40 protein-coding genes are annotated in these 43,803 nt (G+C 65.3%); 25 read left to right on the top strand and 15 right to left on the bottom strand.

Features of this window, described 5'->3' with window-relative positions; translation table 11 throughout:
• The 4 genes from AQZ50_RS19190 to recR all read right to left on the bottom strand — a co-directional run.
• On the bottom strand, positions 1 to 718 hold a 718-nt coding region (locus AQZ50_RS19190), incomplete at its 3' end, for a GGDEF domain-containing protein (RefSeq protein WP_156427446.1).
• Between the two features lie 65 nt (positions 719 to 783).
• The gene (rmuC, locus tag AQZ50_RS19185; protein ID WP_067749077.1) at positions 784 to 2,265 is read right to left on the bottom strand and encodes a DNA recombination protein RmuC; all 1,482 of its coding nucleotides are present in this window, start codon (positions 2,263 to 2,265) and stop codon (positions 784 to 786) included.
• A 73-nt stretch (positions 2,266 to 2,338) separates the two neighbouring features.
• Positions 2,339 to 2,908 (bottom strand): peptide deformylase, encoded by a 570-nt coding sequence (def, locus tag AQZ50_RS19180; protein ID WP_067749075.1) that lies wholly within the window; start codon positions 2,906 to 2,908, stop codon positions 2,339 to 2,341.
• Positions 2,909 to 2,954: 46 nt separating this feature from the next.
• The gene (gene recR / locus AQZ50_RS19175; protein WP_067749073.1) at positions 2,955 to 3,551 is read right to left on the bottom strand and encodes a recombination mediator RecR; all 597 of its coding nucleotides are present in this window, start codon (positions 3,549 to 3,551) and stop codon (positions 2,955 to 2,957) included.
• A 123-nt stretch (positions 3,552 to 3,674) separates the two neighbouring features.
• Between recR and fmt the strand changes: the two genes are divergently transcribed.
• The 4 genes from fmt to AQZ50_RS19155 all read left to right on the top strand — a co-directional run bounded on the left by fmt (position 3,675) and on the right by AQZ50_RS19155 (position 9,051).
• Complete coding sequence (gene fmt, locus AQZ50_RS19170) at positions 3,675 to 4,595, top strand: methionyl-tRNA formyltransferase (protein WP_067749067.1); 921 nt, start codon at positions 3,675 to 3,677, stop codon at positions 4,593 to 4,595.
• 5 nt (positions 4,596 to 4,600) lie between these two features.
• Positions 4,601 to 5,392: a tRNA pseudouridine(38-40) synthase TruA gene (gene truA, locus AQZ50_RS19165; RefSeq protein WP_067749065.1), complete on the top strand. Its 792-nt coding sequence runs from the start codon at positions 4,601 to 4,603 to the stop codon at positions 5,390 to 5,392.
• On the top strand, positions 5,352 to 6,461 hold the full coding sequence (locus tag AQZ50_RS19160; protein ID WP_067749063.1) for a zinc-binding dehydrogenase: 1,110 nt from the start codon (positions 5,352 to 5,354) through the stop codon (positions 6,459 to 6,461). Before truA ends, AQZ50_RS19160 begins: the two co-directional genes overlap by 41 nt.
• A gap of 151 nt (positions 6,462 to 6,612) precedes the next feature.
• A complete protein-coding gene (locus AQZ50_RS19155) occupies positions 6,613 to 9,051 on the top strand; it encodes a putative bifunctional diguanylate cyclase/phosphodiesterase (RefSeq protein WP_197412564.1) in 2,439 nt (812 codons plus the stop codon).
• 15 nt (positions 9,052 to 9,066) lie between these two features.
• Here the strand turns inward: AQZ50_RS19155 and AQZ50_RS19150 are convergent, their stop codons facing one another.
• Both AQZ50_RS19150 and cobS read right to left on the bottom strand, forming a co-directional pair.
• Positions 9,067 to 10,071: an MBL fold metallo-hydrolase gene (locus AQZ50_RS19150; protein ID WP_067749057.1), complete on the bottom strand. Its 1,005-nt coding sequence runs from the start codon at positions 10,069 to 10,071 to the stop codon at positions 9,067 to 9,069.
• 103 nt (positions 10,072 to 10,174) lie between these two features.
• Positions 10,175 to 11,152 (bottom strand): cobaltochelatase subunit CobS, encoded by a 978-nt coding sequence (gene cobS / locus AQZ50_RS19145; RefSeq protein WP_067749055.1) that lies wholly within the window; start codon positions 11,150 to 11,152, stop codon positions 10,175 to 10,177.
• A 375-nt stretch (positions 11,153 to 11,527) separates the two neighbouring features.
• Here cobS and AQZ50_RS19140 point away from each other — a divergent pair, with 375 nt between their 5' ends.
• Together AQZ50_RS19140 and AQZ50_RS19135 are read left to right on the top strand one after the other, a co-directional pair.
• Complete coding sequence (locus AQZ50_RS19140; RefSeq protein ID WP_067749052.1) at positions 11,528 to 12,019, top strand: GFA family protein; 492 nt, start codon at positions 11,528 to 11,530, stop codon at positions 12,017 to 12,019.
• A 3-nt stretch (positions 12,020 to 12,022) separates the two neighbouring features.
• Positions 12,023 to 12,208, top strand: coding sequence for a hypothetical protein (locus AQZ50_RS19135; RefSeq protein WP_067749049.1), 186 nt, complete (start codon positions 12,023 to 12,025; stop codon positions 12,206 to 12,208).
• A gap of 26 nt (positions 12,209 to 12,234) precedes the next feature.
• On the opposite strand, the gene AQZ50_RS19130 is transcribed toward AQZ50_RS19135, so the two are convergent.
• The gene (locus AQZ50_RS19130; protein WP_067749046.1) at positions 12,235 to 12,891 is read right to left on the bottom strand and encodes an alpha/beta hydrolase; all 657 of its coding nucleotides are present in this window, start codon (positions 12,889 to 12,891) and stop codon (positions 12,235 to 12,237) included.
• 177 nt (positions 12,892 to 13,068) lie between these two features.
• Between AQZ50_RS19130 and AQZ50_RS19125 the strand changes: the two genes are divergently transcribed.
• From AQZ50_RS19125 to AQZ50_RS19105, 6 genes are all read left to right on the top strand, one after another.
• Positions 13,069 to 14,100: a cysteine desulfurase family protein gene (locus tag AQZ50_RS19125; protein WP_082703815.1), complete on the top strand. Its 1,032-nt coding sequence runs from the start codon at positions 13,069 to 13,071 to the stop codon at positions 14,098 to 14,100.
• Positions 14,097 to 15,176, top strand: a complete 1,080-nt coding sequence (locus AQZ50_RS19120) for a cysteine desulfurase family protein (protein WP_067749043.1) — start codon at positions 14,097 to 14,099, stop codon at positions 15,174 to 15,176. The genes AQZ50_RS19125 and AQZ50_RS19120 overlap by 4 nt, the downstream gene beginning before the upstream one ends.
• 37 nt (positions 15,177 to 15,213) lie before the next feature.
• Entirely contained in the window at positions 15,214 to 15,546 is a 333-nt protein-coding gene (locus AQZ50_RS19115; protein WP_067749040.1) for a 2Fe-2S iron-sulfur cluster-binding protein, read from the top strand.
• Between the two features lie 136 nt (positions 15,547 to 15,682).
• Entirely contained in the window at positions 15,683 to 17,983 is a 2,301-nt protein-coding gene (gene parC / locus AQZ50_RS19110; RefSeq protein ID WP_067749037.1) for a DNA topoisomerase IV subunit A, read from the top strand.
• Between the two features lie 62 nt (positions 17,984 to 18,045).
• The gene (locus AQZ50_RS21305; protein WP_082703814.1) at positions 18,046 to 18,384 is read left to right on the top strand and encodes an energy transducer TonB; all 339 of its coding nucleotides are present in this window, start codon (positions 18,046 to 18,048) and stop codon (positions 18,382 to 18,384) included.
• A 263-nt stretch (positions 18,385 to 18,647) separates the two neighbouring features.
• Positions 18,648 to 19,418, top strand: a complete 771-nt coding sequence (locus tag AQZ50_RS19105) for an SDR family NAD(P)-dependent oxidoreductase (RefSeq protein WP_369801444.1) — start codon at positions 18,648 to 18,650, stop codon at positions 19,416 to 19,418.
• Here the strand turns inward: AQZ50_RS19105 and AQZ50_RS19100 are convergent.
• Positions 19,390 to 21,492 carry a protein-disulfide reductase DsbD family protein gene (locus AQZ50_RS19100; RefSeq protein WP_067749034.1) on the bottom strand — a complete coding sequence of 701 codons (2,103 nt, stop codon included), beginning with the start codon at positions 21,490 to 21,492 and terminating at the stop codon, positions 19,390 to 19,392. The two genes, AQZ50_RS19105 and AQZ50_RS19100, sit on opposite strands and share 29 nt — an antisense overlap.
• A 167-nt stretch (positions 21,493 to 21,659) precedes the next feature.
• On the opposite strand from AQZ50_RS19100, the gene AQZ50_RS19095 reads away from it, so the two are divergent.
• The gene (locus AQZ50_RS19095; RefSeq protein WP_067749031.1) at positions 21,660 to 23,336 is read left to right on the top strand and encodes an alkaline phosphatase family protein; all 1,677 of its coding nucleotides are present in this window, start codon (positions 21,660 to 21,662) and stop codon (positions 23,334 to 23,336) included.
• 50 nt (positions 23,337 to 23,386) lie between these two features.
• Complete coding sequence (locus AQZ50_RS19090; RefSeq protein ID WP_231730421.1) at positions 23,387 to 24,553, top strand: FAD-dependent monooxygenase; 1,167 nt, start codon at positions 23,387 to 23,389, stop codon at positions 24,551 to 24,553.
• On the opposite strand, the gene AQZ50_RS19085 is transcribed toward AQZ50_RS19090, so the two are convergent.
• From AQZ50_RS19085 to hemC, 3 genes are read right to left on the bottom strand one after another with little or no spacing between them, the layout of a single operon-like run.
• Positions 24,550 to 25,500, bottom strand: coding sequence for a hypothetical protein (locus AQZ50_RS19085; RefSeq protein WP_067749025.1), 951 nt, complete (start codon positions 25,498 to 25,500; stop codon positions 24,550 to 24,552). The two genes, AQZ50_RS19090 and AQZ50_RS19085, sit on opposite strands and share 4 nt — an antisense overlap.
• A 32-nt stretch (positions 25,501 to 25,532) precedes the next feature.
• On the bottom strand, positions 25,533 to 26,228 hold the full coding sequence (locus AQZ50_RS19080) for a uroporphyrinogen-III synthase (RefSeq protein WP_067749022.1): 696 nt from the start codon (positions 26,226 to 26,228) through the stop codon (positions 25,533 to 25,535).
• A gap of 5 nt (positions 26,229 to 26,233) precedes the next feature.
• Complete coding sequence (gene hemC, locus AQZ50_RS19075) at positions 26,234 to 27,211, bottom strand: hydroxymethylbilane synthase (protein WP_082703812.1); 978 nt, start codon at positions 27,209 to 27,211, stop codon at positions 26,234 to 26,236.
• A gap of 45 nt (positions 27,212 to 27,256) precedes the next feature.
• On the opposite strand from hemC, the gene tsaD reads away from it, so the two are divergent.
• The 4 genes from tsaD (at position 27,257) to AQZ50_RS19055 (ending at position 31,472) form a co-directional block, all read left to right on the top strand.
• Positions 27,257 to 28,306: a tRNA (adenosine(37)-N6)-threonylcarbamoyltransferase complex transferase subunit TsaD gene (gene tsaD / locus AQZ50_RS19070; protein WP_067749017.1), complete on the top strand. Its 1,050-nt coding sequence runs from the start codon at positions 27,257 to 27,259 to the stop codon at positions 28,304 to 28,306.
• Positions 28,303 to 29,325: an NAD(P)H-dependent glycerol-3-phosphate dehydrogenase gene (locus AQZ50_RS19065; protein ID WP_067749014.1), complete on the top strand. Its 1,023-nt coding sequence runs from the start codon at positions 28,303 to 28,305 to the stop codon at positions 29,323 to 29,325. The genes tsaD and AQZ50_RS19065 overlap by 4 nt, the downstream gene beginning before the upstream one ends.
• Before the next feature lie 121 nt (positions 29,326 to 29,446).
• Positions 29,447 to 30,934 carry a lipopolysaccharide biosynthesis protein gene (locus AQZ50_RS19060; protein WP_197412565.1) on the top strand — a complete coding sequence of 496 codons (1,488 nt, stop codon included), beginning with the start codon at positions 29,447 to 29,449 and terminating at the stop codon, positions 30,932 to 30,934.
• Positions 30,935 to 31,001: 67 nt separating this feature from the next.
• On the top strand, positions 31,002 to 31,472 hold the full coding sequence (locus AQZ50_RS19055) for a hypothetical protein (RefSeq protein WP_067749009.1): 471 nt from the start codon (positions 31,002 to 31,004) through the stop codon (positions 31,470 to 31,472).
• Here the strand turns inward: AQZ50_RS19055 and AQZ50_RS19050 are convergent.
• Positions 31,469 to 32,017, bottom strand: coding sequence for a hypothetical protein (locus AQZ50_RS19050; protein ID WP_231730420.1), 549 nt, complete (start codon positions 32,015 to 32,017; stop codon positions 31,469 to 31,471). The two genes, AQZ50_RS19055 and AQZ50_RS19050, sit on opposite strands and share 4 nt — an antisense overlap.
• Positions 32,018 to 32,061: 44 nt before the next feature.
• Positions 32,062 to 34,248, bottom strand: coding sequence for an excinuclease ABC subunit UvrB (gene uvrB, locus AQZ50_RS19045; protein ID WP_067749006.1), 2,187 nt, complete (start codon positions 34,246 to 34,248; stop codon positions 32,062 to 32,064).
• 249 nt (positions 34,249 to 34,497) lie between these two features.
• Between uvrB and AQZ50_RS19040 the strand changes: the two genes are divergently transcribed.
• The 7 genes from AQZ50_RS19040 (at position 34,498) to AQZ50_RS19010 (ending at position 42,184) form a co-directional block, all read left to right on the top strand.
• Positions 34,498 to 35,343, top strand: a complete 846-nt coding sequence (locus AQZ50_RS19040) for an esterase/lipase family protein (RefSeq protein ID WP_369801443.1) — start codon at positions 34,498 to 34,500, stop codon at positions 35,341 to 35,343.
• Between the two features lie 296 nt (positions 35,344 to 35,639).
• Entirely contained in the window at positions 35,640 to 36,929 is a 1,290-nt protein-coding gene (locus tag AQZ50_RS19035; RefSeq protein ID WP_067749000.1) for an MFS transporter, read from the top strand.
• 200 nt (positions 36,930 to 37,129) lie between these two features.
• Complete coding sequence (locus AQZ50_RS19030) at positions 37,130 to 38,563, top strand: circularly permuted type 2 ATP-grasp protein (RefSeq protein WP_067748997.1); 1,434 nt, start codon at positions 37,130 to 37,132, stop codon at positions 38,561 to 38,563.
• A gap of 30 nt (positions 38,564 to 38,593) precedes the next feature.
• The gene (locus tag AQZ50_RS19025) at positions 38,594 to 39,541 is read left to right on the top strand and encodes an alpha-E domain-containing protein (RefSeq protein WP_067748994.1); all 948 of its coding nucleotides are present in this window, start codon (positions 38,594 to 38,596) and stop codon (positions 39,539 to 39,541) included.
• A 5-nt stretch (positions 39,542 to 39,546) separates the two neighbouring features.
• On the top strand, positions 39,547 to 40,392 hold the full coding sequence (locus AQZ50_RS19020) for a transglutaminase family protein (RefSeq protein ID WP_231730419.1): 846 nt from the start codon (positions 39,547 to 39,549) through the stop codon (positions 40,390 to 40,392).
• A gap of 94 nt (positions 40,393 to 40,486) precedes the next feature.
• Positions 40,487 to 41,278 (top strand): proteasome-type protease, encoded by a 792-nt coding sequence (locus tag AQZ50_RS19015; protein ID WP_067748988.1) that lies wholly within the window; start codon positions 40,487 to 40,489, stop codon positions 41,276 to 41,278.
• Positions 41,279 to 41,569: 291 nt separating this feature from the next.
• Positions 41,570 to 42,184, top strand: a complete 615-nt coding sequence (locus AQZ50_RS19010) for a response regulator transcription factor (RefSeq protein WP_067748985.1) — start codon at positions 41,570 to 41,572, stop codon at positions 42,182 to 42,184.
• Positions 42,185 to 42,249: 65 nt separating this feature from the next.
• Here the strand turns inward: AQZ50_RS19010 and AQZ50_RS19005 are convergent, their stop codons facing one another.
• Together AQZ50_RS19005 and AQZ50_RS19000 are read right to left on the bottom strand one after the other, a co-directional pair.
• Positions 42,250 to 42,954, bottom strand: coding sequence for an extensin family protein (locus tag AQZ50_RS19005; protein WP_067748982.1), 705 nt, complete (start codon positions 42,952 to 42,954; stop codon positions 42,250 to 42,252).
• Positions 42,955 to 43,080: 126 nt separating this feature from the next.
• A complete protein-coding gene (locus tag AQZ50_RS19000) occupies positions 43,081 to 43,752 on the bottom strand; it encodes a transposase (protein WP_067748979.1) in 672 nt (223 codons plus the stop codon).
• Positions 43,753 to 43,803: the final 51 nt, after the last annotated feature.

Raw genomic sequence — 43,803 nt, 5'->3', positions numbered from 1 at the left:
AGGCGGCCGCGATGCGATTGCGGCCTTCGTCCTTGGCGCGGTACATGGCCATGTCGGCGCGGCGGAGAATGTCTTTCAGGGTTTCGCCGGGGGATTGTTCGATCGCCATGCCAAGGCTGGCCGTCACGCAATAGGCTTCGCCATTGACGGCATAGGCGGGGGACTGCGCGAGATGCGATCGGACGCGCTCGGTCAGGGCGAGCGCGTCGTCGGCGCTGATTTGCGGCAGGTAGATGCCGAATTCCTCGCCGCCCAACCGTCCGATCAGATCATCGGCGCGCACCGCTTCGCGGATCAGGCCCGCGATCCCGAGCAGCGCATCATCGCCGGCTTCATGGCCATGGCGATCGTTGATATGCTTGAAATGATCGACGTCGAGCAGGACCAGCCAGCCGACCTGACCCGCCGCGCGAAGCTCGGCAATGCGCGCCAGAAACGCCCCCCGGTTGAGCACACCGGTCAAGGGGTCGGTCTGCGCCGCGACTTTCATCATCGCATGGCTGTGCTGCAATTCGGCATAGAGCCGGCGGATCTGTTCCGACTGATGAATCAGGCGGGCCGAGGTCATTGTGCCCAGAACGGCGGGGCACAGGAATCCGACCGCCCAGAAGACCGGCGGAATATCGATGCCGGACACCAGCGACACGAGCTTCATTGAGACAAGTGTGGAGCCGATGGCAAAAGCGGCGGAACGGGCGATGCGGCGACGCGGGGTCATGGCGCCTCTATGCGCCTCATAGTCTTATCGTCGGGTGAATGGGCGCAGCGCCGATTTCCCTGCGATCAATCCTGAACGGCCGAATCGATCGGCTCGGCATCGGCAGCGCCATAGCGCGGTGCGCTTTCGATCAGCGCGAGATCCTCGATTTCGCGCTTGCCGATTTCGATATGCTTTTCGCGCAGGCGGCGCCCGGCGGACAGCACATTGCGTTCAAAGCTGCCGACGAACTTGTTGTAATTGCTGACCGCGCTTTCCAGCCCGCTGCCCACGCGCTTGAGATGGTCGGCGGCGACCGCGAGCCGGTCGTAAAGCTCGCCGCCCATGCGGCCGATTTCGCGGGCTTCGCGCGCCAGACCATCCTGGCGCCAGACTTGCGCGACCGTGCGGGCGATGGCGACGAGATTGGTGGGGCTGGCCAGCAGGACGCGGCGTTCAAAGGCGTAATCCCACAAGTTGGGATCGTTTTCGAGCGCGGCGGCGATGAAATGTTCGCCGGGGACAAACATCAGCACATAGTCGGGCGCGTCTTCGAACTGGCTTTGGTAGGCCTTGCTGCCCAGCGTCTGGATATGGTTGCGCATCGACTGGACGTGCAGTTTCAGGGCGGCGGCGCGGGCGTCGTCATTGTCGGCCTCGAACGCATCCTGATAGGCGTTGAGCGAGACTTTGGCGTCGATCACCAGCAGCTTGTTGCCCGGAATGCGCACGATTGCGTCGGGGCGCAGGCGGCCTTCGTCGGTGTCGATCGACTGCTCGGTGACGAAGTCGGTATGTTCGGCGAGCCCGCATTGTTCGAGCACATTGCGCAATTGCAATTCGCCCCAGCGACCGCGCGTCTTGGGTCCGTTGCGCAGCGAATTGCCCAGTTGCGCGGCGGCGGCGCGCACCGCTTCCTGCCCGTCGCGCATCGACTGGATCAGCCCGGTAAGATTGCCGAAAGCATCGACGCGGTCCTTTTCGAGCTTGCCGACTTGTTCTTCATAGGCCTTGAGCCGCTGATCGACCGGGGCGAGCAGGGTTTTCAGCCGCTCGCCTTGCGCCTTTTCGCTTTCCTCGAACCGCGCCTGCGCACGGGTGAGGAAGGTTTCCTGCGCCTTTTCGAGCACTTTGCTGCCGGCGTTTTCGAATTCCTTGCGCAATTCGCCTTGCGCGGCGAGCAGCAGACGCTTTTGCTCGTCGAAATGGACCGCATCGGCCTTCATCCGCGCCAGATCGGTGGCGAGCGCTTCGCGCGCCGTGCGGGTTTCGGCGAGGTCCGCGCGCAGGCGGTCAGCTTCGGCGGCGCGGGCTTCGGCAGTGGCGACACGCGGGGCCAGCGTATCGCGCTCGCGGCGCAGCGCGGCCAGCTCGGCGCCCAGACTGTCGATCTGCCGGACGCGTTCGGACAGCCCCGCCAGATCCACCGTCATCGCCTTGACCGTCGCCTCATGCGCATCGGCGCGCGCGCGCCATTCGGCGACGGGACGCGCGCCGAGAAACCAGCCGAGCGCCAGCCCCGCGATCAGGGCCACCACGGCAATCCCGGCGATAATCAGCGAATCCAAGGCGGCACCCCTTCGGTAACGGAACGAACCGTGAACCTAAAGGGCGTCGCGCCGTATGGCAACCCTGCGTCGATCAGGCGGCGCGGCGAAGTTTTTCCAGTTTCTTGAGCGCCATGCCGCGCTTGAGCCGCGAAAGATGATCGATGAACAGGATGCCTTCGAGGTGATCCATCTCGTGCTGCAGGCAGGTCGCGAGCAGGCCTTCGATCTCTTCTTCGTGGATCGTGCCGTCCAGATCGTGCCAGCGGGCGCGGATGCGCGAGGGGCGAGTGACGTCGGCATAGATTTCGGGGACCGAAAGACAGCCTTCGCTATAGACCGTCTGTTCCTCGGTCAGCGGCACGATTTCCGGGTTGATGAATACCAGCGGCTCGCGCTTCGTCGGCTGATGCGTGTGGCTGTGGCCGCCGTGTGAGGTGCACACTTCGGGCTCGGCATCGGGATCGTCGGGCTGCAGGTCGATCACCAGCACGCGCTGCGGCACGCCGATCTGAATCGCGGCGAGGCCGATGCCGGGGGCATCGTACATCGTCTCGAACATGTCGGCGACAAGCGTACGCAGAGCATCGTCGAATGTTTCGACAGGGGTCGACACCTGCTTGAGGCGGGGATCGGGGACTTCAAGGATTTCGCGAATGGCCATCACCGTCAGATAATCAGCCGCCGTCCGACTCGCAAGTACCCGAATCCTACCCCACCGGGCGGCGCGCGCGCAGCGCCTGGGCGAGCGTGCCTTCGTCGAGATAGTCGAGTTCGCCGCCGACCGGCAGGCCGTGGGCAAGCTGGGTCAGGCGGATTGGCCAGGCTTCGAGCCGTTCGGCGAGGTAATGCGCCGTGGTCTGGCCTTCGAGCGTGGCGTTCATCGCCAGTACCACTTCGTCGATCCCGCCCGCAGACACGCGGTCGATCAGCCGCGCGATGTTGAGATCTTCGGGGCGGACCCCGTCGAGCGCCGAAAGTCTGCCGCCAAGGACATGATAACGCCCGGTAAACAGCCGAGCACGGTCGAGCGCCCAGAGATCGGCGACATCTTCGACCACGCACAACGCACGCGCGTCGCGGCGCGGATCGGCGCAGATGCCGCAGGGGCTGGTGGTATCGACATTGCCGCAGACGGGGCATTCGATCAGCCGGTCGCGCACGGTGCCCAGCGCTTCGACCAGCCCGGTCAGCGCGGTTTCTCGGCGCTTGATCAGCCACAGCACCGCCCGCCGCGCCGAACGCGGCCCCAGCCCCGGCAGCCGCGCCAGCGCATTGGCCAATGCCTCGATCTCTTGCGATGCCATCGGCGCACCGATAGAGCATCGCGCAAAAAAGTGGGAACCGGTTTTTTGCTTTTCGCGATGCGACCGCAAAGAGCTAGGGCCGATCGATCAAAACGAAAGTCAAAAAAGGGATTACCCGAGCCCGTGCGTATCGTCTTTATGGGAACCCCCGATTTCGCGGTGCCGACGCTGGCCGCGCTGATCGGTGCCGGGCATCAGGTTGTCGCGGTCTATAGCCAGCCGCCGCGACCGGCAGGGCGGGGCAAGAAGCTGCAGCCGTCGCCGGTGCACCGTGCCGCCGAAGAGGCGGGGATTCCCGTGATGACCCCGACCAGTCTCAAGGGCGCCGACGAGCAGGCGGCGTTTGCCGCGCTTGGCGCCGATGCCGCGGTGGTCGCTGCCTATGGCCTGATCCTGCCGCCCGCCGTGCTGGCCGCGCCGCGTCATGGCTGTCTCAATGTCCATGGCTCGATCCTGCCGCGCTGGCGCGGGGCGGCGCCGGTGCAGCGCGCGATTCTGGCGGGCGACGTCGAGACCGGCGTGACGATCATGCAGATGGAGCGCGGGCTCGATACCGGGCCGATGCTGGCCGTGGTGCGCACGTCGATCGATGCCAAAACCGCAGGGGATCTGACTGCCGAGCTCGCCGAAATCGGTGCGCGGGCGATGGTTGTGGTGCTTGGCGACTTGCCCGCGCATCCGCCGGTGGTGCAGCCTGCCGAAGGCGTTACGTATGCGGCCAAGATCGACAAGGCGGAAAGCCGGCTCGACTTTGCCATGCCCGCGCCGGACCTTGAGCGTCGCGTGCGCGCCTTTGCGCCGGCGCCGGGGGCATTCTTTGAGCTGGAGGGGGAGCGCTATCGCGTGCTCGGCGCGGACGTGGTCGATGGCGATGGAGAGCCGGGCGTGGTGCTGGATGACATGTTGACGATCGCCTGTGGCGCGGGCGCCTTGCGGCCGACGCTGGTGCAGCGCGCCGGGCGCCCGGCGATGGACACGGCGGCCTTGCTGCGCGGGCGGGCGATTCCTGCCGGTACGTGCCTTGCAGTCGCGGAATTGGGCTGAGCGCGATGCCCCGCTTTGCCTTGACGCTCGAATGGGATGGCGCGCCGTTCATGGGCTATCAGCGCCAGCCGCATGGTCCTACGGTGCAGCAGGCGGTCGAGGAGGCCGTGGAAGCGGTGACCGGCGAGCGTGTCGTGGTCCATGCCGCCGGGCGCACCGACACCGGGGTTCATGCGCGGGCGATGCGCGCGCATTTCGACTTGTCGCGCGGGTTCGATCCGTTTCGTCTGGGCGAGGCGATCAATGCCCTGTTGAAGCCGAAGCCGATTGCGGTGCTTGGCTGTGTGGGCGTGCCTGACGATTGGCATGCGCGCTTTTCCTGCGTGGGCCGCGCCTATGAATACCGTATCATCAACCGCCGCGCGCCTTTGACGCTCGAGCTCGGAAAGGCCTGGCGGATCACGCGTCCGCTCGATGCCGATGTCATGCACCAGACTGCCCAGGCGCTTGTCGGTCTGCATGATTTCACCACGTTTCGTTCGGTGCATTGTCAGTCGGCGAGCCCGGTCAAGACGCTCGACCGGCTCGATGTCCGGCGCGAGGGCAACGCGGTGTTGATCGCTGCGGCCGCGCGCAGTTTCCTGCATCATCAGGTGCGCTCGATGGTCGGGTGCCTGGCGCTCGTCGGGCAGGGGCAATGGAGCCACGACGATCTGGTTGCCGCGCTGGAAGCCAAAAACCGTTGCAAATTGGGACTTAATGCACCACCAGACGGGCTCTATTTCATAAACGCAATTTATCCGGGAGAGAACGAACATGGTTGCGAACAGGCAGATCGTATCGACCCTCGAAGCTGATGGCCGTCTGATCGTCGAATTGCGGGATGCCGATTTGTCCGATCCCACCGGGCATGAGGTGCTGATCCGCGTCGAGGCGGCGCCGATCAACCCTTCGGATCTGGGGCTGCTGTTCGGGCCGGCCGATCTCGAAAATGCCGACTATACGCCCGGGCGGATCGTGGCGCGGATGCCCGATGCGGCGGTGCGCGCGATGCAGGGCCGCATCGGCGAGCCGCAGCCGGTCGGCAACGAAGGCGCAGGGACCGTCATTGCCGCAGGCGAGGCGCCCGAGGCGCAAGCCCTGCTGGGCAAGATCGTCGCGGCGATCCCGCGCACGATGTATGCGCGCTATGTCAAAGTCGATGCGCGTTCGTGTCTGGTGCTGCCCGATGGGGCCACGGCGGAACAGGGCGCGACGGCATTCGTCAATCCCCTGACCGCGCTGTCGTTTGTCGAGGCGATGCGCCGCGAAGGGCACAAGGCGCTGGTCCACACGGCCGCCGCGTCGAATCTGGGGCAGATGCTGGTGCGGATTTGTGCCGCAGACGGGGTGCCGCTGGTCAACATCGTGCGTTCGCCCGCGCAAGTCGCGCTGCTCAAGGGGATCGGCGCGGAGCATGTCGTGGATTCTTCGTCCGCAACGTTTCTGCCCGATCTCGTGGCGGCGATCGAGGCGACCGGCGCGACGATCGGCTTCGATGCGATCGGCGGGGGCAAGCTCGCAGGGCAGATCCTGTCCGCGATGGAGCAAGTGGCCAACAGGGGCGCCAGCTACAGCCGCTATGGATCGGACATTTTCAAAAAGGTCTATATCTATGGCGGGCTCGACATGGGTCCGACCGTGCTCAATCGTTCGTTCGGATTTGGCTGGGCGGTCGGCGGTTTCCTGTTGTTCCCGTTTCTGGGTACGCTCGAGCCCGAAGCGGTCGAGCAGATGCGTCAGCGCGTGCGCGATGAATTGACCACGACTTTTGCGAGCCATTTCAAGGCACGCGTCACGCTCGAACAAGCGCTCACGCGCGAAGCCGCGCTGACCTACAACGCACGCGCGACGGGCGAGAAGTATTTGATCGTGCCGCAGGGCTGATCGACGGCGGCCCTTGAAACGGCAGCCTCGCAATGTCACCTAGATGCAAAGGAACCGCGCATTAGGCGCACGCGGAATACCCTTGCGCCTGCCCGGTGGGCGGACGGATCAATGCCGTCCGGCCTGCACGGGCGAGGAGGGATACGGCCTGGTGCGCAGCCTGCGCGAGATCTTGTTGAAGCAACCGCTGATCATGGGGCACCTGATTACCCATGATGTGGATAAGCATGACCGCGAATGGTTTGCCGCGTGCAAGCTCAACCAGATTCACAGTTTTGCGGGGCTGATTTACGAGATTTTGCGGGCGTTCCTTCTGGTCTGGGCGAGCGGGATTGCCGCCGCCTGGTTCGTGGGGGCGCAGGCGGCAGCGACCGGCGCGCTGCTGGGGGCGCAGTGGGTGTTCTTTCGCGCGCGCCGCGATGGTGTGGCGGCGCAGCGATTGGTGCGTTGGTGGCGCTGGTACATGCTGGCGCGCGGACTGGTGCTGGCCGGGCTGAGCGGGATCGCGGTCTTCATCGTGCCCGAACCGCGCGTCGTGCCGACACTGATCGCGATCCTGCTCCTGCTTGGTGCAGAGGCCTTTGCCCAGTTCACTTTGCCTGTTGCCGCTTTGGCTTCGCAGGCCATGGGGATCGCAGCGGTCGCCGCCGCGCTGCTGATGCGGTCGGGCGGCTATGCCGGCACGTTGATCGGGCTGGCGGTGCTGTATATCTACAGCGCGCATCTGCGTATTTTCAATTTGTACTACATGTTTGCCACGCGGCGGCTGCGCACGCGCAAGCTCAAGAGCGCGAACGAAACCATCCAGCTCTTGCTCAACCAGTACGACGAACACGGTAGCGATTGCCTGGTCGAAACCGATGTCCAGGGGCGCATCCGCAATGCCTCGGAACGGCTGTGCCGCATGGCCGGGCGCCCGGCAGACGCGATCAACGGGCTGAAACTGACCGCGCTTTACGAGCGTGGGCCGGCGCGCGAAGAAATCCGTCGCATTGCCTATCGGTTAAAGCCGTTTCGCGATCTGATCGCGCCGGTCTCGACGCCCGAGGGACAGCGTTGGTGGCTGCAGTCGGGTTGTCCGGTGGTTGATTCCAGCGGGCGGCTGACGGGGTTTCGCGGTTTCATCCGCGATGTTACCGATCGGCATCAGGCCGAAAGCAGAATTCGCTTCCTTGCCAATCACGACCCGCTGACCCGGATCGCCAATCGCGCCGAATTTCAGGCGCGGCTCGATGCGGCGCTGGAACAGGCTCCCAACGGTCAGGCTGGCGCCGCCGCGATTGCCTTTGCGGTGATGTTCATCGATCTCGACCGGTTCAAGGTGATCAACGACACCTTTGGCCATGCCGCCGGGGATCAGGTCTTGATCGAGACGGCGTTGCGGCTGACCGAAGGGGCCCGGGCCGGTGATCTGGTTGCGCGGTTGGGGGGTGATGAATTTGCCGTTCTGGTCATTGCGCCCGCTTCGCTTGACGCTGTCGTCGCGCTCGGCGAACGCCTTATCGCGGCGCTGTCCGCCCCGATCCGGCTGGAGATGCGCTCGGTCGAAGTCGGCGCCAGCGTCGGCATCGCGCTGGCCGGGCAGCACGGCGCGACCGGCGATGAACTGCTGCGCGCGGCGGACCTTGCGCTCTATGATGCGAAATCGAACGGGCGCGGGCGGGCCGCGGTCTATAGCCCCGCTTTGCTGCGCGGGCTGGCCGATCGTCAGGCGATGGAAGTGGAGCTGCGGCTGGCGCTGGCGCGGGGCGAATTTGTACTTTATTATCAGCCCTTGCGCGAACTGGCTTCGGGGCGGATCGTGGGGTTCGAGGCGCTGCTGCGGTGGAACCATCCGCAGCGCGGCCTGATCGATCCCGGCAAATTCATTCCCTTGGCCGAAGAAAGCGGGCTGATCGTGCCGATCGGCGAATGGGTGCTGCGCGAGGCTCTGGCCGAAGCGGCGACCTGGCCTGCGGACCTGACCGTTGCGGTCAATGTCTCGGCAATCCAGCTGCGCAGGGGTGAAATCCTGCGTCAGGTTGTCGCGGCGCTGTCTTTCAGCGGGTTTGACCCGGCGCGGCTGGAGCTGGAAATCACCGAGACGATGCTGATCGAGAATGAAGCGCAATGCCTGCGCGTGCTGCATCGGCTGCGCAGCCTGGGCGTGCGCATCGCGCTCGACGATTTCGGCACCGGCTATTCCTCGCTCAACTATTTGCGCAGCTTTCCTTTCGACAAGATCAAGATCGACCGCTGCTTTGTCGCCGATTTGTCCGACAGGGCGGCCGATCCGGGCGATAGCGCGGCGATTGTCGAGGCGGTGCTCGATCTTGCGGGCAAGCTCAACATGCAGACGATTGCCGAAGGGGTGGAGGACGAAAGCCAGCTTGAATGCTTGCGTGAGCACGGCTGTGACCAGGTGCAGGGGTATCTCACCGGGCGGGCGATGCCTGCGGCGGATTTGCCGATCACGCGGATTGCCCGAAAACATGCCGGCAACCCGACCGGTATGAGCCCGTGCGGCCAGTCGTCGCAGGCCTGTACCGGGCGATTGGTGGTAGGCGGGGCCAGTGTAGTAGATTGTGAAAAGTGCGGTGACGCTGAATAGCTGCGCGAGCGCGCTTTACGGCTGGGGGCCAAAATCCGGGAGCGGTCGATTCTGATAGGCTTTGGCCACTTTGGCGAGATTGCTGCGGTGCGCGTCGTGATAGGCCCACCATAGGCTGACGTACCCTTTTTGCACCGCATCGCTGATATAACTGTCCAGCGATTGATCGAGAAAATCGCGATCGTGGGCATGTTCGACCATGCGGCGCAAGTAAGCGCGCGTTACGTCGATCAGCGTGGTCTCGTATCCGCCGCGCGCAATGACATCGGGGTTGCCATGGTTGGGCAGAATTCGATCGAAACCCCATTGCTTCATGGCCAGCAGATTTCTGTATTGATCGGGAATGTGCTCCGGTTCCGAAATGAACGTCACGGTATCTTCGAGAGTATCGCCTGCCAGAAGGATGCGGTCGCCGGGCAAATAGATCACCAGACCGTCTTCGGAGTGAATGTCGACTGGCCGCAATTCGACCTTTATGGTGCCGACAAAGATGGATGTGTCGGCGGTAAGGACGATATTGGGGAGCAACAGCGGTGCGATTGCCGGCGGGCCCCATTCGGTGCCCGCTTCGATGGCGCTTTTCCTTGCCGCCAAAGTCTGCCGCGTCTTTGCGGTGGCGATGAGATCGCTGTCGGCATAGACCGCGTTGCCGCCGACATGGTCGAGATGCCAATGGCTGATCGCGACCACGAAGTGCCGAATGCCTGCTTTGGCGAGATAGTCCCGCACCCATTGCGCCTGTCGCGTGCCGGGGAACGTGTCGTAGACCAGTGCGCGGTCGCCGCTGTAAATGACATACGTGGCCACGCCGACGTTGTTGGCGCCGAAATCGGCCCAATTGGCGCCGCCCGGTTTGACGTCCGCCTCGGCCGGTCGTCCATCGTAAAAGCACAGCAGATGATCATTTATGCGAAATACGCGCATGTTCATTTCGGCGGCGCTGGCCATCCCGCCCGAAAACAGCCCCGAAAACAGCAGCGCGACGAGGACGATTGCCCTGAGTGCAGGCCAAATCTTCATGAATATCCCCACTGCCCGATGCCGCATCATCAGAATTGATGCGGTCAGGCTAGTGGGAGCAGGTGCGCTGTCAATAAGTCAAAAGCAGCAGGGCGCGCGCCGCCTAGGCTTTATGCGCGATGCTTTCGGGCAAATCCTTGCCAAACACGCGCTGGTAATATTCGGCCACCAGAACGCGCTCGGTTTCGTCGCACTTGTTGAGGAACGACAGGCGGAAGGCAAAGCCGACGTCTTTGAAGATCGCCGCGTTCTGCGCCCAGCTGATCACGGTGCGCGGGCTCATCACGGTCGAAATGTCGCCGCCGATGAAGCCTTTGCGCGTGAGGTCTGCGACGCGGACCATGTCGCCGGCGGTCTTGGGATCGAGGCCGGGGACTTTTTTGGTCACGACTTCGATCTCGGTCGCGGCGGGCAGGTAATTGAGCGCGACGACAAGGTTCCAGCGGTCCATCTGGCCCTGGTTGATCGCCTGCGTACCGTGATAAAGCCCCGAGGTATCGCCAAGCCCGACCGTATTGGCGGTGGCAAACAGGCGGAACCACGGATTGGGGCGGATCACCCGGTTCTGGTCGAGCAGCGTGAGCTTGCCCTCGGTTTCCAGCACGCGCTGGATCACGAACATCACGTCGGGGCGGCCCGCATCATATTCGTCGAAGACCAGCGCGGTCGGCGTCTGCAGCGCCCAGGGCAGCAGACCTTCGCGGAATTCGGTCACTTGCAAGCCGTCGCGCAGCACGATTGCATCGCGCCCGATCAGGTCGATACGGCTGATATGCGCGTCGAGGTTGATGCGCACGCAAGGCCATTTCAGCCGCGCGGCAACTTGTTCGATATGAGTCGATTTGCCCGTGCCGTGATAGCCCTGAACCATCACGCGCCGATTGAAGGCAAAGCCGGCGAGGATGGCGAGCGTGGTGTCCGGGTCGAACACGTAATTCGGATCGAGATCGGGCACGCGCTCGTCGGCCACGCTGAAGGCGGGCACGGACATGTCGATGTCGATCCCGAACGTCGCGCGAACGTCGAGCGTGGTATCCGGGGCGGCAAGCACGGTGTCGGCAGAGGGCGTCGTGTCAGTCATCACCGCTTCGCCTATACGCGCGCGCGCCGCGCTGCAATGCTCTTGATGATCAAAATGCTGCCCTTTCGGTCGCCCATGCGCGGCTGAAGCGCAGGATTGCGGGATTTTAAGCGATTGCTTGAAAAAGCGTCGGGCGGCACGCTGCGCCGAGCGGGCGGCGGATATGCGGCCACGTGATTCGGGCGCAGGAGGCTGTGCGGCAATGGACGACAAGGCGGACGCGAACAGGCCCCCTCCCGACCTGCCCCCGCGCGAGGAAATGCCCGCGCGTCCGGCGCCGTCGCGGGAGCAGCAGGAGCAACAGGAGCAACAGCAGCAATAGTTGACGCTGTCCCGCTTCGCGCGCATCGTGACGGACACGGGAGAGTGACGGACATGGGAGACGAAACCGGCTTTGCCACGGGTGGCTGCGCGTGCGGCGCAATCCGTTATTGCCTGCATGATGCGCCTTATGTGGTGCATTGCTGTCATTGCACCGATTGCCAGCGCGAAGGTGGCAGCGCCTTTGCCGTCAACGCGGTGATCGAAAGCGCGCGCTTTTCCGCCCAAGGGCCCGCGCCGCTCGCCGACCGGCTTGAATCGGCAAGCGGGGCAGGGCAGCAGGTCATGCGTTGCCCGCAATGCCACACCGCATTGTGGAGCCATTACGGCGGGTTGGGCAACAAGGCGACGTTCGTCCGCGCGGGCACGCTCGATGATCCCGCGCTTTGCCCGCCCACGGTGCATTTGTTTACCCGCAGCAAACAGGCCTGGGTTGGGCTCGATCCGGCAACCCCTGCGTTCGCCGCGTTTTATACGGGGCGCGATGTGCCGCAGGTGTTGGGCGAAAATGGCGCGGCGCGGTTGCGCGCCTTGCGGGCGAGCTGAGCCATGGCTGATACCGTGATGTCGCTCGTCGTGCTGGCGATTGCCGCGCTTTTGCTCGGCGCGACTGCGCTGTGGCGGCGGGGTGATCGGCGCAAGGCCTTGTTGATGGCGCTCGCTGCACTGGTCATGGCCGGCAATGTCGCGATCTGGAGCCTTCCCGCCGGGCCGGTGGCGCCGGCGGGAAAGTGATCGTGGTTCTCTTGCTTGCCCGTGTCTTACTTGATCGGGCAATCGGGCGAGAGGCGCATGTCGAGATAGGTGTCGACCGCGCGCATCATGTCGTCCAGTTCGTTTTCATAGAAATGGTTGGCGCGCGGGATCTCGTCGTGATGGATCGTGATGTGCTTTTGCGTGCGCAGCTTGTCGACCAGCTTTTGCACCGCGCTTGGCGTGACGACGGTATCCGCCGCGCCCTGCACGATGATCCCCGACGACGGGCACGGGGCGAGAAAGCTGAAATCGTACATGTTGGCGGGCGGCGAGACCGAGATGAAGCCGCGCACTTCGGGGCGGCGCATCAGGAGCTGCATGCCGATCAGCGCGCCGAACGAATAGCCCGCGATCCATGTGCTCGACGCTTCGGGGTGAATCTGCTGCACCCAGTCGAGCGCGGCGGCGGCGTCGGACAATTCGCCGATGCCGTTGTCAAAGCTGCCCTGGCTGCGACCGACGCCGCGGAAATTGAAGCGCAAGGTGGCAAAGCCGCGCGCGACGAATGTGCGATAGAGCGCCTGGGTAATGCGGTCGTTCATGGTTCCGCCCGCTTGCGGGTGCGGGTGGAGAATCATGGCGATCGGCGCGCGGGGCCGGGCGGACGGCTGAAACCGGCCTTCGAGGCGACCTTCGGGACCGGGAAAGATGACTGCGGGCATCGGTGATCCTGACGAAACGGTGGATGGCGCCACACCGGCGCAAACCGGGGATGCCGTTTTTGAACCAGGGCTTTGGCGGCCCCGGAATGCACAAGCTGGAAATACACAAGGTGGATTTTAAACACCGGCTATATAGAAACCGCGCGCGCGAAAGCAATCTTTCAAGCAGGAACCGTTTTGACCGAACCGATCACCTATCTCGACCACGCTGCCACCACGCCGCTTTTGCCCGAGGCGCGCGCGGCGCTCGAACACGGTTTTGCGATCTGGGCCAATCCGTCGAGCCCGCATCGCGCGGGGCGCGCCGCGCGCGCGGCATTGGAAGATGCGCGCGCGCGGATTAGCGCCGCGCTCGGCTGGCGGGGCGAAGTGATCCTGACGAGCGGGGCGAGCGAAGCGCTGGCGCTGGCCATGGCGCGCGGCCATGCGCCGCTGGTTGCGGTTTCGGCGGTGGAGCACGAGGCGGTGTTGCGCCATGCCGGGGGCGCGGCGCGGCTGGGCGTCGATGGGGCGGGGCAGGTCGTTTTGGCCGATGCCGCGCTGGGCGGGCTCGTCGCGGTGCAGCAGGTCAATAACGAAACCGGGGTGATCCAGCCGATCGATGCGATTGCCGCGTGCGTGCGCGCGGCGGGCGGTGTCCTCCTTGCCGATTGCGCGCAAAGCGCGGGCAAACTGGCCTTGCCCGATGCCGATCTGATCGCGGTATCGGCGCATAAGTTTGGCGGGCCGGTCGGTATCGGCGCCTTGCTGGTGCGCGATTGGGCGCTGTTGCGGCCAACCGGCGGGCAAGAGCGCGGCTATCGCGGCGGGACGGAGAACATGCCCGGTGCGCTGGCCATGGCGGCGGCGCTGGAGGCCGGGGACGACTGGATGGCGCGCGCGGCGGTCCTGCGCACGCGGCTTGAGCGGGCGATTGGCGAGGCCGGGGGCGAAGTGATTGCCGAGGCTGCGCCGCGGATTGCCACGATCGGCGCGTGTCGCATGCCCGGGCTGTCGGCCAATGCCCTGCTGATCCGGCTCGATGCCATGGGCATTGCCGTTTCGGCGGGCAGCGCCTGTTCTTCGGGGTCGCTGCGGACCAGTCATGTCCTGACCGCGATGGGGGTAGCCGGTGCCGGGGAAGTGATCCGCGTATCGATCGGGCGCGAGACCGACGAGGCCGCCATCGATCGCTTTGTCGCGGCTTTTCAGGGGATCGCCGGGCGATGATCTATCTCGATTATCAGGCGACCACGCCGCTCGCGCCCGAAGCGCGCGAAGCGATGCTGCCCTGGCTGGGCGGGCCGGGCAGCGAGGGATTTGCCAATCCGCACAGCCCGCATCGCGCCGGGCGCGCAGCGGCGGCGGCGATCGAAGTGGCGCGCGATGCCGTTGCCGCGTTGCTGCCGCCCGGCGGGCAGGTGATCTTTACCTCGGGCGCGACCGAGGCGCTCAATATGGCATTGCGCGGTATCGGGGCGCGCAAACTTGCGGTTTCGGCGATCGAACATGCCGCCGTGCTCGATACGGCGCGCGCGATCGATCCTCAGGTGGCCCTGTTGGCGGTCGATGGCGAAGGGGTGGTCGATCCCGAGGCGGCGATTCCCGATGGCACCGGGCTGGTCGCGGTCATGCAGGTCAACAACGAGATCGGCACGGTGCAGCCGGTCGCGGCGATCGCGGCGCGCGCGCGGGCGATGGGCGCGCTGTTCCTGTGCGACGCGGTGCAAGGCGCGGGCAAGCTGGCCGCGCCTGTGGGCGCGGACCTTATCGCGATCTCGGCGCACAAGCTCTATGGGCCCAAAGGCATCGGCGCGCTGTGGATACGCGACGGGGTGCGGGTCGATCCGCTGATCACCGGCGGCGGGCAGGAGCGCGGGCTGCGCTCGGGTACGCTCAGCCCAGCGCTGGCCGCAGGTTTCGGCGCGGCGGCGAAGCTGTGCACAAGCTTGCGGGAAAGCGATGCGGCACATGTGGACAAGCTGTGGACAAGGGCGCAGGCTGCGTTTGCCGGATGGATGCTCAACGGCAGCGCCGTCGCGCGCTGGCATGGCAATCTGAACGTTCGGCTTGATGGGCTCGATGCCGCGCGACTGTTGTCGGAATGTCGCACTGTGGCCATTTCTGCAGGGTCCGCTTGTGCCAGTGGTTCGGGGCGGCCCAGCCATGTCTTGCGTGCGCTGGGACTTTCGGACAGGGAAGCAAAAACGGCGCTCCGCATCGGATTTGGGCGCTATACCGGGGAAGAGGAGCTTGACGAGGCGGTTGCGGCAATCCTTGCCGCAGCGGGGGCGCAGGGGCTGTAGAGATCGCAGCCCGGCGAAGAGGGGAGATTTTCGACAGATGGTCAAGGTCTGCTTTGTCACCACCGAGGGCCGCAAGGTCGAGGCCGAAGGAGAGCCGGGCCAGAGCCTGCTTGCGCTGGGCCAGGGAATCGGCATGCCGCTCGAAGGCACTTGCGAAGGGCAGATGGCCTGTTCGACGTGCCATGTGATCATTGCGCAGGAATGGTTCGACCGTTTGACCGACGCGACCGAAGATGAAGAGGACATGCTCGACCTTGCCGCCGGGGTCACGCGTACCAGCCGCCTTGCCTGCCAGATCGTGCTGAGCGATGAACTCGAGGGGCTCGAAGTGCGCATTCCCGATGAAGCACGCGACATGCAGGGGCGTTGATCGGCGCGGGCAAAGGCAACAAGCAGGCAAGGACAACAAGCGGGCAAGGACAACAAGCGGGCAAGGACAACAAGAAAGGGGATTACGCGTTCCCGGCGGTTGTCATCGCGGGGGCGGGTGGTAGGTAACAGCCATCATGGCCAAAGATACCCCGACCCGGGATGAGCCCGATCCTTTCGACGCAATCGTCGATGCGCCGTTCGATGCGGCGCTTTCGGAACGCTATCTCGTCTATGCGCTTTCGACGATTACCGCGCGTTCGTTGCCCGATCTTCGCGACGGGCTGAAGCCGGTGCATCGCCGCCTGCTCTGGGCGATGCGGCAATTGAAGCTCAATCCCACCGATGCGTTCAAGAAATCGGCGCGCGTGGTCGGCGATGTGATCGGCAAGTATCACCCGCATGGCGATGCTTCGGTCTATGACGCGATGGTCCGCCTCGCGCAGGATTTCGCGCTGCGCTATCCGCTGGTCGAGGGGCAGGGCAATTTCGGCAATATCGACGGTGATAACGCCGCCGCCTATCGCTATACCGAGGCGCGGCTGACCGCGACGGCGGTGCGCCTGATGGCCGGGCTCGAAGAGGGCACGGTCGATTTTCATCCGACCTATAATGGCGAGGAAGAAGAGCCGGAGATTTTCCCCGGGCTGTTCCCCAATCTGCTCGCCAATGGCTCGACCGGCATCGCCGTCGGCATGGCGACCTCGATCCCCAGCCACAATGTCGCAGAAATCGTCGATGCCACGCTGATGCTGATCGACAATCCGGCGGTCGAGCACGCGCAATTGATGGAAGTCTTTCACGGCCCCGATTTCCCCACCGGCGGGATCGTGGTCGACAGCCCCGCCTCGATCAGCGCGGCCTATGCCAGCGGCAAGGGCGCGATCCGCACGCGCGGCCGCTTTTCGACCGGGCGCGACGAAGCGGGCCAATGGGAAGAGACCGGGATCGAACGGCTCGGCAGCGGGCAATGGCAGCTGGTCTTGTCCGAAATCCCCTACATGGTGCCCAAGGGCAAGCTGATCGAACAGATCGCCGCGCTGATCGGCGACAAGAAGCTGCCGATTCTCGAAGACATTCGCGATGAATCCGACGAACAGATCCGCATCGTGCTCGTACCGAAAAGCCGCAATGTCGATCCCGATCTGCTGAAGGAATCGCTTTACCGTCTGACCGATCTCGAATCGCGCTTTTCGCTCAATCTCAACGTGCTCGATGCGCGGCGCACGCCCGGCGTGCTGGGGCTGAAGCTCTTGCTGCAGGAATGGGTGGTGTCGCAGATCGACATCATGCTGCGTCGCGCGCGCCATCGGCTGGACAAGATCGCCGCGCGGCTCGAACTGCTCGAAGGCTATATCATTGCCTATCTCAATCTCGACCGGATCATCGAGATCATCCGTGGCGAGGATGAGCCAAAGCCGGTGATGATCGCCGAATTCGCGCTGACCGACCGTCAGGCCGAAGCGATTCTCAACATGCGGCTGCGCTCGTTGCGCAAGCTTGAAGAGATGGAGCTGCGGCGCGAACACGACACGCTGCTGGCCGAACAGGACGATCTCAACAAGCTGCTCGAAAGCCCGGCGCGCCAGCGGACCAAGCTGAAGCGCGAACTGGCCTCTTTGCGCAAGGATTACGGCCCAGACACGCCGCTTGGCCGCCGTCGCACGACCATCGCCGAAGCCGCGCCGACGCGCGAATTCAACATGGATGCGATGATCGAGAAAGAGCCGGTCACGGTGATCGTGTCGCACCGCAGCTGGATCCGCGCGGCCAAGGGCCATGTCCCGCTCGATTCGGATTTCAAGTTCAAGGAAGGCGATGGCCCGGCCTTTGCGTTCCATGCGCAGACCACCGACAAGCTGTTGATTGCGCTTGATAACGGGCGATTCTACACGATCGGCGCGGACAAGCTGCCGGGTGCGCGCGGGTTTGGCGAACCGATCCGCACGATGCTCGACATCGATCCCGATGCGCAGATCGTTGCGATCGTGACGCACCGTCCGGGCGGGCAATTGCTGCTCGCGGCCAACACTGGGCGCGGCTTTGCCGCCGAGATGGATGAACTGCTCGCCGAAACGCGAAAGGGCCGCGCCGTCGTTTCGACCAAGCCCGGCGTCAAGCTGGCGGTGGTGCGCGAAATTGCCCCCGAACACGACCACGTTGCCGTGATCGGCGACAATCGCAAGCTGGTGATCTTTGCACTCAACGAAGTGCCGGTGCTGGCCAAAGGGCAAGGCGTGACTCTGCAACGCTATCGCGATGGCGGCATGGCCGATGTGATCAGCCTGCGCCTCGAAGACGGCCTGTCCTGGCCGATGGGCGGCGACAGCGGGCGGACACGTATCGAAAAGGACTTGCTGCCCTGGAAAGTCGCACGCGGCGCGGGCGGGCGCCTGCCGCCCAACGGCTTTCCCCGCGACAACAAGTTTGCGGGATGAGGGTTTGGCTATTCCGGCCTTGATCCGTTGCGAGCGGTCGGTCCTCATGGAGGGCATCAACGATGCGAAATGGAAAAGTCGCACTCTGCGTGATATGTTTGAGCTGTGGCCTGCTGGCATCATCGACTTGCGCGCAGGCGGGGAGGCAAGATAACGATTATCCGACTGAATCCCTTAAAGCCGGGGAGCAGGGAACGGTCGAGTTCCAGGTTGACGTGGGTGTCGATGGCAGAGCCTCAAATTGCGTTGTTTTGACATCCAGCGGTTTTCCGCGCCTTGATAAAGCCACTTGCGACGTGGTCATTCGAAGGGCGCGCTTCAAACCTGCGACAGACAAGGATGGCGGGCCAGCCAAGCGCGTGTTCAAGAGCAAGATGAATTGGGTGATTCCCAATCGCTAGACGTTGCGGTGGCAAATCCGGCCTTCTGTGTCGCCCCGGGTCAAGCGCTTGCGGCATTCACATGTTCCACATTTGTCGGCCATTCCCGCCTGCGCGGGAATGACGATGGTTTATACCTAATTGATTTAACAGTATAAATTTCGTGGTTAGAGATGCGTGAGTGCCGTCGGGGGCAAGTCCGGGGCGACGGCGAGGGGGGAATGGCTCTTGCGATCTCTGCTCAGGAGTTTAACAGATCGGTTAAACAAGCATGGGATTTGAGGATGCCGATGGAACGCCCGCGTATTTCGCTTGAGGGTCGCGTTGCCCTGATTACCGGGGCGAGTTCGGGGATCGGGGCGCATCTGGCGCGGGTGTTTGCGCGCGCGGGGGCCAAAGTCGTGCTGGGCGCGCGGCGGGTGGATCGGATTGCGGCGCTGGCGGACGAGATCGGCGCGGATGCGCTGCCGGTGGTGCTGGATGTGACCGATGAGGCTTCGATCATCGCCGCGTTCGATGCGGCAGAGGCGCATTTCGGGACGCCCGATACGGTGCTGGCCAATGCGGGGATGGCCGATGCGGGGCGTGCGCTCGATTTGTCGGCGGAGCAAGTACGGCGGGTGATCGATACCAATTTCACCGCCGTCTATCTGACCGCGCGCGAAGGGGCGCGGCGGATGATCGCCGCCGGGTCAAAGGCGTCGGGGCGCGGGCGGATCGTGCTGACCGGGTCGATTACCGCCGAGATGACCGGGCAGGGCGATTCCGCCTATGCCGCGAGCAAGGCGGCGGTGGTGCATCTCGGGCGGCAATTGGCGCGCGAATGGGCGCGGCAGGGGATCAACGTCAACACCGTGCAGCCGGGCTATATCCTGACCGAAATCGATGCCGACTGGTTCGCCACCGAGGGCGGCAAGGCGCAAGTCGGATCATGGCCGCGCCGTCGGCTGACTCCGATCGGGGCGCTCGATGATCCGATGCTGTTTTTCGCCTCGGACGCGTCCGCCTATGTGACGGGCGCGCACATCACTGTGGACGACGGGCAGTCGTTGTAAGCTCCGGGAGCGTTGCGGGGGTCATGACCTGGCCGAGCTTCTGCGGCTCGCCATCGGCGGGATACCACAGATAGAGCGGCACCCCGGCGGCGCCCGCATTGGTGAGGAAGCGGGTGATCGCCGGATCGCGCCGCGTCCAGTCGCCGACCAGCACGACCACCCCGGCCTTGCGGAAGGCGGCGGCCGTGGCGCTCGTTTCGATCGCGAGGTTTTCATTGACCTTGCACGACAGGCACCAGTCGGCGGTGAAATAGGCAAACACCGGATGATGCGCGGCGCGCGCGGCCTGGAGCGCGGCTTCGCTGAACGGTTTGGCGCCAATCACGCCGGCATCGTCGTGGCGGTCGGCGCTGGCGAGGCGCGGCGTGCCGATCGCGGCTGTCGCGGCCAGCACGGCGAGCACGGGCACGGACCAGCCGACCGCCCGGCCACGATGCTGCGCACGCCCGGCGAACGCCAGCAGCACGATCACGCCCGCCGCCAGCGCGACCGAGGCGGCCGCAAACGGGACGCCGCCCAGCCGCCAGGCGAGCCAGCCCAGCGCCAGTACGGTCAGCCCCATCGGCACCGCCATGGCATGGCGAAACCACACCATCCACGCACCGGGACGCGGCAAAAGGCGGCGCAGCGCGGGGATGAAGCCGATGCCCAGAAAGGGCAGCGCAAGGCCGAGGCCCAGCGCGCCGAACACCGCCAGCGCGGCGACCGTCGGCAGGACCAGCGCCGCGCCCATCGCCGCAGCCATGAACGGCCCGGTGCATGGCGTGGCGACAAAGGCGGCAAGCAAGCCGGTGCCGAATGCGCCCGCCACGCCATGCTTGCCCGGCGCGCCGCTCGCATAGGACAGGCCGGGAAGTTCATAGAGCCCGGCGAAATTGGCGGTGATTGCCACCGCCAACAGCAGCAGCACGGCGACAACGCCCGGATCCTGCAACTGGAACGCCCAGCCCACTTCGCTGCCCGCCGCGCGGAGCGCGAGCATGACGCCACCAAGCGCCAGACAGGCGAGGATCACCCCGGCGGAATAGGCGAGCGCCTCGACATGCGCATTGTGGCTGTTGCCGCGTGCCAGTGCGAGCGCCTTGAGGCTGAGGATCGGAAAGACGCAGGGCATGACATTGAGCACCAGCCCGCCCGCCAGCGCGCCGAGCACGGCGAGCCCAAGCAGGCGCCACGAAAAGGCGGGCGTTGGCGCGGCAAGCGGCATGCCCGCCGCCGGGACGGGCCCGGCCTGGGCGATCAGGCTGATCCCGCCCAGATCGCCGCCCGAGGCATCGTGGCCGAGCGACAATACCCCCGACAGGCTGGTCGGGCTTTCCGCCGAGGCAGCTTTGGAGCGCGCGAGTTCGATGATCAGCGTGTCGCCATTGCGGCTGAACGCCTGGGGCGCGGCATAGTCGACCACGCCGTCGGCGGCGATGAACAGGTGCGGATCGGCAATCGCCGCACGCGCGGGAAAGGGAATGGCCAGGCGATAGCCGGTGCGCGTGGCGGTAAAGCGCGCGGGTTGATCGAGCGGGGCGGGCAGCGCGGCGCGCCATGCCGTAAAACGCGGGTCAGCAGCCCCCGGCGCGCCGACCGTCACCGTGGTTGAGACTTCGGAGTCTTCGGGAACGCAGATCGCGGCGGTGCAGGCGAGCCATTGCGCCTTGGCGCGGATCGGCAAAACGGCGCCCGGAGTGGCATCGCGCGGCAGCGTCAGCGGGATCAGGATCGCGAAATCATGCGCATAGACATGGTTCATCAGCCCGGCGACGAGCAAGGTCTGCGGCACGGGGAATTGCAGGGCGGCCGCCGATGCCCCTTTGGGCAAGGTCCAGTCGAGTGTCGGGGCGAGCCCGGCATCGCCCGGATTCGACCAATAGCCGTGCCAATCCTTGTCCGGCTGCATCGCCAGCGCGAGCGTGATCGTCTCCCCCGGTGCTCCGCCGCGCTCGGCAATCAGCGTTGCGTGGATATGCGTTGGCCCGCCCGGCGTCGGGCTGTCGGCGCGCGCAGGGCTGAACGCCAGCAACAGCAACAGCGCGGCGATGAACCGGCAAAAGGGAAGCGTTTTAGACAGGGGGGATGACACGAACGGGATCTCTGGCGGCGGAGCGTGACAAAGGTGCAGGCCCCCTTGCACCGCGCGTTGGCGGAGGCCATCAGCGCAGGAGGATAAGTACCCGATTGCCTCGAGTCCAGTGACCTGAGTCCAGTGATCTGGTCCAGCGACAGACCCGCCAAGGAGCATCAAGACCCATGACCTTTGCCCGCAAGGCCATGCTGATTGTGGCCAGCATCGTACTGCCTCTGGCTCAGCCGGTTTTCGCCCGCAGCCATGATGCGCCCGCGCCGCAGGCTCCCGCGCCCGCGCCTGATGCGCCCAGGCTGGTGATCGCGATTGCCGTCGATCAGTTTTCGGCCGATCTGTTTGCCCAGTATCGGTCGCATTTTACCGGCGGCCTGGCCCGGCTGGCAAACGGCGCGGTGTTTCCCGCCGGGTATCAGTCGCACGCCGCGACCGAGACCTGCCCCGGCCATTCGACGATCCTGACCGGGATGCGCCCGGCGCACACCGGGATCATTGCGAACACCTGGATCGATCAGTCGGTCGCGCGTGCCAACAAATCGGTTTATTGCGCCGAGGACGAAACGAAGGCCGCTGCGCCGGGGGACTATGTCGCGTCGGTCGGGCATTTGCTGGTGCCGACGCTGGGCGAGCGGATCAAGGCGGTCTGGCCGACCAGCCGCAATATCGCGGTGTCGGGCAAGGATCGCGCCGCGCTGATGATGGGCGGGCATCGCATCGACGAAGTCTATTGGTGGAAAGGCAAGGGCTTCGTCACGCTCGAAGGCCAGACTGTGGGCCGGGTGGCGCTCCAACAGAACGCGGCGACGGGCGCCGTGCTCGCGGCGGGCGATGCCGGCTATGCCTTGCCCGACTATTGCGCCCCGCGCGATCACGCGATCAGCGCGGGCGCGGTGACGGTGGGCACGGGCCGTTTCGCGCTTCCGGCGGGCGATGCGAATCGCTTTCGCGCCTCGCCCCGGCTTGACCGCGCGGTGCTGGACCTGGCGACGCGGCTGGTCGATGCCGACCGGCTGGGGCGCGGGGTGTCCCCCGACGTGCTGGCAGTCAGCCTGTCGGCGACCGACTATATCGGCCATGGTTTCGGCACCGAAGGCGCCGAGATGTGCATTCAGCTGCACCAGCTCGATTCTGCGCTGGGCGATTTCTTTGCCGCGCTCGATGCGCGCGGGATCGATTATGGCGTCGTGCTGACGGCGGATCACGGCGGTTTCGACATGCCCGAACGCTTGCGCCAGCAGGCCCTGCCGCAGGCCGAGCGCGCCGACGTGGCGCTGTTGCCCAAGGCCTTGTCCGAGCGGGTGGGGGCAAAGCTCGGGCTCGATCCCGCCGGTCTGTTTCAGGCCGATGGCGCGGCAGGCGATGTCTGGGTGCGGCGCGACCTGACTGCGGCGCAAAAGGCGGCGGCGATGGCCGCTGCGCGCGAGGATTTGCTTGGCCATCCGCAAGTGGCGGCGGTGTTTGCGGCAGATGAGCTTGGGGCTACGCCGATGCCCAAGGGCTCACCCGAAACCTGGAGCTTGATCCAGCGCGCGCGCGCGTCGTTCTATGCGCCGCGTTCGGGCGATTTCGTCGTCTTGCTCAAGCGCGGCGTGATGGCCATGCCGGTGCCGGGGCCGGGCTATGTCGCCACGCATGGCAGCCCGTGGGATTATGACAGGCGTGTGCCGATCCTGTTCTGGCGCAAGGGGATGACCACTTTCGAACAGCCGAGCGCGGTGGAAACGGTGGACATTGCCCCGACGCTGGCGGCATGGGTCGGATTGAAGCTGCCGCCCGATACGTTTGACGGGCGCTGTCTTGATCTCGATGCCGGGCCCGGCACGACCTGCGGAGTGCAACCGTGAGCGAAGTTCTTTCGAGTGACGTGATCATCCTGGGCGGCGGCCTGGTCGGCATGACGCTGGCGATCGGGCTGGCGCGCGAAGGCATTGCCAGTGTGGTGGTTGATGCGTCCGATCCGGCGACCCAGACTGCCGACGGATTTGATGGTCGCGCCTCGGCGATTTCGACGGCGAGCTGGAACCTTTATACCAATCTCGGCATGGCCGAAGCGCTGGAAGCGCGCGGTTGCCCGATTGCGGCGATCGCGGTCAGCGACGCGATGAAGCCGGGGCGGATCGATTTCCGGCCCGAGGCAGGCGATGGTTCGCTCGGGCGGATGTTTGCCAATCGCGACTTGCGGCTGGTGATGTACGAGGTCGCCGCAGGCCTTGATCTGATTACCTTCCTGCCCAATGCGCAAGTCGTCGATCGCGAACGCGGCGCGCACGGGGTTGCGGTCACGCTGGCCGACGGGCGCGAGCTGAAAGGCCGCTTGCTGGTTGCAGCCGAAGGGCGGCGGTCGCCCACGCGCGACGAGGCCGGGTTTACTCCTGCGCGCTGGAGCTATCATCACCGCGCGATCATCGCCGGGCTGATCCACGAACGGCCGCACGACAATGTCGCCTGGGAAATCTTTTATCCGGCAGGCCCCTTTGCGCTTTTGCCGCTGCGCGATGATGACGAAGGGCGCCATCGCAGCGCGCTGGTCTGGACCGTGGCGGAAAAGGATGCCGCAGGCGTGCTCGGCTTGCCCGAAAATGCCTTTGTCGGCGAGATCACGCGCCGCATGGGCGACATTTTCGGGGCAGTCGCGCTGGCCACGCCGCGTTCGTCATACCCGCTCGATTTCCATCATACGGCAAAAGTGGCCGAACAGCGGCTGGTCCTTGTCGGCGATGCCGCGCACGGGATGCATCCGATTGCCGGGCAGGGGTTGAATCTGGGGCTGCGCGATGTGGCCGCGCTGGTCGAAGTCCTCGCCGAAGGGATGCGGCTCGGGCTCGATCCGGGCGATGCGCAATTGCTCAAGCGCTATGAACGCTGGCGCGCGCTTGACGGATTCATGGTTTCTGGCGCGACCGATGTGCTGACCCGGCTGTTCGGAATTCCCGGTCGGCTGCCTTCGGCGCTTCGTCGGCTGGGCATGGCCGGCGTCCAGCGCAGCCCCGCGCTCAAGCGGTTTTTCATGGACGAAGCGCGCGGGATGAGCGGAAAACTGCCCGCGCTGTTGCAGGCCTAGGGCCGGTGTGCCGTGCCGGTTTGAGCCGGTGCAGTTTGAGCCGGTGCAGTTTGAGCCGGTGCAGTCGGGGCTGACGTCGGGGCCGGGGTCGGGATCGGCGCAACGGTCGGCGTCGACAGCGCGGCGCTTTCGATCTGGTCGAGCGCACGTTCGGTGGCCACCCAATCGCGGGCATGGGCCAGCCAGTCGGTCGCCGCGTCTTTGCCCGGCAGGCGTTCGACTTCGGCAATCGCCAGATCGACCCGCTCTCCGGCGAGGGCGGCGCGGGCGCGGGCGAGGCGGCTTTCCGGCGCGGGCGAGGGCATGTCGTCGTGGCGGATGATGAACAGGCCGCCGATCTGGCGCGAGAGCCAGTCGCCAATGCCTTCGTTGGCCGGGCCGCCCGACAGGCGTGGTTGCAGCTTGATGAATTCTTCGGTCAAACCGCTGATCGTGACCGGCTTTTGCGCGGCGGCGACGATTTGATCGACGGCGGTCGGCTGCGTGTCGCCAAAGCGGACGCGCAGCGCGGTTTCAAGATAGCCGAGCGGTTGGCCGCGTTCGACGGCGCGGCGCGCGGCAAAGGCGACCAGCACGGCTTCGGCGCGGCTTGCCTGGCCCGAGGCGGAGATTGCCTGCTGGTTGAGCTCGGCCAGCCGCTGTTGCAGCGCAGTCAGGCGCGCGGTGGCGTCGGCCAGGGCGGCATTGGTGGCGATCAGATTGCCCTGTGCGACGATCGCAGCGGTTGTGCCGCCGGGCGCTGCGCTGGACGAGGTGGCGGGGGCAGAGCCGAGCATTGTGCTGGCCTGGGGCAATGCCGTGCGCAGCCAGCCGGTGTGCCAGCCGTACCACGCGCCGCCTGCCAGTCCCGCCAGGATGAGCGCGGCAAGCGCGACGGCCGGGCCGCGCCGGGGTGATCGCGATGGCGGGCGCGAATCGACCATCGGGCTGAAAGTCATTTCCTGCATCCGTGTTTTTTCGCTTATACGTTGCCCCGAAGTCACACTGTCTGGCACATTTGTCGCGCCAAGGAAAGCAGAGCTTCATCGTCGGGTCTTTGCGCAATACCAACGCGTTCCCAATTTTCCCCGGCTGCGGCGCCGATTCGCGGGGCAAGGCAGGCCAGCGCGATCTGTCTGCGCGGCAGATCATGCGCGGTGCATTGCTCGGCAAACCATCGCGCCGCTTCGCCGGAATGGAGCAAGGCCAGCACCGGTTCGCGCCTGATGCAATCAATCGCGCTCTGCGCCAGCGGCTGCGGTTTGGCCGTATAGACCACGACATCGACGATTTCGACGCCCGCCGGTGGCGCGAGCGGGACATGCGCCGCGCCCGCCAGCCGCAAATAGCGCCCCTGCGCCAAGGCGCCGACCATGGTCTGAAGCCCGCCGCTGCCGGTGTCGGCGACGCCAAAGCCTGCCTTCAGCGCCGCGCGCGCGGTCGTCGGGCCGACGGCATGGACCGGCACGGCGCGCAAAGTGTCGAGCAGTGGCCCGCCATGGGCAAAGACCGCCGCGCTGCCGATCAGCAAGCCGTCCCATGGCACGGCATCGGGCAGGGCCCAGTCAAGCGGCGCATAGACGAACAGCGGGGCGGCATGGACATGAAGCCCGTGGGCATGGGCGGCGCGGCATGTGGCGGTGTTGCCCGGTTCGGGGCGCAGAACGAGCACCGGACGCTGATGAACCGGGTGCATCGCGATCAGCCTGCGCCGTTGAAATGGGCGCGAATCGACGGGGGGGCGCGGTCGAGCAAGTCGGCGGCCAGCCGGGCGGCTGCTTCGGGATCGCTCAACGGCACGGTCGCTTCGCCGGTAACGCGGTGTGCGCCATCGGGGCTGAACAAGGCGGCGGTCAGGTGCAGCGCGTCGCCCGTGTGCCGGGTCAGCACCGCGATCGGGCTGTGGCAGGTGCCGCCAAGGCCGGTCAGCAGCGCGCGTTCGGCGCGAATCGCGGCATGGCTCGGGGCGTGGTCGATGGCGGCGAACAGCCTGCGCAAATCATCGCGCGCGGCCAGGCATTCGATACCGATCGCGCCTTGCGCCGGGGCGGGCAGCCATTCGTTCGCATCGAGCGGAGCGCCGATCGCGCGCTGGTTCAGCCGTTCGAGACCGGCCGCGGCAAGCAGGGTGACATCGGCCTCGCCGCGTTCAAGCTTGGCGAGGCGCGTCGCGACATTGCCGCGAAACGAGACAACCGTCAGATCGGGCCGGGCGTGGAGCATTTGCGCGGCGCGGCGCGGGGCACTGGTGCCGACGCGGGCGCCTGGCGGAATGGCGGCGATGCTGTCTGCGCCGACCAGTACGTCGCGCACATCGGCGCGCGGCAGGACCGCGGTGATCACCAGGGTTGCCGGGCGCAGCGTTTCGACATCCTTCATCGAATGGACCGCCGCATCGATTGTGCCGTCGGCGAGCCAGTGGTCGAGCTCCTTGGTCCACAAGGCTTTGCCGCCGATTTCGGCGAGCGGACGATCCTGGATGCGATCACCGCTGGCGACGACAGGGACGAGCTCGACCGCCGTATCGGGCCAGCCGTGCGCGGCGCAAAGGCGCGCGCGGGTTTCTTCGGCCTGGGCCATGGCGAGCGGCGACTGGCGCGTGCCAAGGCGGACGGGGCGCGACGGGAAAGGTGTGGCGCGAACGCCAGCGTTCGACGAGGGTGTCAGTGTGTCTGTCATGCGCCGCTTGCCGTACCCGCGATTATCTCTAAGGGAAAGCTCCCCATGGCTCTGATCCTCGGCATCGAATCCTCGTGCGACGAAACCGCAGTGGCGGTGATCGATGATCGCGGCGCAACGCTGGAAGCGCGCGTCGTCGCGCAGCGCATTGCCTCGCAGGATGCGGCGCATCGGCCCTATGGCGGGGTGGTGCCGGAAATCGCGGCGCGCGCGCATGTCGAAGTGCTGGCGCCGATGGTCGCCGCGACGCTGAACGATGCCGGGATTACGCTCGATGCGATCGATGCGATTGCAGCGACCGCCGGGCCGGGGCTGATCGGCGGGGTCATGGTCGGGCTGGTGACGGGCAAGGCGCTGGCCATGGCGGCAGGCAAGCCGCTGATCGCGGTCAACCATCTCGAAGGGCATGCGTTGTCGCCGCGTCTGGCCGATCCGACGCTGGCCTATCCCTATCTCCTGTTGCTGGTGTCGGGCGGGCATTGCCAGGTGCTCGAAGTGCGCGGACTGGGCGATTATCGCCGCCTGGCGACGACGATCGACGACGCTTTGGGCGAAGCCTTTGACAAGACGGCCAAGATTCTCGGGCTCGGCTATCCGGGCGGCCCGGCGGTCGAACGGCTGGCGCGCGAGGGCAATCCACACGCCGTGCGCTTGCCGCGTCCGCTGGTGGGCAGCGGCGAGCCGCATTTCTCGTTTGCCGGATTGAAAAGCGCCGTGTTGCGCGCGCACGAATCCGGGCAATATTCGGCTGCCGACCTGGCCGCCTCGTTTCAGCAGGCTGCGATCGATTGCATCGTCGATCGGACGCGGATTGCGCTTGGTGCGAGCGGCCCTGTCACGGCGCTGGTGATTGCAGGCGGGGTCGCGGCCAATCAGGCGTTGCGGGGCGCGCTGGAGGGGCTGGCTGCCGAGGCCGGTTTGCCGCTGGTCGCGCCGCCGCCGGTATTGTGTACCGACAATGCGGCGATGATCGGCTGGGCCGGGGCGGAGCGGTTTGCCCTGGGGCTGATCGATCCGCTCGATGTCGCGGCGCGGCCGCGCTGGCCGCTCGATGTCGATGCGGCGCCTGTGCGCGGCGCGGGGGTAAAGGCATGACGGGCGCGGTCGGCGTCATCGGGGCGGGGGCATGGGGCACCGCGCTGGCGCAGATGCTGGCGAGCGACGGGCGCGATGTCGTGCTGTGGGCGCGCGAGCCGGCGATTGTCGACACGATCAACACGACCCGTGCCAATCCGCTTTATTTGCCCGGCGTGACGTTGCATCCGTCGATTCGCGCGACAGGCGCGGCGGACGAGGTGGCCGGGCTGGGCGTGGTTCTTTTGGTGACACCGGCGCAGGCGATGGGCGCCGTTCTGGATGTGCTGCCCGATCTGGATGGCGATCTCGTGCTGTGTTCCAAGGGGATCGAGGCGGGCACCGGCCGCATGATGGTCGATGTCGCGCGCGCGGCGCGACCGCGTGCCGGGATCGCCGTCCTGTCGGGGCCGACGTTTGCGCACGAAGTCGCCGCCGGACTGCCGACGGCGGTAACGCTGGCCTGTGGCGACGGCGAAGCGCAATGGCGTCGGCTGGCGCCGGTGATCGCGCGGCCCAGCTTTCGCCCTTATTATTCGCACGACCTGATCGGCGCGGAAGTCGGCGGCGCGGTCAAGAATGTGCTGGCGGTGGCCTGTGGCGTGGTCGAAGGGCTGGGGCTCGGTCAAAACGCGCGCGCGGCACTGATCAGCCGCGGTTATGCCGAAATGGTTCGCTTTGGTCTGGCTTTCGGCGCAGAGGCAGAAACGCTGACCGGCTTGTCGGGGCTGGGCGATCTGGTGTTGACGTGCAATTCGATGTCGAGCCGCAATTTTTCATTGGGCAAGGCGCTGGGTGAAGGGGCGGATGCGGCAAGTCTGCTGGCCGACCGGCGCACGGTTGCCGAAGGGGCCTTTACGGCGCCGGTGCTGGCGGAATTGGCGCGGGCGCGCGGAATCGGCATGCCGATTGCCGATGCGGTCGCGGCGCTGGTATCGGGGGCTGTCCCGGCGCGGGCAGTGGCCCATGCCTTGTTGGCAAGGCCGCTGCGGTCGGAACTGGACTGCTTGATGATGACGGGGGAGCCGGGGCTTGGCTAAGGCGATTGCCGGCGGACTGGATGGCACCGTGCCCCACGGGGCAGGGGCAGCTTTGCCTGCCGTTCATGGTGAGGCCTGTCACGTCGAAGTCAGCCCCTTCGATACGGATGGCGAGGGCGATATTGCCGCGCTGGCCAAAGGCGGACGCACCAATTTCTTTGGCTTTCTGATTCGCCTCGTCGCGCGGATTCCCTTTCTGTTCATTGCCAGCCGACTTTACGGCGCGAGTGCGCTCGGGCGCTTTGCCTCGGCGCTGGTGATGGTCGAATTCGCCGGCCAGATGGCGACGCTGGGGCAGAAGCGCGGGCTGGCGCAGCGGCTTGCCGAAACCGCCTGGCCCGAAGCCGGCCATCGCGCCGGTCATGTGCAGGATCCCGACGCGGCGGCCCATGCCGTGGCTGACGCGCTGCTGGTCACCACGCTGCTCGCAGGGGCGATGTCGGTGCTGATCTGGCTGTTTCCCCAATCGATGTATCCCAAAGGCAATTTCAGCCAGGCCGAGCGACTGCTGGTCCTGGCGGTGTGGGCCATGGCGGTCGGTGACATCGCGCTGGCTGCGCTGGCATTCCGCTTTGACGTGGCAACGACGGTGCGCGCGCGTGCCGTCGTGGAGCCGTGGACGCTGTCGATCACGGCGGGGCTGGCCTATTTCGTCTATCCCGAAGGCGGGCTGGCGCTTGCCTATCTCGCGTCGGTCGGGGCGGCGACGGCGGTGGCGCTGGTGGCGTTGGTGCGGGCTTATGGCCTGCCGCGCCGTTGGCGGCCGCGTCCGCTGGCGCTGTTGCGATTGGCCGTGCGCAATATGCCGCTGGCCGGGGCCGACGCGGTGGAATGGGGCACGCGCAAGATCGACGTGTTTATCCTGCGCTTTTTCATCGGCGAGGCGCCGCTCGGGATCTATTACTTCGCGCAGCAGTTCGCCTCGCTGCCGCAGAAGCTGAAGACCAGTTTCGAGCCGGTGCTGGGCCCGGTGATCACGCGCAACGTGCGCGCACACAATATGCCCGCAATCGCCGCGCAAGTGTGCCAGGTCGGCTTCTGGATTACCGCTGCGCAGGCCGGGATCGCGCTGGCTCTGGCCATTCCGGGCGCGGCACTGATGGGGCTGGGCGGGCCCGATTTCGTCGGCGGCACGCTGGCGCTGTTCTTTCTGCTGGCGGCGGAAGTCGTCGCGGCGACGGCTGTGGTGAGCGAGGCGGCGCTGATCTATGTCGCGCGCATGCGCAATTTGTGGATCAGCCTCGGCACCATCGTGATGCAGGGCGCGCTGACCGTGGGGTTCATTCTGGCCGGAAATCGCGCGGGCATGACCTCGGTCGGGGAATCGGCGCTGGCGGCGCTGGCGATGGCTTTGGCGCTGGGGACGAGTTCGCTGCTCAAATCGCGCTTGCTGGCGCGCATTCTGGGCGAACCGATCAACAATTGGCGCTGGGCGCTGATCTGGGCGGCGGTCCCGGCGATCGCGGTCGGCGCGGTCGCGCACCTCTTGCCCGAATGGGCGGAGCTTGTGCTGGGCCTGCCGGCGATCCTCGGGGTCTATTGCCTGGTGATCTGGCGCGTCGGGTTTGGCCCGGAAGACCGGGTGTTGTTCCGCAAGGATCCGGTTTGACGCATGCCCGATTTGACCCATGCCCGATTTGACCCATGCCCGATTTGACCCATGATGGAGTGTTGACATGATCGCGTGGATCGAAGCCAACCCGCTGTTTGCCGCGGGGGCGGTGCTGGTGCTGCTGGGGCTGCTCTGGCTCCTGGCTACCCGGCGCAAGCGCCCGGCGCCCCGGCGCGAATATCGCGATGTCCTGTCCGAAGGCGCGGGGCCGGCGCAGCGCAACACCGCCCTGATCGATGCGCCGCCTGCGGCGGCGATCGTTCCGCCGGTTGTGGCGGAGGCGCCGGTGGTGGCGGGCGGCGATGATCTGACGCGGATCAAGGGCGTCGGGCCAAAGCTCAGCCGCTTGCTGGGTGAACTGGGCGTGACGAGCTATGCGCAGATTGCCGCTTGGACCGATGCGGATCTGGCCGCGATCGATGCCAGACTGGGCGCGTTTGCCGGACGACCGACGCGCGATTCGTGGATCGAACAGGCGACCCTCCTCGCGGGCGGCGATACCGCTGATTACGAAGCTAAATTCGGCAAGCTTTAGCTTTTTTTCGAGGCGTGGCAGCGGTGGACCACATCGCGCGCCGCATCCCCGGTGCTGACCTTGATCAGGCCTCCGCCGGGCAGCGTGCCGGTGAAGGGGCCGGTGAAGACGTCCGTATTGGTGTCGGCGCCGTCCATGCTGCCCTGCCAGATATAGCCGCGCGTGCCCGGCACCTGTGTCGCGTCGACCGGCACGCGCACGATCCGCTTGGGCCCTTCGATGGCGAACAGCGCACCCGCGCCGAGCTCGGCGGGGATCGGACGGGTAATGACCAGCCGACCCTCGGTGCAGGCGAGCGTCAGCAGGGGGCCTGCGCCGGACACGCCAAAGCGGGCGGTTTCTCCATCTTTTGACCAGGTGGCCTTGCCGTCGGCGTTGGCGGGCAAGGGGGGGGCAGGCAAGGGATCGGCGGCGGGCAGCGCCACACGGTGCGCATCAAGTGGCCCGGCGTCGCCCTGCGGTTGCGGCGCGGGGCGCGAACAGGCGGCAAGAGCGATCAGGGCGGCGATGGCAGCGCAGTGGCGAACCCGGTGCAAGTTATTCACAAGGCTTGCTATAGGCAATGATCGCAGGTGTCGGCAAGTCCGGGTCATTTGCCCCATTTGCGCTGCGACTTGCCATAGCGGGTCTTGCGCGTGCCGGGTTTGCCTTCGTTGCTGCGGCCGACGATCGGCGCCTTATGGTCGCCTTCGGGCAGGCCGAGTTCGCTGGCTTCGAGGCGGCGGATTTCGTCGCGCAAGCGGCCCGCTTCCTCGAATTCGAGATCGGCGGCGGCGGCGCGCATGCGCTTTTCGAGATCTTCGATATACGATCGCAGGTTGTGCCCGACGAGATTGTTGTGATCGTCGTCTTCGATGTCGACCAGCACACTGTCGCGGCTCGCGGTGTCGGCCATGATGTCGGCAATGCCGCGCTTGATCGTCGCGGGCGTGATATTGTGTTCTTCGTTATAGGCCTGTTGCCGGGCGCGGCGGCGGTCGGTTTCGGCAATGGCGCGTTCCATCGATCCGGTCATGCGGTCGGCATAAAGGATCACGCGTCCGTCGACATTGCGCGCGGCGCGGCCGATCGTCTGGATCAGACTGGTTTCGCTGCGCAAAAACCCTTCCTTGTCCGCATCGAGAATGCACACGAGGCCGCATTCGGGAATGTCGAGCCCTTCGCGCAAGAGGTTGATGCCCACCAGCACGTCATAGACCCCGCGCCGAAGATCGCGGATCAGCTCGATGCGTTCCAGCGTTTCGACGTCGGAATGCATGTAGCGCACGCGAAGCCCCGCCTCGTGCATGAATTCGGTCAGGTCTTCGGACATGCGCTTGGTCAGCGTGGTGACCAGCGTGCGATAGCCTTGCTCGGCGACCTTGCGGCATTCGTTGATGCAGTCCTGCACCTGATCCTCGACCGGGCGGATCAGCACGGGCGGGTCGATCAGCCCGGTCGGGCGGATGACCTGTTCGGCAAACACGCCGCCGGTCTGATCCATTTCCCAGGTGCCGGGCGTGGCTGAAACCGCGACCGTCTGCGGGCGCATCGCGTCCCATTCGTTGAAGCGCAAGGGGCGGTTGTCGATGCAGCTCGGCAGGCGAAAGCCATATTCGGCGAGCGTCAGCTTGCGCCGGTGGTCCCCGCGCGCCATCGCGCCGACTTGCGGCACGGTCTGATGGCTTTCGTCGATGAACAGCAGCGCATTTTCGGGCAAGTATTCGAACAGGGTCGGCGGCGGCTCGCCCGGCAGGCGCCCGGTGAGAAACCGGCTGTAATTCTCGATCCCCGCGCACGATCCCGTGGCGGCGATCATTTCGAGGTCGAAATTGGTACGCTGTTCGAGCCGCTGCGCTTCGAGCAGGTGCCCTTCGCCGGTCAGTTCCTTCAACCGTTCGGACAGTTCAAAACGGATCGCGTCGGCGGCCTGCTTCATCGTCGGGCCGGGGGTGACATAGTGCGAATTGGCATAGACGCGCACTTTGTCGAGCCGGGCGCCGCTCTTGCCGGTCAAGGGATCGAATTCGGCGATCTCCTCGATCTCGTCGCCGAAAAAGCTGATGCGCCAGGCGGTGTCTTCGTAGTGCGAGGGAAAGATTTCGAGGCTGTCGCCGCGCACGCGGAACATGCCGCGCGCAAAGGCATGATCGTTGCGCTTGTATTGCAGCGCGACGAGCTTGCGGATCACTTCGCGGTTGTCGGCGCTGTCGCCCTTTTTCAGGTCGAAAATCATCGCCGAATAGGTCTCGACCGAGCCGATGCCGTAAATGCACGACACCGAGGCGACGATGATCACGTCATCGCGTTCGAGCAAGGACCGCGTCGCCGAATGGCGCATGCGGTCGATCGCCTCGTTCACCGAGCTTTCCTTCTCGATATAGGTATCGGAGCGCGGGACGTAGGCTTCGGGCTGATAATAGTCGTAATACGAGACGAAATATTCGACTGCGTTGTCGGGAAAGAAGCTCTTGAATTCGCCATAGAGCTGCGCGGCGAGGATCTTGTTGGGGGCGAGGATCAGCGCCGGGCGCTGTAATTCCTCGATCACTTTGGCCATCGTGAAGGTCTTGCCCGATCCGGTGACGCCGAGCAGGACTTGCGTGCGATCCCCATCGCGCGCGGCGGAAACCAGCTCGGCAATCGCGGTCGGCTGATCGCCTGCGGGCTGATACTCCGACACCACGCGAAACGGCCGCCCCCCTTCGGACTTTTCCGGCCGCTGCGGCTTGTGCGGGACGAATGTGCCCGAAGTATCGGGCTCGGCAAGGCCCCTGCGGATGACGAGTTCGGCCATGGTGTTTGCGTGGATTTCCGGGTGTGGGACAGACGACTGTGCCGAATATGGGCGTTCCTGTCCCGTTCCGCAATCGGGCGTGGGGGGCGGGGGCATTTTCGCGAGGGCGTCGGTGGCGGGGGGCGTGCGTCAGGGAGTAGCGGGGGCGTAAAAATTTGGCGCTTGCGGAGATTTCTGACATCAATTTGAAACAATCTGAAATGTGTGGCGTTCATCGTGGGTTGATCCCAGTACGGGCAGCTTATGGTGATGACCCAACGACTTTCTCTTTCCCTGCCGCGAGTCGCGGACCGTGATCTCGGCGGTATGCTGCGCGATGCGTCTGCGCGTGTGGCGGACTGGCGACGCGAAATCGCGAAGCGCGGGGCGCTGGCGTTTCAGGCGCGGCCGAGCGAGGCGCGCGGGCCTGCGTTGCCGCGGCTGCTGAGCGAATTGAAGACGCCCTATGAATTGTGGAGCGCGGGGCGGGTGGAGCGGCGCGAGCCTTCGATCGTTCCACCGCCCGGTGTGTCGCGCCCGGTCATGCTGTTGCCCGGGTTCGGCACGCATCCGGTGCGGATGAAGGGGCTGGCGCATGCGCTCGAGAGCGCGGGGCACCGGGTTTCCGATTGGGGGCTGGGCTTCAATTTCGGGCCGAGCGCGGATCGGTTTGACCGGCTGTGCGAACGCGTGGTGACGCTGGCGCGGCGCGAGGGGCAGCCGCTGGTGCTGGTCGGATGGAGCCTTGGCGGTCTGTTCGCGCGCGAGATTGCGCATCGCCATCCCGAGGCGGTGGCGATGGTGATCACCATGGGATCGCCATTTTCGGGCGACCGGCGGGCAAACAATGCCTGGCGCGCCTATCAGGCGATTACCGGGCATGCCGTCGATGCGCCGCCGGTGGGCGAGCGCTGTTTCGGAGCGAAGCCGCCGGTGCCGACGATCGCGCTGTGGAGCCCGCGCGACGGGATCGTTTCGCCGCGCAGTTCGTGCGGGCGACCGGGCGAGCGCGATCGCGCCGTGGCGTTGCGGTGTACGCATCTGGGCTTTGCCGGGCATCCCGAGGTGGCGCGCACGGTGGTTTCGCAGATTACCACGCTCGATCGGGGGGAATAAGCCCGCCCACGCATTGAGATATGGAACTGTTTTTTCAGAAATATCCGCTCGTCCTGAGCCTGTCGAAGGACGCGCGTGGCGGTTGGTCGGGTGATGCGGCAAGTGCGCGGCGCAGGCCTCGGTGCGCGTCCTTCGACAGGCTCAGGACGAGCGGACCTGTTTGATTTGCCTGCATGAAATATGCATAGTTGAGATGCGTGAAGGCCATAGCCCTCAGGGGCGGGGCTAATTGCCGCTTGGCAGGTCGCGTTTTCCCGCGTCATAGTTCTTCGGCATAGGCGGGAACAGGGGATGGCATGGATCAGTCGGTAGCGGTCGATGGCGCGGGCGTTTTGCGTCGCGCCGGCTGGCGGATCATCCCCTTGCTGGGCCTGGCCTATATGGTCGCGTTCATGGATCGGTCGAACATCAGTTTCGCCGCCAGGACGATGAATGCCGATCTTGGCTTTTCGGCGACGGTCTATGGCATTGGCGGGGGTGTGTTTTTCCTGTCCTATGCGCTGTTCGAAGTGCCGTCGAACATCCTGCTCGAACGCGTCGGCGCGCGGCGGTGGATCGCGCGGATCATGATTACCTGGGGGATGCTCGCCGCCGCGATGATGCTGGTGCACACCGCCTGGCAATTTTACGTGCTGCGGTTTTTGCTCGGGCTGGCCGAGGCCGGGTTCTTTCCGGGGGTGATCTTTTACCTGTCGCTGTGGTTTCCCAAGGCGGCGCGGGGGCGGGCGATCAGCCGGTTTTACATCTCCGGGCCGCTGACCCGCGTGGTGATGGGGGTGGTCTCGGTCTGGTTGCTGGCGATGAACGGCGCGGGCGGGCTGAAGGGGTGGCAATGGCTGTTTCTGGTCGAAGGGCTGCCCGCCGTTCTGGTGGGCATATTGGTGCTGTGGCTGCTGCCCGAAGCGCCGCATAAAGTCGCCTGGCTGAGCGCGGCGGAAAAGGACTGGCTGGCGGCGCGACTGGCCGAGGATGCGGGGCCGGTGCGCGAGCATGGGCATCTGTTGCGCGCGCTGCGTCTTCCGGTGGTGCTCCTGCTGGGGATCGTCGGGTTTCTGACGACTTGCGCCTATTACACGTTTACCCTGTCCGAGCCGCAGATCCTGGGCCAGGCAACCGGGTGGCCGGTCGCTTCGGTTGGCTATCTGGTCTCGCTGGGCGGATTGGCGGGGGCGGCGGGGATGCTGTTTACCGGCTGGACTTCGGACCGTCTGGGCACGCGCATGCCGTTCATGGCGGGCAGCACGGCTATGGTCCTTCTGGCCTATCTGCTGTTTGCCGCAGGTGGCGGGCGCGCGACCGGGCTGATCGCCTATGGCTGTTATGTCGCGTGCTGGGGCTCGGTGACGCTGTCGGTGTGGATGGCGTGTACCGATCTGGTGGCCCCGCGCGACATGGCGGTGGCAACGGCGATGGTCAATGCGATGAGCCAGGCGGGCGCCTTTGTCGGGCCGATCGTATGGGGCATGGCGCGCGATGCCACGGGCAGCTTTCGTGCCGGGTTTTGGGGGCTGGTTGCGGTGCAGGCGCTGGCGCTGGTGTTTGTGGGGGCGCTGGCGCGCACTCGACGCAGACTCGTCACACAGTGATCCTGGTCAACCAGTTTGGTGGAAATTCCCCTAAAAGGGCGTTGCCGCGATCCGCTCCGGCTGAAAAGGGTAGGGCCAGATCACGTCATGCACAGATGGAACGAACCGATAATTTTGCAGTTGCAACGGGCCGGCTTGCCGGGTGGGCAAACCTGTGCGAGCAACGGGGTGCATAAGGGACGTGCATACGGGATGAGCCTATGAACCGAACCTCGTCCTCGTCGTATGACGAGATGCTTGAAGCCGATGGCACGGTGCGCCCTGCTTATGCCGGGTATCGCCAGTGGCTCGATGCACAAGCGCCCGGCCTGTTGAAGCGCAAGGGTATCGAGGCAGAGGCTTTTTTTCGGCGAACCGGGATCACGTTCAACGTCTATGGCGCTGCCGATGCCGAAGAGCGGCTGATCCCGTTTGACTCGGTGCCGCGGATCATCACCGCGAGCCAATGGCGCAAACTGTCGCGCGGGATCGAGCAGCGGGTGCGCGCGCTCAACGCCTTTTTGCACGACCTTTACCATCGTCAGGAAATCGTCCGTGCCGGGCGCGTGCCCGAACGGCTGTTGCGCGACAATGCCGCCTATCTTGCGCAGATGGCCGGGTTCACGCCGCCGGGCGGGGTCTATACCCATATCGTCGGGGTCGATCTCGTCCGCACCGGCGAAGACGATTTCATGGTTTTGGAAGACAACGCGCGCACGCCTTCGGGGGTCTCCTACATGCTGGAGAACCGCGAGACGATGATGGCGATGTTTCCCGAGCTGTTTACGCAGGTGCGCGTGCGCGAGGTATCGGACTATCCCCGGCGGCTGGCGCGCAGTCTGGCCGCCTGTGCCCCGGCGGCCTTTGCCGGAGACAAGCCGAGGGTCGCCGTCCTGACGCCGGGCATTCACAATTCGGCCTATTTCGAGCATGCTTTCCTGGCCGATCAGATGGGCGCCGAGCTGGTCGAAGGCAGCGATCTCAAAGTCGAAGGCGGGCGCGTGGCCATGCGCACGACCAAGGGCTGGCAACCGGTCGACGTGATCTATCGCCGGGTCGATGACGATTACCTCGATCCCTTGTCGTTCAATCCGCAAAGCGTGCTCGGCGTTGCCGGGATCATGGACGTCTATCGCGCTGGCGGGATCACCATCGCCAACGCGCCGGGCACGGGCATCGCCGATGACAAGGCGATCTACAGCTTCATGCCCGAGATCGTCGAATTCTATACCGGCGAAAAGCCGATCCTGGCCAATGTGCCGACCTGGCGCTGTTCGGAGCCCGATGCGCTGGCCTATGTGCTCGACAATCTGGCCGAGCTGGTGGTCAAGGAAGTGCACGGGTCGGGCGGCTATGGCATGTTGATCGGGCCGACATCGTCGAAAAAGGAAATTGCCGCATTCGCCGCAAAGCTGCGGGCGCGGCCGGACAACTATATCGCCCAGCCGACGCTGTCGCTGTCGACCGTGCCGATCTTTACCAAGGCGGGGCTGGCGCCGCGCCATGTCGATTTGCGCCCGTTTGTTCTGGTCAGCCCGCACGGCGTAGACATCACCCCGGGGGGGCTGACCCGCGTGGCGCTGAAAAAGGGCTCGCTGGTGGTCAATTCGTCGCAAGGCGGGGGGACCAAGGACAGTTGGGTGCTGGATGATTGATCAGGGGTTCGGAGCGCGGGTGAGCACAACATGCTAGGCAGGTCGGCAAACGGGATTTTCTGGCTGTTCCGTTATCTTGAGCGGGCGGAAAACACCGCCCGGCTGATCGAGGCGGGATTTCGCATGGCGTTGACCCGCGACAGCGGCGCGGCGAGCGAGGAATGGCGCAGTGTATTGATCACACTGGGCATGCAGCGCGCCTATGCGGCCCGCCATGGCGAAGAGATCACCGGGCCGCACGTGTTCAACTTTGTCCTGCGTGATCGCGACAATCCCGCGAGCGTGCTGGCGATGATCGAAATGGCGCGGACCAATGCGCGCATGGTGCGCACCGGGATCACGCGCGAAGTCTGGGAAGCGGTCAACGAAAGCTGGATGAAGCTGAAAGAGGTGCTGGCGAGGCCGGTGACCGAAACGCGGCTGGGCGATGTGCTCGATGCCATCCGCCGCCAGGCGACGCTGGTGCGCGGCGCGATGGAAGGCACGATGTTGCGCAACGACATCTATGATTTCGCCGGGATCGGCACGTTTGTCGAACGCGCCGATAACACTGCGCGCATTCTCGATGTGAAATACTATGTCCTGCTGCCCAGCCTGTCGGCGGTCGGGTCGAGCCTCGACAATGTCCAATGGGAAAACGTGCTGCGTTCGGTGGCGGGTGAGCGGGCCTATCGCTGGCTCAACGCGGGGCAAATGGACCCGCGCGGAATTGCGTCATTCCTGATCCTGGACAAGCGGTTTCCACGCAGTCTGGCGTTTTGTTATGCCGAATTGTCGGGTCATCTGGCCTATCTGGCGCGCGAATACGGGTTTGAGACAGAGGCCCATGCCATTCAGCGAGCCAGCGAGGCGCGCCTTTCGGCGCTGACCATCGAGGCGATTTTCGAGCAGGGGCTGCATCAGTTCATCGGCGAATTTCTCGCCTGCAACAACCGGCTCGCGCAGCAGATTCAGCGCGATTACCGGTTTGTCGAATAAGGGAGGTGAAACCTGTGCGCCTGGCGATCGACCATGTCACCACGTACCACTTCCCCGGCCCTGTGCGGCAGGGCCTGCAACGGCTGCGGCTGACCCCGGTGACATCGCCGGGGCAGACGGTGATCGCCTGGGACATCGAATGCGAAGGTGCGCATGTCGAAGTCGGCTATGACGATGAAAACCTGAACCGGGTCACGCTGGTCGGGATTGTACCCGGCGCGCGCGAACTGACGATCCGGGCGCATGGCCTTATCGAAACACGCGATGAGGCGGGGGTGTTCGGGCGGCATATCGGCTATTTGCCGCTGTGGCACTTTACGCGCGCAACGCCGCTGACGCGCGCGGGCGCAGGGATTGCCGCATTGGTCGACGGGCTGAACGGCGATGCCGCGCATGACCGGCTGGCGACGTTGCATGCGCTGACCGCACGGGTGCGCGAGGCGGTGGTTTATGCGCCGGGGCATACCGATGTCGCGACCACGGCCGAAGGCGCGCTGACGGCGGCGCGCGGTGTGTGCCAGGATCAGGCGCATGTTTTCATTGCGGCGGCGCGCACGCTGGGCATCCCGGCGCGCTATGTCAGCGGCTATCTGGCGATGGACGAGCGCGAGGAACAGGATGCCGGGCACGGCTGGGCCGAAGGCTTTGTCGAAGGGCTCGGCTGGGTCGGGTTTGACGTTGCCAATGCGGTCTGTCCCGACGCGCGCTATGTCCGCGTTGCCTCGGGGCGCGATTATGACGAGGCCGCGCCGATCAAGGGGCTGACTTATACCGTCCCTGTCGGCGATGAGGCCAAAGATGTCGAACGGATGACGATCACGCTCAGCGTGCGGGCTCTGGCGACGGCCTGATCAAGGGCGCGCCTGACTTCCGGGGATTGTCGGTTTTGCGAATCGGTCAACCGGGGCTAAGGGCAGCAGCCATGACCGGGGCTGGAACCATCTGATGACGTATTGCGTGGGCATGATGCTCGATGCCGGCCTCGTGCTGATGAGCGACACCCGGACCAATTCCGGCGTCGACAACATCTCGACGTTTCGCAAGATGTTCAGCTGGCACGTGCCGGACGAGCGCGTGATCACGTTGATGACATCGGGCAATCTGGCGACGACGCAATCGGTGATCAGCCAGCTTGAAGAACGCAACAAGGTTCCGGGCGACAGGCACCCCTCGATCCTTGAGGCGCCGACGATGTTTCAGGTCGCCAGCGAAGTCGGGCGGATGTTGCGCCGGGTGATCGAGGGGCCGGGTGAATTGCCCGATCCCGAGGCCGGGCCGCAGGCGGAAGGCGCGCGCTTTACCGCCTCGATCATTCTGGCCGGCCAGATCAAGGGCATGGCACCGCGCCTGTTCCTGATCTACCCCGAAGGCAATTTCATCGAGGCGAGCTTTGACACGCCGTTTTTCCAGATCGGCGAGACGAAGTACGGGCGACCGATCCTGTTGCGCGGCTATGACCGGACGATGCGGTTCGAAGATGCGGTCAAGCTGTTGATGGTTTCGTTCGATTCGACGCTGGCGGCCAATCTGTCGGTCGGGCTGCCGCTTGATCTCATGGTGATCGAGCGCGACCGGCTGGCCCCGATTCACCAGCGCCGGATCCTTGCCGACGATCCCTATTTTCGCGCGATCTCGCGCGGGTGGGGCGATGCCTTGCGACGCGCGTTTCAGTCATTGCCCGCCTATGATCTTGAGACCGGCGGGCTCGGTGGCGAGGGTGGCGCGCCAATATCCTGATCCGGTGCGATCCGGGTTTGTAAGTATAGGTACTCAGGATAATTGCTTAGCCAAATTGGTTAGCGCATTCAGGCTATCGGAAAACCTTCGACTCATACATCGCTGCGCATAAGCACGTATGGCCGAGCCCGGCCCGCTGCGGAAAAGCTTTGCATTTGCAGACGTCTCCGTATCGGAGGCGAATTCCCTAAGGATTGTGCGGTATAACCTCTGTGATGGTCGAAGGGTTGGGTTCGTAATGAAACTAACCCCATTGGCGTAAAGCCATGAAACACTGGTTTAAGAAAAACCATGATCGACCGCGTCACCCTGCACATCCTCGATGGCGATTCAACCCGCCGCGCGCAGCTCGCCCGCCTTGCCTTCGCGGCAGGGCACCATGCCGAGATTTATGCCAACACGGACGAGCTGCTATCGCACGCTCCGTCCGGTGGGCTGGTTCTGGCGCATGATGATCCGCCTGGCGAAGGGATCGCCTTGCTGATCGCGGCGATGATGCGCGCAGGGCAATGGTTGCCCGTTATCGCGATTGCCGAAACCCCCGATACTGGCGACGTTGTTCGCGCGATCAAGGCCGGCGCGCTCGATTATCTCGCCGTGCCACAGCAGATCGCCCCGCTCAACGAAGCCATTGCCCGCGCCTCGCGCGAGGCAGAGACCCACCGCGTACAACGGGCCCGCGCCGCCGAGGCGCGTCAACGCATCGCCCGGCTCAGCTTGCGCGAGCGTGAAGTGCTCGATCGCCTGGCTGAAGGATGCAGCAACAAGGCGATCGCCCGCGATCTCGAAATCAGCCCGCGCACGGTCGAAATTCACCGCATGAAAATGATGGGCAAGCTCGGCGCCCGCCATGCCGCCGAGGCCGTGCGGTTGCGCATCGAGGCAACGGGGCTGGACGCCGCCTGATACCGCGAAGGGCGCTCGGCCGATCGGAGGGCGCCCTCCGATCGGCCGAGCCCGTTTTTTGGGGATCAGTGGCAGATCGGTCGCTGGGTGCCGACTTCGAGGTGAAAGTGATCGTGGTGCGCGATGTTGTAATCGGGCGTCAGCACGATGGCAAAGCGCTTGCACGCGCTGGTGCGGACCACACGCAGGAAATTGCGTTCTGCCGGGGTCCCGTCTGACCAGTTGCCCTTGACCGAGATGCGGCGTCCGTCGGCGAGGACGAAAGCGGCGATGTCGACTGCGTTGGCAGTGGCATGCGCGCTGCGATGGTCGGTTCCGGCGACGTTGCGGCAGTTATAGCTGCCGAATGTATCGATCCGTGCCAGCGGGCTGCCCAGCGTCAGGCGCGCGGCGCGATCGACGCCAAACCGCGCCCAGCCTTCGAGCGCAGAGGCGAGCGAGCAGGTCACCGGGCCCATATTGGCCAGTTGCAGATGCGCATCGTCGCTGCGCAGCCACGACAGGCGCACCGTGTTGATCGTCGAGCAACCGGCGCCGAAATACTGGTCGGGCAGGGGGGTGAAATTGACCTGGCTCTGGCCCAGGCTGGACAGGCATTGCCGTCCGCTCGGGCTGGGAGCAATCCGGGCCGTGGATCGCTGCGGTGTGGCATGGTGCGCCGGGCTGCCGACGCAGGCGGACAGCGCCATCGCGCCAGACACAGCGAGCCATCGGCGGATCGCCAAACGCGGTGCTGGGCCGCGACGCGGAGTCGGAGCAGTGCTGACCATGGCTTATCCTTTGCGCAACTATGGTCAATAAACCCTTTCCGGTCAGTCAGGATTCTTGCGCATTCGACTCAAATTTCGCGCGTCTGGGCGTATTTTTCCGGTTCGCGCGGTTTGCCTGCCCGATTATCAAGCCTCTTCGCGTTTGGGCTTCGGCCCTCGCTTCTGCGGCGCGAGCGTCAGGCCGGTACGCGCCTCCATGTCCGCCAACCATTCGGGCGAACCGATCGGTCGGCCGATACTCTCCGCTTTGCGCAAGGCGGCATACGTCAGCGCTTCATCGAAATCCTGCCCAAGGAAAGCGGCAAAATCGCCGACCCGCTCCAGCGCGGGCGCAACATCGACGACATGATCACTGTGCCCCGCGATCAGGGCGCGCGTGCTCGACCAGGGCCAGTCCTGTGCCTTGCGCACCAGCCCCGCGCGCACCGGATTGAGCGCAACATAGCGCAGCGCGGTGACAAAGTGCGCCTCATCCATGGCTACCGAACCGAACCGCCCCTGCCACAAATGCCCCGTCGTCCGGCGACGCGCATTGATGAACCCAGTGTACCGGCGGTGCAAATCGCCAAAGGTTCGCCACAAGCCATCCTCGTCCTGGGGGCAAAGGATGATGTGCACGTGATTGGGCATCAGGCAATAGGACCATATTTTCACTTGCGCCCGATCCGCAGCCGCGGCCAGCATATCGAGATAGAGCGCATAATCGCCATCCTCGAAGAACGTCGGCTGCCGCCCATTGCCCCGCTGGGTAATGTGGTGCGGGATGCCGGGAAGGACGACTCGGGGTAAGCGTGCCATGCCTTTCGGATAGTCTGGATTGGGGATTTAGTAAAGTGTCACCGTAACCCC

Origin of the sequence: Novosphingobium sp. Fuku2-ISO-50 (assembly GCF_001519055.1) — a bacterium.
Lineage (GTDB): Bacteria > Pseudomonadota > Alphaproteobacteria > Sphingomonadales > Sphingomonadaceae > Novosphingobium.
The sequence above is the reverse complement of the archived record's forward strand: the minus strand, read 5'-3'. Positions and strand labels throughout refer to the sequence as shown.

Coding starts and splice junctions, on each gene's coding strand:
- def (WP_067749075.1), bottom strand. CDS start 2,908: ATGGCCATTCGCGAAATCCTTGAAGTCCCCGATCCCCGCCTCAAGCAG.
- recR (WP_067749073.1), bottom strand. CDS start 3,551: ATGGCATCGCAAGAGATCGAGGCATTGGCCAATGCGCTGGCGCGGCTG.
- truA (WP_067749065.1), top strand. CDS start 4,601: ATGCCCCGCTTTGCCTTGACGCTCGAATGGGATGGCGCGCCGTTCATG.
- AQZ50_RS19160 (WP_067749063.1), top strand. CDS start 5,352: ATGGTTGCGAACAGGCAGATCGTATCGACCCTCGAAGCTGATGGCCGT.
- AQZ50_RS19150 (WP_067749057.1), bottom strand. CDS start 10,071: ATGAAGATTTGGCCTGCACTCAGGGCAATCGTCCTCGTCGCGCTGCTG.
- cobS (WP_067749055.1), bottom strand. CDS start 11,152: ATGACTGACACGACGCCCTCTGCCGACACCGTGCTTGCCGCCCCGGAT.
- AQZ50_RS19140 (WP_067749052.1), top strand. CDS start 11,528: ATGGGAGACGAAACCGGCTTTGCCACGGGTGGCTGCGCGTGCGGCGCA.
- AQZ50_RS19135 (WP_067749049.1), top strand. CDS start 12,023: ATGGCTGATACCGTGATGTCGCTCGTCGTGCTGGCGATTGCCGCGCTT.
- AQZ50_RS19130 (WP_067749046.1), bottom strand. CDS start 12,891: ATGCCCGCAGTCATCTTTCCCGGTCCCGAAGGTCGCCTCGAAGGCCGG.
- AQZ50_RS19120 (WP_067749043.1), top strand. CDS start 14,097: ATGATCTATCTCGATTATCAGGCGACCACGCCGCTCGCGCCCGAAGCG.
- AQZ50_RS19115 (WP_067749040.1), top strand. CDS start 15,214: ATGGTCAAGGTCTGCTTTGTCACCACCGAGGGCCGCAAGGTCGAGGCC.
- parC (WP_067749037.1), top strand. CDS start 15,683: ATGGCCAAAGATACCCCGACCCGGGATGAGCCCGATCCTTTCGACGCA.
- AQZ50_RS21305 (WP_082703814.1), top strand. CDS start 18,046: ATGCGAAATGGAAAAGTCGCACTCTGCGTGATATGTTTGAGCTGTGGC.
- AQZ50_RS19105 (WP_369801444.1), top strand. CDS start 18,648: ATGCCGATGGAACGCCCGCGTATTTCGCTTGAGGGTCGCGTTGCCCTG.
- AQZ50_RS19095 (WP_067749031.1), top strand. CDS start 21,660: ATGACCTTTGCCCGCAAGGCCATGCTGATTGTGGCCAGCATCGTACTG.
- AQZ50_RS19090 (WP_231730421.1), top strand. CDS start 23,387: ATGACGCTGGCGATCGGGCTGGCGCGCGAAGGCATTGCCAGTGTGGTG.
- AQZ50_RS19085 (WP_067749025.1), bottom strand. CDS start 25,500: ATGCAGGAAATGACTTTCAGCCCGATGGTCGATTCGCGCCCGCCATCG.
- AQZ50_RS19080 (WP_067749022.1), bottom strand. CDS start 26,228: ATGCACCCGGTTCATCAGCGTCCGGTGCTCGTTCTGCGCCCCGAACCG.
- hemC (WP_082703812.1), bottom strand. CDS start 27,211: ATGACAGACACACTGACACCCTCGTCGAACGCTGGCGTTCGCGCCACA.
- tsaD (WP_067749017.1), top strand. CDS start 27,257: ATGGCTCTGATCCTCGGCATCGAATCCTCGTGCGACGAAACCGCAGTG.
- AQZ50_RS19065 (WP_067749014.1), top strand. CDS start 28,303: ATGACGGGCGCGGTCGGCGTCATCGGGGCGGGGGCATGGGGCACCGCG.
- AQZ50_RS19055 (WP_067749009.1), top strand. CDS start 31,002: ATGATCGCGTGGATCGAAGCCAACCCGCTGTTTGCCGCGGGGGCGGTG.
- uvrB (WP_067749006.1), bottom strand. CDS start 34,248: ATGGCCGAACTCGTCATCCGCAGGGGCCTTGCCGAGCCCGATACTTCG.
- AQZ50_RS19040 (WP_369801443.1), top strand. CDS start 34,498: ATGACCCAACGACTTTCTCTTTCCCTGCCGCGAGTCGCGGACCGTGAT.
- AQZ50_RS19035 (WP_067749000.1), top strand. CDS start 35,640: ATGGATCAGTCGGTAGCGGTCGATGGCGCGGGCGTTTTGCGTCGCGCC.
- AQZ50_RS19030 (WP_067748997.1), top strand. CDS start 37,130: ATGAACCGAACCTCGTCCTCGTCGTATGACGAGATGCTTGAAGCCGAT.
- AQZ50_RS19025 (WP_067748994.1), top strand. CDS start 38,594: ATGCTAGGCAGGTCGGCAAACGGGATTTTCTGGCTGTTCCGTTATCTT.
- AQZ50_RS19015 (WP_067748988.1), top strand. CDS start 40,487: ATGACGTATTGCGTGGGCATGATGCTCGATGCCGGCCTCGTGCTGATG.
- AQZ50_RS19010 (WP_067748985.1), top strand. CDS start 41,570: ATGATCGACCGCGTCACCCTGCACATCCTCGATGGCGATTCAACCCGC.
- AQZ50_RS19005 (WP_067748982.1), bottom strand. CDS start 42,954: ATGGTCAGCACTGCTCCGACTCCGCGTCGCGGCCCAGCACCGCGTTTG.
- AQZ50_RS19000 (WP_067748979.1), bottom strand. CDS start 43,752: ATGGCACGCTTACCCCGAGTCGTCCTTCCCGGCATCCCGCACCACATT.